At 74.5% G+C, this 56,274-nt stretch carries 47 protein-coding genes, 1 tRNA gene and 1 riboswitch (1 of these 49 only partly in view); of the genes, 17 read left to right on the top strand and 31 right to left on the bottom strand.

Annotation, left to right across the window (positions count from 1 at the left end; all coding sequences use genetic code 11):
* On the bottom strand, positions 1-961 hold the 5' portion of the coding sequence (gene msiK / locus ACFIF2_RS19550) for a diacetylchitobiose ABC transporter ATP-binding protein MsiK (protein WP_395574295.1). The gene continues 176 nt to the left of window position 1, outside the view; only the first 961 of its 1,137 coding nucleotides appear in the window; the start codon lies at positions 959-961; its stop codon lies off the left edge, out of view.
* A 223-nt stretch (positions 962-1,184) separates the two neighbouring features.
* Between msiK and ACFIF2_RS19545 the strand changes: the two genes are divergently transcribed.
* Positions 1,185-1,258: transfer RNA gene (locus tag ACFIF2_RS19545), tRNA-Thr, on the top strand.
* 2 nt (positions 1,259-1,260) lie between these two features.
* On the opposite strand, the gene ACFIF2_RS19540 is transcribed toward ACFIF2_RS19545, so the two are convergent.
* From ACFIF2_RS19540 to ACFIF2_RS19480, 13 genes are all read right to left on the bottom strand, one after another.
* The gene (locus ACFIF2_RS19540) at positions 1,261-2,919 is read right to left on the bottom strand and encodes an alpha/beta hydrolase (RefSeq protein ID WP_395574293.1); all 1,659 of its coding nucleotides are present in this window, start codon (positions 2,917-2,919) and stop codon (positions 1,261-1,263) included.
* A 124-nt stretch (positions 2,920-3,043) separates the two neighbouring features.
* Positions 3,044-4,906, bottom strand: coding sequence for an NADase-type glycan-binding domain-containing protein (locus tag ACFIF2_RS19535; RefSeq protein ID WP_395574291.1), 1,863 nt, complete (start codon positions 4,904-4,906; stop codon positions 3,044-3,046).
* A complete protein-coding gene (locus tag ACFIF2_RS19530) occupies positions 4,903-5,412 on the bottom strand; it encodes a phage tail protein (protein WP_395574321.1) in 510 nt (169 codons plus the stop codon). The genes ACFIF2_RS19535 and ACFIF2_RS19530 overlap by 4 nt, the downstream gene beginning before the upstream one ends.
* A 59-nt stretch (positions 5,413-5,471) precedes the next feature.
* Positions 5,472-7,430: a putative baseplate assembly protein gene (locus ACFIF2_RS19525; RefSeq protein ID WP_395574289.1), complete on the bottom strand. Its 1,959-nt coding sequence runs from the start codon at positions 7,428-7,430 to the stop codon at positions 5,472-5,474.
* The gene (locus ACFIF2_RS19520; RefSeq protein ID WP_395574287.1) at positions 7,430-7,954 is read right to left on the bottom strand and encodes a GPW/gp25 family protein; all 525 of its coding nucleotides are present in this window, start codon (positions 7,952-7,954) and stop codon (positions 7,430-7,432) included. Before ACFIF2_RS19520 ends, ACFIF2_RS19525 begins: the two co-directional genes overlap by 1 nt.
* 22 nt (positions 7,955-7,976) lie before the next feature.
* Entirely contained in the window at positions 7,977-9,899 is a 1,923-nt protein-coding gene (locus ACFIF2_RS19515) for a VgrG-related protein (RefSeq protein WP_395574285.1), read from the bottom strand.
* Positions 9,899-10,621, bottom strand: a complete 723-nt coding sequence (locus tag ACFIF2_RS19510) for a LysM peptidoglycan-binding domain-containing protein (protein ID WP_395574283.1) — start codon at positions 10,619-10,621, stop codon at positions 9,899-9,901. Before ACFIF2_RS19510 ends, ACFIF2_RS19515 begins: the two co-directional genes overlap by 1 nt.
* A 29-nt stretch (positions 10,622-10,650) precedes the next feature.
* On the bottom strand, positions 10,651-11,073 hold the full coding sequence (locus ACFIF2_RS19505) for a phage tail protein (protein WP_395574281.1): 423 nt from the start codon (positions 11,071-11,073) through the stop codon (positions 10,651-10,653).
* A 106-nt stretch (positions 11,074-11,179) separates the two neighbouring features.
* Positions 11,180-12,613, bottom strand: a complete 1,434-nt coding sequence (locus ACFIF2_RS19500; protein WP_395574279.1) for a hypothetical protein — start codon at positions 12,611-12,613, stop codon at positions 11,180-11,182.
* Between the two features lie 2,535 nt (positions 12,614-15,148).
* Entirely contained in the window at positions 15,149-15,307 is a 159-nt protein-coding gene (locus ACFIF2_RS19495; RefSeq protein ID WP_395574277.1) for a DUF6760 family protein, read from the bottom strand.
* A complete protein-coding gene (locus tag ACFIF2_RS19490; RefSeq protein WP_395574275.1) occupies positions 15,304-15,813 on the bottom strand; it encodes a hypothetical protein in 510 nt (169 codons plus the stop codon). Before ACFIF2_RS19490 ends, ACFIF2_RS19495 begins: the two co-directional genes overlap by 4 nt.
* Positions 15,813-16,256 carry a phage tail protein gene (locus tag ACFIF2_RS19485; protein ID WP_019326684.1) on the bottom strand — a complete coding sequence of 148 codons (444 nt, stop codon included), beginning with the start codon at positions 16,254-16,256 and terminating at the stop codon, positions 15,813-15,815. The genes ACFIF2_RS19490 and ACFIF2_RS19485 overlap by 1 nt, the downstream gene beginning before the upstream one ends.
* A 64-nt stretch (positions 16,257-16,320) precedes the next feature.
* Positions 16,321-17,934: a phage tail sheath subtilisin-like domain-containing protein gene (locus ACFIF2_RS19480; RefSeq protein WP_395574273.1), complete on the bottom strand. Its 1,614-nt coding sequence runs from the start codon at positions 17,932-17,934 to the stop codon at positions 16,321-16,323.
* 254 nt (positions 17,935-18,188) lie between these two features.
* Between ACFIF2_RS19480 and ACFIF2_RS19475 the strand changes: the two genes are divergently transcribed.
* Entirely contained in the window at positions 18,189-18,986 is a 798-nt protein-coding gene (locus tag ACFIF2_RS19475) for a DUF4157 domain-containing protein (RefSeq protein ID WP_395574271.1), read from the top strand.
* 83 nt (positions 18,987-19,069) lie between these two features.
* A complete protein-coding gene (locus ACFIF2_RS19470) occupies positions 19,070-20,503 on the top strand; it encodes an RICIN domain-containing protein (protein WP_395574269.1) in 1,434 nt (477 codons plus the stop codon).
* 33 nt (positions 20,504-20,536) lie between these two features.
* Here ACFIF2_RS19470 and ACFIF2_RS19465 read toward each other — a convergent pair whose 3' ends face one another.
* The 3 genes from ACFIF2_RS19465 to ACFIF2_RS19455 all read right to left on the bottom strand — a co-directional run bounded on the left by ACFIF2_RS19465 (position 20,537) and on the right by ACFIF2_RS19455 (position 24,242).
* Positions 20,537-22,492, bottom strand: coding sequence for an ATP-binding protein (locus ACFIF2_RS19465; RefSeq protein ID WP_395574319.1), 1,956 nt, complete (start codon positions 22,490-22,492; stop codon positions 20,537-20,539).
* Positions 22,493-22,581: 89 nt separating this feature from the next.
* On the bottom strand, positions 22,582-23,298 hold the full coding sequence (locus tag ACFIF2_RS19460) for a DUF4255 domain-containing protein (protein WP_395574267.1): 717 nt from the start codon (positions 23,296-23,298) through the stop codon (positions 22,582-22,584).
* Positions 23,299-23,474: 176 nt separating this feature from the next.
* Positions 23,475-24,242: a LuxR C-terminal-related transcriptional regulator gene (locus tag ACFIF2_RS19455; RefSeq protein ID WP_395574265.1), complete on the bottom strand. Its 768-nt coding sequence runs from the start codon at positions 24,240-24,242 to the stop codon at positions 23,475-23,477.
* Between the two features lie 300 nt (positions 24,243-24,542).
* Between ACFIF2_RS19455 and ACFIF2_RS19450 the strand changes: the two genes are divergently transcribed.
* Positions 24,543-27,743 (top strand): AAA family ATPase, encoded by a 3,201-nt coding sequence (locus tag ACFIF2_RS19450; protein WP_395574263.1) that lies wholly within the window; start codon positions 24,543-24,545, stop codon positions 27,741-27,743.
* Positions 27,744-27,807: 64 nt separating this feature from the next.
* On the opposite strand, the gene ACFIF2_RS19445 is transcribed toward ACFIF2_RS19450, so the two are convergent.
* Positions 27,808-28,689, bottom strand: a complete 882-nt coding sequence (locus tag ACFIF2_RS19445) for an aminoglycoside phosphotransferase family protein (protein ID WP_395574261.1) — start codon at positions 28,687-28,689, stop codon at positions 27,808-27,810.
* Between the two features lie 129 nt (positions 28,690-28,818).
* On the opposite strand from ACFIF2_RS19445, the gene ACFIF2_RS19440 reads away from it, so the two are divergent.
* Positions 28,819-30,228: an NAD(P)/FAD-dependent oxidoreductase gene (locus ACFIF2_RS19440; protein ID WP_395574259.1), complete on the top strand. Its 1,410-nt coding sequence runs from the start codon at positions 28,819-28,821 to the stop codon at positions 30,226-30,228.
* A 59-nt stretch (positions 30,229-30,287) separates the two neighbouring features.
* Here ACFIF2_RS19440 and ACFIF2_RS19435 read toward each other — a convergent pair whose 3' ends face one another.
* The 3 genes from ACFIF2_RS19435 to ACFIF2_RS19425 all read right to left on the bottom strand — a co-directional run bounded on the left by ACFIF2_RS19435 (position 30,288) and on the right by ACFIF2_RS19425 (position 34,138).
* A complete protein-coding gene (locus tag ACFIF2_RS19435; protein ID WP_395574257.1) occupies positions 30,288-31,790 on the bottom strand; it encodes an MFS transporter in 1,503 nt (500 codons plus the stop codon).
* A gap of 116 nt (positions 31,791-31,906) precedes the next feature.
* The gene (locus tag ACFIF2_RS19430) at positions 31,907-32,887 is read right to left on the bottom strand and encodes a zinc-binding dehydrogenase (RefSeq protein WP_395574255.1); all 981 of its coding nucleotides are present in this window, start codon (positions 32,885-32,887) and stop codon (positions 31,907-31,909) included.
* 90 nt (positions 32,888-32,977) lie between these two features.
* Positions 32,978-34,138 carry an NAD(P)-binding protein gene (locus ACFIF2_RS19425; protein WP_395574253.1) on the bottom strand — a complete coding sequence of 387 codons (1,161 nt, stop codon included), beginning with the start codon at positions 34,136-34,138 and terminating at the stop codon, positions 32,978-32,980.
* Positions 34,139-34,304: 166 nt separating this feature from the next.
* Between ACFIF2_RS19425 and ACFIF2_RS19420 the strand changes: the two genes are divergently transcribed.
* Positions 34,305-35,009 carry a pentapeptide repeat-containing protein gene (locus ACFIF2_RS19420; RefSeq protein ID WP_395574251.1) on the top strand — a complete coding sequence of 235 codons (705 nt, stop codon included), beginning with the start codon at positions 34,305-34,307 and terminating at the stop codon, positions 35,007-35,009.
* Positions 35,010-35,179: 170 nt separating this feature from the next.
* Here ACFIF2_RS19420 and ACFIF2_RS19415 read toward each other — a convergent pair whose 3' ends face one another.
* From ACFIF2_RS19415 to ACFIF2_RS19405, 3 genes are all read right to left on the bottom strand, one after another.
* Positions 35,180-35,680: a hypothetical protein gene (locus ACFIF2_RS19415; RefSeq protein WP_395574249.1), complete on the bottom strand. Its 501-nt coding sequence runs from the start codon at positions 35,678-35,680 to the stop codon at positions 35,180-35,182.
* A 47-nt stretch (positions 35,681-35,727) separates the two neighbouring features.
* Positions 35,728-37,137, bottom strand: a complete 1,410-nt coding sequence (locus ACFIF2_RS19410; RefSeq protein ID WP_395574247.1) for a M1 family metallopeptidase — start codon at positions 37,135-37,137, stop codon at positions 35,728-35,730.
* A gap of 92 nt (positions 37,138-37,229) precedes the next feature.
* Positions 37,230-37,799, bottom strand: coding sequence for a heme-binding protein (locus tag ACFIF2_RS19405; RefSeq protein WP_395574245.1), 570 nt, complete (start codon positions 37,797-37,799; stop codon positions 37,230-37,232).
* Positions 37,800-38,217: 418 nt separating this feature from the next.
* On the opposite strand from ACFIF2_RS19405, the gene ACFIF2_RS19400 reads away from it, so the two are divergent.
* Both ACFIF2_RS19400 and ACFIF2_RS19395 read left to right on the top strand, forming a co-directional pair.
* Positions 38,218-39,459: a sensor histidine kinase gene (locus ACFIF2_RS19400; protein WP_395574243.1), complete on the top strand. Its 1,242-nt coding sequence runs from the start codon at positions 38,218-38,220 to the stop codon at positions 39,457-39,459.
* Positions 39,456-40,187, top strand: coding sequence for a response regulator (locus ACFIF2_RS19395; protein ID WP_395574241.1), 732 nt, complete (start codon positions 39,456-39,458; stop codon positions 40,185-40,187). The genes ACFIF2_RS19400 and ACFIF2_RS19395 overlap by 4 nt, the downstream gene beginning before the upstream one ends.
* A gap of 90 nt (positions 40,188-40,277) precedes the next feature.
* Here the strand turns inward: ACFIF2_RS19395 and ACFIF2_RS19390 are convergent, their stop codons facing one another.
* Complete coding sequence (locus tag ACFIF2_RS19390) at positions 40,278-40,853, bottom strand: TerD family protein (RefSeq protein ID WP_053133088.1); 576 nt, start codon at positions 40,851-40,853, stop codon at positions 40,278-40,280.
* A gap of 156 nt (positions 40,854-41,009) precedes the next feature.
* Between ACFIF2_RS19390 and arfB the strand changes: the two genes are divergently transcribed.
* Positions 41,010-41,447, top strand: a complete 438-nt coding sequence (arfB, locus tag ACFIF2_RS19385) for an alternative ribosome rescue aminoacyl-tRNA hydrolase ArfB (RefSeq protein ID WP_395574239.1) — start codon at positions 41,010-41,012, stop codon at positions 41,445-41,447.
* 45 nt (positions 41,448-41,492) lie between these two features.
* Here arfB and ACFIF2_RS19380 read toward each other — a convergent pair whose 3' ends face one another.
* Positions 41,493-42,101 (bottom strand): flavin reductase family protein, encoded by a 609-nt coding sequence (locus ACFIF2_RS19380; protein ID WP_395574237.1) that lies wholly within the window; start codon positions 42,099-42,101, stop codon positions 41,493-41,495.
* Positions 42,102-42,436: 335 nt separating this feature from the next.
* Between ACFIF2_RS19380 and cdgB the strand changes: the two genes are divergently transcribed.
* A complete protein-coding gene (gene cdgB, locus ACFIF2_RS19375) occupies positions 42,437-44,101 on the top strand; it encodes a diguanylate cyclase CdgB (RefSeq protein WP_395574235.1) in 1,665 nt (554 codons plus the stop codon).
* A 119-nt stretch (positions 44,102-44,220) separates the two neighbouring features.
* The gene (locus ACFIF2_RS19370) at positions 44,221-45,210 is read left to right on the top strand and encodes a carbohydrate-binding protein (protein ID WP_395574233.1); all 990 of its coding nucleotides are present in this window, start codon (positions 44,221-44,223) and stop codon (positions 45,208-45,210) included.
* Positions 45,211-45,231: 21 nt separating this feature from the next.
* Here the strand turns inward: ACFIF2_RS19370 and ACFIF2_RS19365 are convergent, their stop codons facing one another.
* From ACFIF2_RS19365 to ACFIF2_RS19355, 3 genes are all read right to left on the bottom strand, one after another.
* On the bottom strand, positions 45,232-46,182 hold the full coding sequence (locus ACFIF2_RS19365; protein WP_395574231.1) for a 1-phosphofructokinase family hexose kinase: 951 nt from the start codon (positions 46,180-46,182) through the stop codon (positions 45,232-45,234).
* A gap of 95 nt (positions 46,183-46,277) precedes the next feature.
* A complete protein-coding gene (nagA, locus tag ACFIF2_RS19360) occupies positions 46,278-47,423 on the bottom strand; it encodes an N-acetylglucosamine-6-phosphate deacetylase (protein ID WP_395574229.1) in 1,146 nt (381 codons plus the stop codon).
* A complete protein-coding gene (locus ACFIF2_RS19355) occupies positions 47,423-48,364 on the bottom strand; it encodes an ROK family protein (RefSeq protein ID WP_395574317.1) in 942 nt (313 codons plus the stop codon). The genes nagA and ACFIF2_RS19355 overlap by 1 nt, the downstream gene beginning before the upstream one ends.
* A 186-nt stretch (positions 48,365-48,550) precedes the next feature.
* Here ACFIF2_RS19355 and ACFIF2_RS19350 point away from each other — a divergent pair, with 186 nt between their 5' ends.
* Genes ACFIF2_RS19350 through otsB form a run of 3 tightly spaced genes read left to right on the top strand, consistent with a single transcriptional unit; the run spans position 48,551 to position 50,985 of the window.
* The gene (locus tag ACFIF2_RS19350; RefSeq protein ID WP_395574227.1) at positions 48,551-49,795 is read left to right on the top strand and encodes an extracellular solute-binding protein; all 1,245 of its coding nucleotides are present in this window, start codon (positions 48,551-48,553) and stop codon (positions 49,793-49,795) included.
* Positions 49,796-49,838: 43 nt separating this feature from the next.
* The gene (locus ACFIF2_RS19345) at positions 49,839-50,063 is read left to right on the top strand and encodes a DUF3263 domain-containing protein (RefSeq protein WP_395574225.1); all 225 of its coding nucleotides are present in this window, start codon (positions 49,839-49,841) and stop codon (positions 50,061-50,063) included.
* Between the two features lie 55 nt (positions 50,064-50,118).
* On the top strand, positions 50,119-50,985 hold the full coding sequence (gene otsB, locus ACFIF2_RS19340) for a trehalose-phosphatase (RefSeq protein ID WP_395574223.1): 867 nt from the start codon (positions 50,119-50,121) through the stop codon (positions 50,983-50,985).
* A gap of 137 nt (positions 50,986-51,122) precedes the next feature.
* Here the strand turns inward: otsB and ACFIF2_RS19335 are convergent, their stop codons facing one another.
* Together ACFIF2_RS19335 and ACFIF2_RS19330 are read right to left on the bottom strand one after the other, a co-directional pair.
* Positions 51,123-52,526, bottom strand: coding sequence for a trehalose-6-phosphate synthase (locus ACFIF2_RS19335; RefSeq protein WP_395574221.1), 1,404 nt, complete (start codon positions 52,524-52,526; stop codon positions 51,123-51,125).
* A 72-nt stretch (positions 52,527-52,598) separates the two neighbouring features.
* Positions 52,599-53,543: a glucosyl-3-phosphoglycerate synthase gene (locus ACFIF2_RS19330; RefSeq protein ID WP_395574219.1), complete on the bottom strand. Its 945-nt coding sequence runs from the start codon at positions 53,541-53,543 to the stop codon at positions 52,599-52,601.
* A gap of 134 nt (positions 53,544-53,677) precedes the next feature.
* Positions 53,678-53,825: riboswitch (SAM riboswitch) on the top strand.
* A gap of 18 nt (positions 53,826-53,843) precedes the next feature.
* Here ACFIF2_RS19330 and thrC point away from each other — a divergent pair.
* The 3 genes from thrC to ACFIF2_RS19315 all read left to right on the top strand — a co-directional run bounded on the left by thrC (position 53,844) and on the right by ACFIF2_RS19315 (position 56,062).
* Positions 53,844-55,157, top strand: a complete 1,314-nt coding sequence (thrC, locus tag ACFIF2_RS19325; RefSeq protein WP_395574217.1) for a threonine synthase — start codon at positions 53,844-53,846, stop codon at positions 55,155-55,157.
* On the top strand, positions 55,154-55,429 hold the full coding sequence (locus ACFIF2_RS19320; protein ID WP_395574215.1) for a MoaD/ThiS family protein: 276 nt from the start codon (positions 55,154-55,156) through the stop codon (positions 55,427-55,429). Before thrC ends, ACFIF2_RS19320 begins: the two co-directional genes overlap by 4 nt.
* A gap of 429 nt (positions 55,430-55,858) precedes the next feature.
* Complete coding sequence (locus ACFIF2_RS19315; protein WP_004929928.1) at positions 55,859-56,062, top strand: cold-shock protein; 204 nt, start codon at positions 55,859-55,861, stop codon at positions 56,060-56,062.
* Positions 56,063-56,274: the final 212 nt, after the last annotated feature.

Here is a 56,274-nt window from a genome sequence, read left to right as displayed (position 1 = left end):
TCTCCTCGACGACGTTGACCGAGACCGCGAGGCCCGCCGGGGCGTCCTCGGTGTCCTTCGAGAGGGTCTTGGCGGCGCCGCCGCCCAGCTCCTCCACGTCGAAGTGCTCGGGACGGACGCCGACGGTGACCGTGCGGTCGCCCTTGTCGGAGGCGGCCTTGATGGCCTCCCGGTTGACCGGGACGACGCTGTTGCCGAACTTCACGCCGCCGTCGGTGATCGGGACCTCGACCAGGTTCATGGCGGGGGAGCCGATGAAGCCGGCGACGAAGAGGTTGGCGGGCTTGTCGTACATGTTGCGGGGGCTGTCGACCTGCTGGAGCAGACCGTCCTTCAGGACCGCCACGCGGTCGCCCATCGTCATGGCCTCGACCTGGTCGTGGGTGACGTAGACGGTGGTGATGCCGAGGCGGCGTTGGAGCGAGGCGATCTGCGTACGGGTGGAGACGCGGAGCTTGGCGTCGAGGTTCGAGAGCGGCTCGTCCATGAGGAAGACCTGCGGCTCACGGACGATGGCGCGGCCCATCGCGACACGCTGGCGCTGACCGCCGGAGAGCGCCTTCGGCTTGCGGTCCAGGTACTCGGTGAGGTCGAGGATCTTCGCGGCCTCCTCGACCTTCTGCCGGATCTCCGCCTTGTTGACGCCGGCGATCTTGAGCGCGAAGCCCATGTTGTCGGCGACCGTCATGTGCGGGTAGAGCGCGTAGTTCTGGAACACCATGGCGATGTCCCGGTCCTTCGGCGGCAGGTGCGTGACGTCGCGGTCGCCGATGCGGATGGCGCCGCCGTTCACGTCCTCGAGCCCCGCGAGCATGCGGAGCGAGGTGGACTTGCCACAGCCGGAGGGTCCGACGAGGACGAGGAACTCGCCGTCCTCGATCGCGATGTCGAGACCGTCGACGGCGGGCTTGGTGGAACCCGGGTAGACGCGGGTCGCCTTGTCGAACGTAACAGTGGCCATGGTGAGGGCCCCCTTCTACCGGCAGGAACGTGCCGGACGATCCGTTGTAGGAAGGTGGTGTGGTGTAGTCCACACGAGTGAACTGCGACAGGACGGTACCTGTCGTTCACCTGGTCTGTCAGTACCTGCGGGGCTGTGAACTTCGCCGAAATTTTCGAACCGCATCGTTCACCGGCTCTGTGTACAGTGGTGCCGCCCGTGCGCACGCTTCGGTGTGCGCGGTGCCTCCTTAGCTCAGATGGCCAGAGCAACGCACTTGTAATGCGTAGGTCGTCGGTTCGAATCCGACAGGGGGCTCTTCACTTCCCCTCCGGCAGGGGGTCCGGTTCGCAGGTCGTGCCGGGCTTCGGGAGTTTCCCGTCGAGCAGGTACGTGTGGACGGCGCCGCGCACGCAGGTGCTGCCGCTGTCGAAGGCGCCGTGGCCCTCGCCCCGGTAGGTGAGTTCGTGGCCCACGCCCTCGCCGAGCCGCTCCGCCATGCGGGCGGCTCCCTCGTAGGGGGTGGCCGGGTCGCCGGTGTTGCCGATCAGCAGGACCGGCGGCGCGCCCGGTGCGCTCACCTCGGGGTGCTCGGCCTCGCCGGGCACCGGCCAGCCGGCGCAGGCCAGCGTGCCCCAGGCCAGGCCCGGCCCGAACAGGGGGGACGCCTCGACGAAGTCGGGCAGGCGGCGCTCCACGTCGGCGACGGTGTAGCGGTCGCTGGAGTCGTCGCAGGTGATGGCCCGGAAGGCGTCGTTCTCGTTGCTCTCGTCCGTGGCGTCGTCGGTGCCGGCGTCGCCGCTGTCGTCGGTGTCGCCGCCGGTGCCGTGCCGGCCGGAGGACTCCGCCAGGTCCAGCAGGACGTCGCCGTCGCCGTTGGTCAGCGCCTCCAGGCCCACCAGCAGCGCGGGCCAGAAGCTCTGGCTGTAGAGCGAGCCGCTGATGGCGTCGATGAGTTCGTCACCGTCGAGTCCGTCGCCGTTCGAGGTGGGCAGCGGGGTCTCGTCCAGGCCGGCCGCGAAGTCCACGGCGGCGGCCACGATCTCCGCGGTGTCGTCGCCGAGCGTGCAGCGCTGCTCGACGCACCAGGAGGCGAAGTGCTCGAAGGCGAGCTGGAAGCCCCCGGCCTGTCCGAGGGCCTCCTCCATCATGTCGCGGGTGGGGTCGACGACGCCGTCCAGGACGGCGCGGCCGACGTGTTCGGGGAACAGGTGGGCGTACACGCCGCCGAGCTGGGTGCCGTAGGAGATCCCGAAGTAGTGGAGTTTCTCGTCGCCGAGGACATGGCGCAGCAGGTCCAGGTCGCGGGCGGCCTCGGTGGTGCCGACGTGGGGGAGGACGTCGCCGGAGTTCTTCGCGCAGGCCGCGGCCGTCAGCCGGAGGAGCTCGACCAGGGCGTCGGTCTCGGTGCCGCCGTCGTCGGGGGTCTCGTCCACCTCGGCCTCGGCGTCCTCGACGGCGTCCGGGGCGAGGCAGCGCACGCCCCGGCTGTCGCCGACCCCGCGCGGGTCGAAGCTCACCAGGTCGTAGCGGGAGCGGAGTTCCTCGTAGTCGGCGGCCAGGGCGGGCAGGGTGGTGACTCCGGAGCCGCCCGGGCCGCCGAAGTTGAAGACCAGGGAGCCGACGCGGTCGGCCGGGTCGCCGGCGGCGCGGGCCCGGATCAGTGCGATGCCGACCGACTCACCGGAGGGCTTGCTCCAGTCCAGGGGTGCCTGGAGGGTGGCGCACTGCCAGCGGGTGCCGTCGGAAAGCGGGGCGGGGGCCTCGCCGCCGCCCTGGAGGGGGGAAGGGGCGGGGCAGTCCCGCCAGTTCAGGGTCTGCTCGCGGAAGCGGCTCGCCTGCTGTGCGGCGGTCGCGGTGGCGCCGTCGCCGCCCCGGGCACCGTCCCGCGCGGCCGGCGCGCAGGCCGCCAGGGAGCAGGAGAGCAGGGCGGCGGTGGACAGCAGGGCAGCGGTGGATATCACTCGGGCTGAGGGCATGGGCCCAGGCTCTGGCGGGCCGGGCGCGGGCGCACGGTACGGCGGCCATTCGGCGGAGGCGGCCCGCCGCCCGGGTGCCGGGCGGCGGGCCGCGTACGTCGTGGAGGTACGGGAGGGTGGGTGGTCAGGTGCGGTTGGCGCTGGAGGGGCCGAAGAACTCGATCTCCGCGATGGCGACCTGCTTGTCGGCGGAGGCCGCGTGTGCCGACTCGATGGTGAAGCGGACCTTGGTGACCTCGCCGACGCGGAAGGGGCGCCGCTGGCCTCCGGAGCCCTGGTCCAGGGTGAGGTCGCGGATGGTGGTGCTGCCGTCCCTGTTGGTGATCGTCGCCTTGACGCGGTGCGGCAGGGCCGACTCGTTGATCCTGTCGGGCTGGGTGGAGACGCCGGGGGTGATGATCAGGTCCAGCAGACGGGTCGGCTCGGTGAAGCGGACCTCGATCCACTCGCCCTGGCCGGACTGCGAGATGCCCGGTCCCCACCAGGTGTTGCTGCGCTTGTCGAAGGCGAGCTGCGGCTTGTGCCCGGTGTAGGAGCGCGAGGCCGTGATGCCGTCCGGGGCGACCGGGGCGCGCTTGGCGAAGTGGTCGCGGGTGGCCTGGACGCCGTCGGGGATGTAGACGAAGCCGAGGACCACCAGGGTGACGACGACCGCGAGGGTGATCCACGTGCCGATGCGGTCGAAGACGCGGCGCAGACGGGGGCGGTCGCCGGCCCACGGGTCCTCGTCACGCCGGCCGCCGAAGAAGCGGCGCCACCAGGGTGCCGGTCCCGGTGCGCCTTCGCCGGTGCCGGTCAGGGGCATCGCGCAGCGGGCGCAGTAGTGGCGGTCGGGTCGGTTGGGGGTGGAGCACCACGGGCAGGGCGGGCCGTTCGCGATGTCCGGCTGGTGCCCGGGGGCGCGTACCTGGGGCCGGTCGGCGTCGGGGCGGCCGGGCAGTACGGGGGCGACCGTGGGCGGCGGGGCGGGGCTCGGGGGCTCCGGGTCGGCGACGGGGACGAGGAGGGAGCGGGCCCGGTGGTTCATGGTGTCGCTGAGGGCGTTCGGGGGGTGGGGGGCGTCGGGGCCGGTCGCGGAGTGCGGGTGCGGGTGCGGGGCGGTCGGATGCGGGGTGGGGGCTATGGGGGCGGTGGGGGCGGTGTCCTCGGGAGAGGGGGTGGCCGGGGGCGGGGCGGGTGTGGTGGCTGTGGTGGGCGGGGGGTCCGCCCGGGTGGGGGCGGGGGTGGGGGTCGGGGGGTCGGTCCGGCCGGTTCCGGGGGCGGGGGCCGTGGCGTCGGAGCCGGGGGTTCCGGCTCCTGCGGCTCCCGCCGCCATCCGGGCCGTCCTGGCGGCCCTCGCCGCCCGCGCCGCCCGCGCGGCGCTCACGGCGCTTCCGCTGTCGGCAGTCGGTGTCGCGGCGCCGTCCGGTGCGGCGGCGCCCGCGGACGCGCCGGTGCCGGGGGTCTCCCCCGCGCGGGGGGAGGAGTACGCGGCGGGAGAGGGCTCCGTGACGCGGTGCGGCTCCGCGGTGGCGTGGGGCTCCGTCGTGCCGTGGTGCTCCGTGGTGGCGTGGGACCCCCTGCCGGGGGTCGGGGCGGGGTCCGGGGGCGTTGCCGGGGCCGGGGCCGGGTGATGGGAGTGCGTGGCCGGGGCCGGGGTGGGGCCGTCGGCTTCCCGTCGGCCGGGGGCGGCGGGTGGGTGCGTCTGTCCGCTCCCGCTCCTGGTTCCGCTCCCGCTCCCGGTTCCGCTCCCGTTCCCGGTGTCCGGTGCGGGTCCGGTGGGGGTCGGGGCCGGGAGGCCGGGCCGGGCCGGGGACACGCCCGTGCCGCCGGGGCCGGGGCGGGAGAAGGCGTCCCAGCCGGGGCCCTGGCCGGGCGGGGAGGCGGCGGGCCGGGCGGTGCGGGCGGCGCCGGCCTGTTCCCAGCGGAGTACGGCGCCGCACGCGTCGCAGAACGACTGGCCCGGTTCCGCGCGCGTGCCGCACTCGGCGCAGTTCTGCGTGGTCATCTCTCCGGGGTCCTTTCGGAGGCGGTCACTTCGACGGTGTAGGGCATGTGGGCGGGGCGGGCGGCGGCGACGAGGGTGTCCAGGCGGTGGGTGTCCGCCGGGGACGGGTCGGGCAGCCGGAGGGCGACGTGCAGGTGGGGGCGGTGGGCGCCGGGGAACGGGCCGAGGGGACGGGCGTTCCACTCCGCGCCCCCGCTCTCGGTGATCTCCGGCTCGGCGCCGAACGCGAGCCGTATCGCCTCGGCCAGGCCCTGCCGGGTGCCGCGTACGCGGTGCAGGCGGGCGGCGGCGGCGACGGCGGCGCGCAGCCGGGGCTCCGGTTCGGTGCCGTCGGTCTCGGCGCCGACCCAGGTGCCGAGCCACTGGGCGAAGTCGGCCGGGGTGAGGGCCGGGTCGAAGTAGGTGTCCAGGCAGTCCAGGACGTTGAGGATGGGCGCGAGGACGTCGTCGAGCCCCCCGACGAAGCGCTGGGCGAGGTCGTCGTCGGCGAAGACGGCCGGGAGCATCGTGCTGATGGGGAGCGAGGAACCGAGGCCGTCGACGGAGCCCCGGTAGGGCGTGGTCGTCACGTGCCGTCTCCGATCACGCGGACGCGGTGGTCGTAGGAGAAGACCAGCGACGGCGGTCGGAGGTCGATGCGGTCGGTGGGGTCGCCGCGCTTGCCGGTGAGGGGGTCGGCGGGGTGCAGGACGACCTCGTCGACGAGTTCCACGCCGGGGACGCGCTGGAGGACGGCGAAGACCTCGCCGGTCTGCACGGGGCGGCCGAAGGGCCAGCCCTTGCCGTCGGCGCCGCCGGTGAGCGGGTCGAGGTGGCGGTAGAGGGCGTCGTGGACCTGGCGGCGTACGCGGTCGGTGTCGACGCCGCGGAAGGCGTGGACGGTCGCGACGACGGTGACGCCCTGGTAGTAGGGCGGGCCGACGGCGAGGCGGGTGCCGATGAGGCGGCGTTCGTCGAGGTGGCGGGTGATGCGGGCCAGGAGGGCGTCGCCGGGGACGAGTTGCTCGAAGCGGAGCCGGCCGCCGGGGTCGGGGACGGCCTGGGGGACGACGAGGACGCGGACGGCGTAGGCGCCGTGCTCGCCCGGCTCGCCCTCCAGGCAGGTGATGCGGGCGGTCTCGGGGGCGGCGCGGCGGGCGAGTTCCTCGTAGTCGCGCAGGGTGACGGCGCGCTCCTGGGCGCGCAGCGTGATCGGCGCGCGGAGCTTCGCCTCCGCCACCGTCTCGCCGTCCACGCCGCCGCGGGCGGCCTCGCGGTTGACGACCTCGGAGACGTACGGGATGGAGGTGCGCAGCACCTGTACGGCGCCGCGGGCCACGTTGCCGGACCTGCCGCCGCCGGTGCGGTAGCGGCGGGCGCGGATGACGGCGCCCTTGGGGGCGACGGTGCCGTACTGGCGCAGGGTGCCGTCGGGTTCGCGGACGGCGGGGCCGAAGGCGATCTCGCCGGTGGCGGCGTCGAGGGTGATGTGGTGGTCGTCGGGGCGGGACGCGGCGAAGTGCGGGACGACGTGCCAGTCCTGCCAGCCGTCGTCGGCGGCGGTCTGCAGGAGCAGCGGCGGGTCGTCGGCGACGACGGGGGCGTGGGCCAGGCGCAGCCGCTGGCCGGGCAGGCCGGTGGACTCGCCGAGCGCCTCGTCGTGGACGGTCTCGGCGTGCACGGCGCGGGTGGTGCCGCCGATGGTGTACGCCTCGGCGGAGCGGATGGTGGGCGAGGTGGTGTAGAAGGGCTGGCCGGGCAGCGGGTCGGTGACCCGGCAGCGTATCCAGCCCGCCTCGTGACCGCCGTTGCGCGACAGGACGTGGCCGCCGGGGACGTGGAGCACGATGTCGCCGGGACGGTTGAGGCCGCCGGTGCCGTCGCGGTCGACCTCGCAGGACTGCCAGCCGTCCTCCGTCCACGCCTCCCAGACCAGCGGCGGCTGGCGGGGGTCGACGCCGACGCCGTCGACGCGGCTGTCGAGTTCCAGGGCCAGGGCGCAGTCGGGGGTGGCGGCGGTGAGGCCGATCAGCATGCAGTCGCCGGGCTGCGGGGCCTCGGCGAAGCAGAGGAGGTCCTTGCCCTCGGCGAGGTCCGTGGTGCGGTCGGTGACGGGTTCGCCGTGGTGCTGCACGACGAAGTGGCCGAGCGCGCACGGTACGACGGTCAGGTCCCGCTCGGTGGCGAAGACGACGGCGTCGTCCCGTTCGGTGCGCAGGGTGGCGACCTCGGCGCCGGACGGGATCAGGATCGCGTCCTCCTGCGGCGCGGAGAGCCAGAACGTGACGTCCGTGCGGGCCGCGGAGGGCGGGAAGAGGGTGATGCCGACCAGGTCGAGGAAGGCGAGATGGTTCTTCTCGGGGACCCGGTTGAGGCGGTAGACGATCTGGTCGGCCATGTGGGCGACCGTCTCGACGAGGGTGACGCCGGGGTCGGAGACGTTGTGGTCGGTCCACTCCGGGGCGCGCTGCTGGATGTAGCGCTTGGCGTCGTCGACGAACTGCTGGAAGCGGCGGTCGTCGAGGTTGGGGGAGGGCAGGGACATCAGCGGTCGCTTTCGGGAGAGCCCGGGAAGCCGCCGGGACCGGCGGAACCCATGGGACCGGCGGGACCGGTGGGACCGGCAGGACCGGAGGAGCCGCCGGTGCCGTCGGTGCCGTCGGCGAGGTCGGGCTCGTCGTGGGAGGGGATGACGTAGAACGGGAAGACGAGGCTGCGCGGGTTGTTGGTGCCGCGGATCGAGTAGCGGACGTCGATGAACAGGACGCTCTGGTCGGTGCCGGTGCTGACGTCGACCTCGTGGACCTCGATGCGCGGCTCCCAGCGGTCCAGGCTGACGTACACCTCGTGCTGGATGCGCCCGGCGGTCTGCTCGTTGACCGGGGCGAAGACCAGGTCGTGGATGGCGCAGCCGAACTCGGGGCGCATCGGCCGCTCGCCGGGCGCGGTGGCGAGGACCAGCCGGATGGCCTCCTCGACCTCGCGCTCGCCGCTGACCAGGGCGATGCCGCCGGTGGGTCCGATGCGCATGGGGAACGCCCAGCCGGAGCCGACGAACTGTTCGGCCATCAGTGGGCCACCTGCCTTCCGGTCATGCGGGGAGGGGGTACTTCACGGTGTTGACGAACACGGCACCGAACAGGTCGACCTTGATGCCCTTGATGTTCACGTTGGCCACGGCGTTGAGCGAGAGCATGCCGACGGCGTTGAGCGACGTCATGCCGCTGGACGACAGGTTCAGGGCGCCGCCCATCGCGTTGACGTTGACGGCCCCGGCCAGCGACGTGAGGCTGACCAGGCCCTTGCCCTTGAGGGTGAGCGGCCCGCCGCTGTCGATCATCACGGACTGGCGGCCGCGCAGCCGGAGGCTGGTGCCCGCCTCCACCGACACCGAGCGGCTGCCGGTGATGCTGACCGAGCCCTTGCTGTCGACGGTGATCTCGGTCTGGGTGCGGTCGAGGTTGATGATCAGCTTGTCGTTGCCGCTGGCGATCCGCACGCCCTGCTTGCGCCCGCCGGTGCGCTGGCTGAGCAGGTCGACGCGGTTGCCCTGGCGGTCGGACAGGGTGTGCCGGGTGGCCTGCTTCCTCAGCCCGTCGTGCAGCGGCACGTCGGGGACCTTCGTCGGCAGGTCCCGACCGTTGTAGAGCCCGCCGATGACGAACGGGTGGTCCAGCGCCCCCCGGTCGAAGGCGACCAGCACCTCGTCGCCGACGTCCATCGGGAAGACCCCGCCGCCGCCCTTGCCGCCGAGCTGGACACTGCGCGCCCAGTCGCTGACGTAGGTGTCGTCGAGCCACGGGAACTGGAGCTTGACCCTGCCCTGCTTGAGCGGGTCCTGTACGTCGGTGACGACGGCGTTGGCGACACTGGGCAGCCGGGCCGCGCTCGCGCCGTCCACGCCCCCGCCGCCGCCCGAGGCGAGCCCGTACAGGGACCGCCACTGCCGTCCGCTGACGGTGATCCAGGACTCGTAGTGCTTGCCGTCGCCGAAGACGTGGCGCACGGCGGTGACCGTGTACTTGCCCTCGAAGGGCTTGCCGACGTCGCCGAGGGCCACCGGGACGCCGGGCCGCAGGCCGGGGTTGCCGTAGACGGCGACCTCCAGCTCGGCGAAGGAGGAGGTGACGTCGGCGGCGAGGGCCTGCGCGGCGTGCCGGACCTCGTCCTGCCGGTCGTAGGGGTTGGCGGTCTCGACGAGTTTGGCGGGCTTGAACCGGCCCGCCGCCTCGCCGGGCGTCGAGCCGATGGTGATGCCGGGGTCGGTGGTGGCGGGCGCCACCTCGGTGATCTTCTTCTTGGTGGTGACGTTCCAGCCGCGCGACTCGACCTTGCCGACCTGGTCGGCGGCGGTGACGGCGGCCCGCAGGCGCAGGATGTCGTGGCCGGCCTGGAGCACGAACGTGCTCTTGTCGCCGTCCGTCTTCGGGGAGGGCGCCCCGGCCGACGGGTTCGGCGCGACGAACCGGAACTTCCCCTGGGCGTCCAGGGACATCACCATGTTGTTCTCGTCGGCGAGCCGGGACAGGAAGTCCCAGTCGGTGACGTTGGACTGGCTGATGAACCCGTACGCGCCCTTCGTCGGCTGGATGCGGCCGACGGGCACGCCGTCCAGGGCGGCGAGTTTGCGGGCGATGTCGGACGCCTTCTGGTTGCGGTACGCGGCCACCCGGCGCTGGCGCATCATGCGGTGCCCGTAGTCGTAGCCGCGGATGACGGTGAAGCTGCCGGTGCCGTCGTAGTCGGCCTCCAGGGCGGTGACCTCGCCGGTCAGCAGGGGCTTGCCGACGCCCTGGCCGTCGGCGACCGGCGTGAGCACCACCTTGGTGCCGAACTGCACGCCGAGCTTGCCGAGGACCAGCCGGTAGGGGTCGCGGAAGGTGAGCCGGAACGCGGCGGGCACGCCGACGCCCTGGTCGACCCAGCCCTCGACGAGCATCGGCGCGATGTCGTCGGGCAGCTTCGCGCCGCCGATCCGCACCTGCATGATGCTGGAGAACGCGGGCCGCACCATCAGCGGGACACCTCCTCGGCGGCGGGCAGCACCAGTTCGGTGCCGGACGCCAGCCGGGACGGGTCGTCGATGCCGTTGGCCTCGGCGATCGCCCGCCAGGCGCCCGAGCTGCCGTACTCCCGCCAGGCCAGCGACGGGAGCGAGTCGCCGGCCACGACCCGGTGCACGCGCTGCGCGGTGAGCGCGCCGGACGTCGGGTTCTGGCCCTTGGTCTTGCCGGGGATCTCCACCAGCCGCACCTGGCAGGTGGCCCGGATGGGGACGCCGGTCGTGCCGAAGAGGGTGTACGACGCCTCCACGGAGGCGACGTACGCGGTGAACCGGGCCGTCGAGAACGACCCCCACTCGAAGACCACCCACGGCGGCGACGGCTGGTCGGCGGCGATGCTCTTCGCGGTCACCTCGCAGCAGCCGAGCAGCGACTCGACCTTCTTCAGCACCGTGTTGCCGCCCGGCTTGGTGGAGGAGTCGAGGAAGACCTCCAGGGTCATCTCGCGCGGCTCGGCGCCCATGAACTCCGGCTTCGAGCCGTCCCGCACCGCCATGGCCGGGGTCGCCTTCCACTGCGCGCGCTGGGTCAGGGACAACTGCGCCGGGTTGAACTCGAAGCCGAACGTCCGCATCAGCGCGCCGGGCGTGGTGCTCGTGCCGACCGGCGGTTCGTGGATGGCGAGGTTGGCGCGCACGAGGCTCTTGCCCGCGCCCCTGCTGCTGGTGGCCATGGGTCTTCCTCTCTTCGTCCGCCGCGCCGTCAGTCCGTGAACCCGTGGTGGGCGATCTCCAGGACCTCCGTGGCCACGGCCGGGCTCGCGGGGTCGAGGCTGGGGCCCTGCCAGCTGACGGGCAGGACGTCGATCAGCCCCCAGCGGGCGACCAGCGAACCGTCCGCGCGCAGGGCCGAGATCTGCGCCGTGGGCCGCTTGATCCCCGTCTGGACGGAGGAGATCCACTTGGCGACCTTGGCCGTGTCCGGGGTGAGGGGGCGGGTCAGGCGGATGTTGGAGTAGGAGACGCGGGTGGGCAGTTGCCACACGAACCCGTTGTTGCCGCCCTCCTGGCGCTGCTCGATCTCCACCTGGGACGACAGCCCCTCGCACCCGTTGAAGTAGCCGAGGCTCTCGCCGTCGATGGTGAGGGTGAACCAGATCGTGGAGCCCGGGTCCTGGCGGGGCATCGGGGGTGGCCTTTCTGTCTGTCTGTCTGTCGGGTGGTGGGTGGGCGGCCGGCGGGTGGGCGGGTGGTGTCGTGGTGTCGCGTGGCCGGTCCGGGGGAGGGTGCGGTCAGGCGCGGGGGTCGCGGAGTCTGCCGACGCGTTCGCGGTCCATGCGCAGTTCGGTGCGGACGAGGCGGGTGACGCGGCCGATGATCCGGTGCACCAGCTCGTCGAGCTGGAAGTCGGTCAGCTCACGCGGGTCGAACCCGCCGGCGGGGACGGCGGTGTACGCGGGGGGCGCGTCCCCGGCCGGGCCCGGCGCCGGTCCCGGTGACGCGGAGGGCGGGCAGCCGGGCGGGGCCGCGCTCGCGCTCGCGCTGTACGGAGGGGGCGGGTCGTGGGGCGGCGGTGCCGGGGGTGCCGGCGGGTTCGCCGGTGGTCGCCGGTGGGACGGGGGAGTGCGGAAGTGCCCCAGCGTGGACGCGACGGTCGCCGACGCGGCGGCGGCCAGGGCGCCGACGGTCCGTCCGGGGACGCGCTGGACCGTGGGCCCGGACGCCGGGTCCGTGCGGGGGGCCGTCGGGGCCGTCGGGGCGGTGGGGTGGTGGAGGGGGAGGTGCGGTGTCGCCGGGGGTGGGGTGAGGGGGGCGACGGGCAGGGGGGTGCGGGGGTGGTGGGAGGCGGTGGGGCCGGGGGCGGGACCGGGTCCGGGGCCGGGGCCGGGGCCAGTGGGGCGGTGGAGGGGGACGGCTTTGACCGGGGTGCGGTGGATCGGGGTGCGGTGGATCGGGGTGCGCTGGACGGGGGTCGGGGTGGGGACGCCCGGGTCGGCGGGGTGGAGGGAGGGGGGAGGCGTGATCGGTGCCGGTTCTGGGGCTGGGACTGGGGCTGGGGCTGGGGTGGTCGGTGCCGCCGGGGGCGGGGTGTCGGCGCCGGTGCGGGGCCGGTGGGGTGCGGGGGCCGGGGTGGGGATGGCCGCCGGCGGGGCGGTGAGGGGGGCGCCGAGGGGGGTGCGGCGGCGGTCGGTGAGGCGGGGGGCGCTGAGGGGCGCCGGGCCGGGGGCCGGGTGTGCGGGTGGGGTGGCCTCCGGCGTTCGTGCGGGTGCGGGTGCGGGTGCGGGTGCGGGTGCGGGTGTCGGCGTCGGCGTCGGGCGTTGTGCGGGGGCCGGCTTGGAGGTGGGGGCGCCCAGGCCCAGGCGGGGGGCGGAGGTGCTGCGCTGGACCGGGCGGGCGGGGCCGGGGGCACCGAGGCCGGGGCGGGGGGCCGGGGTGCTGGGCCGGGCGGGCGGTGTGGTGCCGGGGCCGGTGAGGGGTACGGCGGTGGGGCGTACGGGGTCGGGGGCCGCGGGGAGCAAGGAGCCGGTGCCGGCCGAGTGCTGGGGCGCGGGCGACGGGGTCGCCGGCCGGGCGGCGGGGTCGGCGGTGCCCTGGAGCGATCGTTGGACAGCGGTCGACGCGGTGGCGGGCGGGGCGCCTTGGAAGGTGCCGGGTGTGGGCGGCGTGGTGGGTGGCGTGGTGGGCGTGGGTGAGCTGTCCGTGGCGCGCCGCGCCGGGGGCGTCACCGTGTCGGCGGGTACGTCGGGCGGGCCGGTGCGCGGGCGCGATGACGCCGTCGGCGCCCGGGGCGTGTCGGGCGGGCGGGGCGTCGCGGCCCGCCGTTGGACGGGGGCCGTCCGGGCGGTCGCCTCGGCGGGAGGGTTCGGCTGGGGGTGCGGGACGGGGCGGTCCGGGACGGGGCGGTCCGCCCGGGGAGGCGTCGAGGAGGACGCCGGGGCGGTCGGGCCGTCGGTGGGGCGCGGTGGCGTGTGCCCTGGCGCGGGTGGAGGCGTGGGTGTGCTGGAGGGCGGTGCGGCCACTGGGGCGGTGGCGGGGCGGTGTCCCTGGGTGGCGGGTCCTGTCGTCGGCACGGCAGGGGCGGCGGGCCGGGACGCCGGTGCCGGGGTGTCCCGTGGCACGGTCCGCTGGACCGGCGGGGTGGTTCCGTCGGGCGTCGTGCCCGCTGCCCGGCTGCCGGTTCCGGGCTGGGTGCCGTCGGGACGGTTCACGTCGTGTGTGCCGGGGGCCGTGCTCGGGTGACCGTTGCCGGGTGCGGACCGCTGGGCGGGGGCGCTCGTCGCCCGGGTGCCGTCGGGAGCGGGCGTGGTCGGGGGGACCGCTCGCTGTACGGGCAGCCCGGTTGCCGTGCCGTCGGCGGCGGCGGGGGTCCGCCGGGCGTCGGTCGGGTCGCCGCCTGGCGTGGGGGCCTGCGCGGGGCCGGGGGCGGGCGTCCCTCGCCGTACGGGCGTGGTGGGGGACGTGCCGGCCGCCGGTATCCGGGGTGGGGGCGGCGGGGTGGAGGCGTGCGGGGGCGTCGTCCGGTGGGCCGGCGCGGCGTTCGAGGGCGTGCCGACGGGGGCGGACGGGGGCCGGGTGCCCGTGGGGGCCGTCCCTGGAGGCGCCTGCGGGGTGCTGGGCCGCGCGGTGCCGGGAGGGGTGACCGCGCGCTGGACCGGGGGTCCGCTCGTCGCGCCGTCGGAGGTGTCGGCGCGGGACACCGGTGCCGGGGCGGCCGGTGAGGGGCCGTGTGCGGGCGCGGAGCCGCGTACCGGCGTCCCTGGGGGCGGCGTACCGGCGTCCGGGGTGGACGCCGTGGCGCCGGAGGTCTTCGTGGGCGGGGCCGGGGTGGTGCGGGGGGTGGGCCGCGTGTCGCCTCGCTGCGTAGCTCGCCGCACCGCGGCGCCGGTCGCCGGGCCGCCCTGCTGGGCGCCGGTGGTGCGGCCGGACGGGGACACGGCGGTGCCCGGTGCCGGGACGCCGGTCGCCGGGCCGCCCGGGGACGAGGCCGACGCCGGGGGAGCGGTGGGGGTCGTCCGCCGTGCGGGTGCGGGTGCGGGTGCGGGTACGGGACGGGCTGCCGCGCGCTGAACGGGAGCCCCGGTCGGTGTGTCACCGGCGAGGGGCGTGCCGGGGCCTCCTCGGTCGCCGTCCGGCGACGACGGAGCCGGTCCCGGGGAATCCGGCACCGCGTCGGCCGCCCGGCGGGACACGGGCAGGGCCCGTCGCCGCGCGGCAGCCGGGACGGACGGAGCCTTGGTGAGGGAGTCCCGCGCGCGTGGCGGGGCGGGCGGTACGGGTGTCGCGCGGACGCCGTGGACACCCCGGACCGGTGGGCCCACCGGCGTCGCGGCCGGCTCCGGTCCCCCGGAGCGCGACCGTTGCACCGGCGCGACCGGAGTCCGGGACGCGGCCGGTACGGGGACGCCGGGCGTGTCCGGGCCCGTAACTCCCGAGGTGGCCGTCGGACCGGTAGCCCTCGACGTGGCCGTCGGGCCGGTAGCCCTCGGCGTGGCCGCCGGGCCCTGCGTGCGCGCCACGGAAGCGGCGGGCGCGGGCGGGCCGGACCTGGGTGAGACGGCCCCGGGCGTGGCGGGGACGGACGGCACGGATCCGTTGGACGCGGACCTGGGGGACGCGGATCCGGGCGGGACGGTCCTGGGCGGCACGGACCCGGGTGAGGCGGCCCCCGGCGTGGCGAAACCCGGTGAGGCGGACCCCGGCGACGAGGTCCCCCGTGGGGCAGGCCCAGGCGCCGGCGGCAGGGCCCGCAGTGGGGCCACCGGCATCCGCTGCACCGGGGGACCGGCGGCCGGTGACGCCGACGGTGACGTGGGCGTGGGGAGGCCGGGCCCAGTCGCCGACCCGGCCGGCCCGGTGAACGCTCCCGAGAGCAGGCCGTGGCCGGCCGCCGGGTTCAGGACCGCGGGGGAGGGGGCCGCGCTGAACGACGGGTTCTGCCACGTCGGCAGCCGCCCGCCGAACCCGGCGTCCGCCACCCCGGTACGTCCCTCACCCGTCGCCCGCCGGATCGGCGGCAGGGTCGACCAGGCGGCGGCCACCGGCCGCGCGGGCCCGCCGGCCGTACCCGGCACCTCGGCCGTACCCGGCACCTCGGCCGCACCCGCCGGACCCGCGGCCGAAGCCGAGGCGGCATCCGCAGCCACCGCGCCCGCGGAGCCCGCGCCCGCGCCCGCGTCAGAGCCCCCGGCGACGTCCGCCCCGGCGTCCGTCCCGGCGGTGCCGCCCGTGCGTCCCCGCAGCCGGTCCAGGAATCCCACCGCTCAGCCCTCCGCCGCGCCGCGCGTCACGAGGGACGCGATCTGGTCCGTGTACCGGCGTCGGTCCTGGTGTTCGAGGTCCAGGATCGCGTCCAGGCCCCAGTGGAAGTGGTAGGCGACGTACGCGATCTCCTCGTGCAGCCGGTCGGTCGCGTACGTCACGATTCCCCCAGGCGGCTCCCGCCGAGTTCCACCTCGAAGGGCTCCGAGCAGTGCGGGCACCGCACGGCCGCGCGGGTGTGCCCCTCCGCGTTGATCTGGCGGTAGAAGTCCTGGAGGAACGCCAGGTCGGAGGCGAACATGTTCTCCACGATGCCGTCGTGCACCATCGTCAGCGTGCCCAGCCGGGTGATGACCCGGCCGAGCAGCACCACCGACAGGTACGCCGGGTTCTCCTGGACGCGCACGTCGCGCAGCGGGACCAGTTCGTCCCGGGCCGTCGACAGGCGCATCACGCCGTCGCGGTGGACCGTGCCCGACTCGTCGACGTAGCCGCGCGGCAGCTCGAAGGGGAACTCGGTGACGAGTTGGTGCCGGGGCCCCGGGTCGACGACCGGGGCCTCGGCGGACGCGGCGGCGGGAGCCGAACGGGGGAAGTCCGCTCCCGCCGCCGCGGTCTGGGGGGCCCGGGGCGCCCCGGCGGGCGCCCCGGCAGCCGAACGCCGCATTACTCGATGACCAGTTCTTCGAACACGATGGTGACGGTCTCGGTCAGGGCCGCCGCCTCGCCCGCCTTGACCGTGCTCGTGTCGATCTTGCTGCACCAGGCGTTGCGCAGGTTGTACCGCTTCACCGGATTGTCCTGGAAGTCCATCATGATGATCGACGCGTTCTTCCGGGCTGTGCTCATCTGGCCCCGGATCGAGTCGTTGATCCACTGGGTGAACGACGCCGACTGGGTCATGCCGCGTACGACGGTGCACTGGCCGTTCTTCTGCACGCCCGGCAGCAGCGCCACCTCGGCCCGGCCCTGCGCGCTGTTCTGCTGGTAGGTGATGACGTCCTGTTCGAGGGTGAGGCCGCTGACCTCGGCGAGGTACTCGACCATCACACCGTCGATCTGGAGGCCGAAATTGTGTGAGGTGAGGGCGTCACCCGGCTGGAGACTCATGTGTTCGCTGTCCTTCTAGGGAGGGGGGGCGAGGGGGCGTAAGGAGGCGGGGCGGGCGTGGCGCCTACTCCTCCAGCTCCCCGCTGCCGCTGGAGAACTGGGCCAGCCGGAAGATCACGAACTCGGCGGGCTTGACCGGCGCGATGCCGATCTCGCAGATGACCCGGCCGAGGTCGACCGACTCCGGCGGGTTGGTCTCCTCGTCGCACTTGACGTAGTACGCCTGCTCGGGGCTCTGGCCGAACAGGGCGCCGTTGCGCCACTCGTTGACCAGGAACGCCGAGACGTTGCGGCGGATGCGGGCCCAGAGGTTGTGGTCGTTCGGCTCGAAGACCACCCACTGGGTGCCGATCAGGATCGACTCCTCCAGGTAGTTGAAGTACCGGCGGATGTTCAGGTAGCGCCACGCCGGGTCGGAGGAGAGGGTGCGGGCGCCCCAGATGCGGATGCCGCGGCCGGGGAAGGCGCGGATGCAGTTGACGCCGATCGGGTTGAGCAGGTCCTGCTCGCCGCGGGTGATCTGGAGTTCGAGGTCGACGGCGCCGCGGACGACCTCGTTGGCGGGGGCCTTGTGCACGCCGCGCTCGGAGTCGTTGCGGGCCCAGATGCCGGCGACGTGACCGCTCGGCGGGACCAGGCGGGACTGGCCGGACGCCGGGTCGAAGGTCTTGATCCAGGGGTAGTACAGGGCCGCGTACTTGGAGTCGTAGCCGGCCGTCTCCTGGCGCCAGACGCGGATCTGACGAGCGTTCAGGCTGGGCGGCGGGTCGACGATGGCGACGCGGTCGCCCATCAGCTCGCAGTGGGCGATGAGGCCCAGCTGTACGGCCTTGACGGCCTCCAGGTCGATCGCGCCCCGCTGGTAGGCGGCCATGAGGTCGGGCACGGCGACCATGGAGATCTCGTCGACGGCCTCCAGGCCGCCGAAGCCGGTGCGGTCCGCGGAGTCGCCGAGGTACTGGGCCGGGCCCGGGTGCGCGACCTCGCCCTTCCCGGCCGGGGCGGTCCGGTCGGCGGGGGCGGCGGGCGGCGCGGGCAGCGTCAGGGTCTGGTTCTCCGGGCGGGCCAGCTGCGCGGACGGCGCGGCCTCCGTCACGGTGATGAGCTTGGAGCGCTCCTTGACCTGCGTGACGACGTAGGAGCGGTTGCCCTTCTTGGCGCTCACGTCGAAGGTCTCGACGGGCTTGTCGCCGTCCTTGACGATCAGCTTGAAGCGCTCGGCGGGACCCTCGCCCTCGGGGTCGGCGACCTCGACGGACAGCGGGCCGTGCTCGCCGGCGGCGGTGGCCGTCACGGCGAAGGTGCCGAGCTGCCTCGGCTCGGCGGCCGGCAGCGCGGCGGGGGCGGCGGCGCCGGACACCGCGGAGCGCGCGGACGCGCCGTCCTGGCCGGTGCCGACGGCGGCGTCCTCGGCGGAGCCGCCGACGCGGACGACGTACGCGGCACTGCCGCCGTTGTTGAAGAACCCGTAGACGGAGTGCGCGAGGTAGTAGCCGTCGGTGAAGTCGCCGAAGGCCGCGACGTACTGCGTCCAGTTGGTCACCAGCGTGGGCTCGTTCAGCGGGCCGGTCGGCGCGAGTCCGACGAAGGCCGCGACCGAGGTGCCCACCCCCTCGATCGGGCGCGAGCCGCTGGCCACCTCCTCGACGTAGACGCCGGGCGACAGGTAGGACGGCATGCTCTGCTCTCCTCGGGGTACGAGACAGGACGCCCCTCACCCTCGCGCGCGCGTCGCGCCCGCCGAAACGGCCTCGGGGGCCGGAGCGGGGGCACCGCCGTTGCCCCGGACCGTGCCCGTAGGGGCAGGGGGCGCCGCCGTTCCCCCGCCCCGCGTGCCGTCTCTCCCGGTCGTTCTCCCGTCTGCCCCTGACGCTGCCCCCGCGTACCTGTCGGCCCCGGGGGTGCTCCGGTAAGGCTGGGTGGCCGGCCAAGGTGGCCAAGCCGGCCAAGGTGGCCAAGCCGGCCAAGGTGGTCAACCGTCCGGTTGCCGAAGGGAGCATCGTGCGCGCGCACGGAACGCGGAGCGGACCGACCGACGAACGGGGCACGGCCCGCCGCCCGGCGGTCCCGCCGAGCGCGCCGGTCCAGCGGATGCTGAACCTCCAGCACCTGGCGGGGAACGCGGCCGTGGCCCGGACGGTCGAGGCGCAGCGGCATCAGCACGGGCCGGGGTGCGGGCACGCGGGCCCGGCCGTGCAGCGCCGGGACAGCGCGGGGCACGGGCACGGGCCGGGGTGCGGACACGAGGGCGTCGCCGTCGAGGACACCGAGCCCGCCGCGCAGCGCAGCCTGCTGGACGCCGCCATGGCCACGCCGAGCAGTCCGCTCCCCGGGGCCTTCCTCGCCAAGGCGCAGTCGTTCTACCAGAACGACAACCTCTCCGCGGGCCGCGTGCACGACAACCCGACGGCCCAGCGCGCGACCGCGGCCCTGGGCGCCCAGGCCATGACGGTCGGCCACCACATCTTCCTCGGCCCGTCCGCCATCGGCGACACGCGGATCCTCGCGCACGAGGCCAGCCACCTCGACAAGAACCTCCGGGGCATCCGCGAGACGGGTGACGACAACGGCGCCGGCGTCACCGTCACCGACCCGGGGCAGGGCTCCGAGCGGGCCGCCGAGACCGACGGAGCCGCCTTCGCGTCGGGCGCCGCCACCGCCCCGTCCGTCGTCGCGCAGCGGGCGGCGGACACACCCCATACGGAAGACCCGTACGCGGAAGGGGCGTAGGGCTGCGCGGGCCGCCTCTTCGGGCAGCGGGGTCTGCCCCGACGGCTCCTGACGCCGCGCCGGCGCGCCCGTAGCGTCGAGGCGTGAGCCTTTGGACTTCCCTCGAGCCCGCGTCCGTCACCGTCGACCCCGGCAGCAGCGCGCGGGTGCGCCTGCGGGTGCGCAACACCGGTGATGTGGTGGATGAGTACCGGTTCGAACCGGTGGGGGACGTGGCTCCCTGGACGACGGTCGAGCCGCCGACGCTCCGGCTGTACCCGGGGACGACCGGCACGGTGGAACTGACCTTCGCGCCGCCCCGCGGCCCTGACGCGGCGGCGGGACCGAACCCGTACGCGGTGCGGATCACGCCGACGGAGCACCCGGAGGCGGTCACGGTCCCGGAGGGGAACCTGACGATCACGCCGTTCACGGAGATACGGGCGGAACTGGTGCCGCCGACCGTGAAGGGCAGGTTCCGGGGGCGGCCGAGGCTGGCGGTGGACAACCTCGGCAACACGAGGGTGACCGCGTCGGTGGCGGGCAGCGACACCGGGGACCATCTGTCGTACGAGATCCGGCCCGGGAACGTGCAGATCGAGCCGGGGCGGGCGGCGTTCGTCGAGACGACGCTGAAGCCGCGGCAGATCATCTGGTTCGGGGCGAAGGAGGAGCGGCCGTACACGCTGTCGGTGCGCCGGTCGGGGGTGGACCCGACGGAGATCGAGGGCACGTACGTCCAGCGGGGCTTCCTGCCGCGGTGGCTGGCCGGCTTCTTCGGGTTCGCCCTCGCCCTGAGCATCGCCTTCCTGATGATCTGGATCGCCTACAAGCCCCAGGTCCGCAGCAGCGCCACCGAGCAGGTCGAGCAGGCGGGCGCCGCCCTCGCCCCCAGCCCCAGCGCCACGCCGGAGACCCTGCCCAGCGCGGCCGAGTCGGCGCTCGAACAGCCCGAGGTGCCGGAACAGCCGGCCTCGAAGAAGCCCGAGAACGCCGGGGGCGGCGGCGGTGGCGGCGGTGGTGGCGGGGCGTCCGAGAAGCCCGCGAAGCCGAAGCCCGTGGTGCCCGCCCAGAACATCCTGCTGCGCAACACCACCAGCGACATGTGCGCCGAACTCCCCGGACGGGAGAAGGGCGAGATCAACGGCCCGGTCCAGCAGGCCGTCTGCGACGACACCGACGGGGACAACCAGATCTGGAACCTCGAGGTGCAGGCCGAGAAGGGCCCCGCCGGGGTGGCTCTCTTCCAGATCCGGAACGTCAAGGACCAGTTCTGCATGGACCTGGGCGAGTACGGGTCCCGGCCGGTCGGTACGCCCGTCGCCGAGTTCCACTGCGACGGCACGACCGCCGACAACCAGCTCTGGTGGATCGACAAGCAGCCGAGCGGTGACTACTGGATCCGGAACTTCGCCAGCAACAACACGTGCCTGGACGTGGACGAGGCCGACGGGCCCCTCTTCGCCCGGCTGAGGATCTCCACCTGCACCAGCAGCGGCGACCAGGAGTGGAAGATCGTCCGGCCCAAGGCCGCCTGACGGCCGGACGCGACGCGACGCGATCGCCGCCGGTCACCAGCCGCCTTCGCCGGGGACCAGCCGCCCGGCCTTGCGGTACTCGCGGCGGGCGCCCTCCAGGAGGTCGTCCGCCGTCACGTGGTCCCCGCGGCCGGCGGCCAGGTAGGCGGCGGTGACCACGGCGCCGCGGATCGACCCGCCGGCCAGCTCGAAGTCCCGGGCCAGCGGGGCCGGGTCGATGCCGTCGGCGGACGGAACGTGCGCGAGGCCGTGCCGCCACAGCGCCAGCCGCTGACCGGCGTCCGGGAACGGGAAGTCGACCACCAGGTCCAGGCGCCGGGTGAACGCCTCGTCGATGTTGGCCCGCAGGTTGGTGGTGAGCAGGGCGATGCCGTCGAAGGACTCCAGGCGCTGCAGCAGGTAGGCGCTCTCCAGGTTGGCGTACCGGTCGTGGGAGTCCTTGACCTCGGAGCGCTTGCCGAAGACGGCGTCGGCCTCGTCGAAGAGGAGCACGGCGTCGGTGCGGTCGGCCTCCGTGAAGATCCGCTCCAGGTTCTTCTCGGTCTCGCCGACGTACTTGTCCACGATCGACGACAGCTGGACGACGTAGAGGTCGAGGCCCAGGTCGGCGGCGACCACCTCGGCCGACAGGGTCTTGCCGGTGCCGGACTCGCCCGCGAACAGGCCGAGTACGCCCCGGCCGCGTCCGCCGCCCGCGCTGAGCCGCCAGTCGCCGAGGACGCGGTCGCGGTGCCGGGCGCGCAGGGCGAGTTCGCGCAGCTGGCCGAGGGGCTTGTCGGGCAGGACCAGGTCGCCCCAGTCCACGGCGGGCCGGATGCGCCGGGCGTGGCTCTCCAGCCCGGAGGCCGACTGGCGGCGGGCGGCGAGCCGTACGTGGGCGGCGGTGACCGGGCCGCCGTCGAAGGCGGCGAGGGCGCGCGCCGCCTCGGCGGCCCGCCGGACGCGGTCGCCGCCGAGGCGGTACGGGGCCACGGTGGCCGCCAGGTCGAAGCCGTCGGCGTCGGCGCCGAGCGCGGCCCGCCAGGCGGGCGCCCCGCCGGCCCGGCGGGTCGGCGCCTCCAGGACCAGGGGGTCGTCCGGTGACCAGTGCGGGTCGTAGGGGCGGGCGTCCGTCACCAGCACGGTCACGTCGCCGGCCGCGGTCAGCGCCCGCACCAGCGGACCGGGGCGCTCGGGCAGCCCGGGTACGACGACGGCCCGCCCGCCGAGCCGGGCCTCGCGCAGCAGCTCGGGCACGTGGTCGGCGGGGTCCGCGCAGCACAGCGCGTCCAGACCGGCGGCGCGCAGGGCGGCGGCGAGGGCGGCCAGTCCGTCGCCCTCCCGCTGTTCCCGCAGGTAGGCGGTGAGGGGGCCGCCCCGCAGGCGGGCGGCGAGCCGGTGCGCGAAGTCCTCGGCGGCGGAGTCGGCGGGCAGCGGTGCCGGCAGGGGGTCCAGGCGGCCGAGGAGCGCGGCGTCCGGGGTGTCGTCGCCCAGGAGGTGACCGGTCAGGCGGTCGGGAACGCGCAGCGAACGGCTCAGGAAGGGGCGCTCGGGCTCCTCGACCTCCAGCAGCCCCAGGGCGCGCAGGGGTGCGGACGCGTGCAGACGGGCGCGGGCGGCGGCCGTGTGCGCGGGTACGGCGCACAGGTCGAGGGCGAGGCCCGCGGTGGCCCGGCGCCGGCTCACGTCGTCGTTGAGGTAGCCGTACAGCGGCTCGAAGGTGCGGTCGACGTCCGGGGCGAGGGCGATGAGCAGGACGGCGGTGTCCAGTTCCGTCAGACCCGCCCGTCCGGCCAGCGACGCCAGCCGGTCGGCCGTCCGCCCGGTCCGTTCCGGGGCGACCGGAGGGTGGTCGTGGGCGGGGTGCCGCCAGGTGCGGAGCAGGTGGCCCACGGCCTCCTCCGACAGGTACAGGCCGCGCAGCGGGTCGTCGGCCGTGGGGTCGCCGGCGGCACGGTGCTCGACCAGCGCGGTGACCCGTTCCCGCAGACCGGCGAGGCGCGTGAGCAGGGCGTGCGCGGGGTCCGGGTCCGCCTCCGGAACGGGGGAGGCCTCGGACGTGTCGCGGGCGTCGTCGCGCGCGTCCCGGGGCGGGGCGCTCACCGCGGGTCCGTACGACGGGAGGCGGTGTCCTCGCTCGCGGCGGCAGGGGCGGTGGTGCGGGCGGCGGCCGTGCGGGCGGCGCGGGCGGCGGCCACCTGGCGGGGCCGGTGGGAGCGCCCGGCGGGCTCCGCCGTGCCGTCGGCCAGGTCCCGCACCCGGACCGTCGCGCCCTCGGTGACCGGGGGCCCGGCGTCGTACTCCGGGAAGGCGGGGAAGGGCGCGGTCACCACCAGGTCCAGGGACGGCTTCAGCTCGCCGCCCAGCGCGGACCAGATCTCCGCGAGGGAGCGGGCCTCCGACTGGATGCCGGCCACCGTGAGCGGCACCGACAGGCCCAGCGCCCGCAGCGAGGGCGGGAGTTCGGCGGGCGGCAGGACCTCGCGGGGCAGCAGGGTCGCCAGTACGGCGGACAGCAGCCGGTGCTCGTCCTGCGGGGTCTTCGTCCAGGCCGTCACCAGGTACGACAGCCGGAACCAGCGCGGCGGCTGGCGGCGGCGCACCACGACGTCCCGCTCGTCGCGCACCTCCATGTGGCCGCGGTGACGCCTGGCCACGTCCTCGCGGATGTCGTACAGGTAGACGTTGACCACGGGGGCGTTGCGCCGGGCCGCCCAGTCACGCGTGGGTGCTTCGAAGGACACGTCGATGCCCGAGCCCGTCAACGCCCCGCTGCCCAGGAGGCTCTTGAGGACCTCGTCCACCTCGTGGATCACTGCCGCGCTCCCGCCCTGCCCGTACTGCCGTCCCCGTCCGGTACGTCGTCCGGTACGTCGTCCGTCGTCGATCGTCCCCCGGGCGCCGGTCGGTGCGCACGCGTGCCGGGGACGGCGGCGGGGCAGACCGTCCTGCCCCCGTGGACCCAAGGGGCCGCCCTCGATTGCCCGTTCGGTCAGATGTAGCCTTCCCGCAGGGCATAGGCCACGGCGTGCGCGCGATTGCGCAGGTGGAGCCGTGTGGTGAGTCCGTGCATGACGTTCTTGACGGTCCGTTCGGAGTAGGACAGCTTGCCGGCGATCTCTCCGGTGTCGAGGCCCTCGGCGACCAGTCGCAGGACGTCCACCTCGCGGGGCGCGAGTCCCAGCGAGGGGGCGCCGGGGCGGCCGGCCGCGCCTCGGTGCAGCGTGCCCACCTGGCTGATCAGCCGGCCGAGCAGGTCGGCGGGCAGGTCGCCGTCGCCGCGCGAGGCGGCCAGCACCGCCTGCACCAGCCGGTGGGCGGTGGCCTCCTGGCGCCAGACGATGGCACCGACGCCGCATTCGACGACGTCCAGCAGTTCGTTCTCGCGGATCGCGCCGACCACGAGCACGGCGCGCGCGCCCTCGCTGCGCACGATCCGGCGCAGCCGGCTCAGCGCCTGCTCGTCGAGCTGGTCCTCGATGAGCAGGGCCACCGTGCCGGGGCCGGACTCCTCGCGCAGGTCGATCTCCGGGTGCCGGCGCAACTGGCTGACCGCGCCCTCCCGGCTGATCGGGTCCGGTGCGGACACCGCCACCGGGACGCGCCGGTCGACGACGCCGGCGGCCCCGCCGAGCGCGGGGCGGGCCGAGTGGGCGGAGTGGGCCGAGAGCGTCGAGTGCGCCGGGTGCGCTGAGTGGGTCGAGGGCGCCGAGTGGGTCGAGTGGGCCGGTGTGGTGGCGGTCCGGGGTGAGTTGAGCAACCGTTTCCCCCCTGTTCACGTGCCCGCTGTCCGGACCGGGCCGGCAGCGGATGAGCGTCTTCCACACTTCTGGGACAGCTGTGGCGCACGCAATCGTGGAGCACCACGAGACGCACCACGAGACCAGCGCGCCGGTCACCACGAAGGTTCCCGTGGAGCGGCGTCGCCGCAGGTCAAAGGGGTTCCGTGCGGGAAGGGGGCGGTCCGTGGCGGGCAGGGCGTGTGCCACTTCACACCACCCTCGCCCGTGTTCGCACGTCTCACACACCGGGGGATCACCGTCCACCACAGGAGGCACCGATGACCGGACCGCTCCGCGAACGCGACGACGTCCGGGCGCTGCTCGCGGCGGAGACCGAGCGCGCCCGGGCCGGCACCGGCGGCCTCGTCCTGCTGCGCGGCGCCACCGGCACCGGCCGCACCGCCGTCCTGGAGGCCGCCGTCCGGCACGCCGCCGACCGGGGCCTGCGGGTCCTGCGCGCGCGCTGCTCGCCGGAGGACACCGAGGTGCCGTTCGGCACCGTGCTGCAACTGCTCGGCACCGTCCCGGACTTCACCGACCTGGCGCCCGGCGGCGACGACCGCGGCAGCGCGGCCCGGCTGTGGCGGCTGCTGCGCGCGTACGCGGCCGAGGGGCCGGTGCTGGTCGCCGTGGACGACGTCCACCTGGCCGACGACTCCTCGCGGCGCTGGCTGGTGGAGGCGGCCCGGCGGGCCGACCGATTACGGGTACTGCTGGTGGCCACCGAGCGCAGCCAGTACGACATCGACCCGCGGCCCGCCGGCCTCACCCAGGCCCTGTCCCCCTCCCTCGTGCGCACCCACACCCTCGCCCCGCTGAGCGACGCGGCGGCGGCCGGGCTGGTCCGCGCCGCCTTCCCCACGGCCGGGGCGCGCTGGACGGCCCAGTGCGTACGGGCGGGCGCCGGCAGTCCGCTGCTGCTGCACGCCCTGCTCGACGACCTCGGCGGCGCCCCGCGTCCGGACGGTGCCGCACATGCGGTCCCGCCCCTGCCGGACACGTGCGCCGCGCTGTACCCCGGGGCCTACCCGGCGGCCGTCTCCTGGTGGCTGAACAGCGCCGGGCCCGAGACGGCAGACGTGGCCCGGTGCCTGGCGGCGCTGGAACAGGCGTGGCCGCGGAGCGCGGAGCCCGCCCCGGCGGACCCGCCGCCCTCGCGCGGGGCGACCGGACCGGCCCTCGTGCCCTGGGACCCGGCGCTGCTGGACGCCGTGCCGTTGGGCGCTGTACCGCTGGGTGCCGTGCCGTTGGGCGCCGTACCCCTGGACTCCGTATCCCTGGACTCCGCGCCGCTGGACTCCGCGCCGCTGGACTCCGCGCCGCTGGACCCCGTACCGCTGGACGCTCCGGCGGTGAGTGGGGACGGCGGGGGCGGCGGGGACGGCGGGGACGGGGTGCCATCGGGGCACGCCCCGCCGGGTGGGCTGGACGCCGGTGATCCGGTCGACGTCCTGGCCGAGGCGGCGGGGGCCGACCCCGCCCGGGTCGCCGGATGGCTCGCCGCGATGACGCGGCTCGGGCTGCTGCGGCCGGACGCCGCCGGACGCCCCCGCTACGCGCACCCGCTGCTGCGCGACGCCGTGCTCACCGGCTGGCCCCGGCCCCGCCGGCAGGCGGCGCACCTGGCGGCGGCGGAGGCGATGCTGCGCCGGGGCGCCCGCGTCGAGGCGGTCGCCCGGCACCTGCTGCGGGCGCCGGTCGTCGGCCTGCCCTGGGCGCTGCGCGTGCTGCGGGACGCGGTGACCGTCGCCGTGCACGACGCCCGGCCCGACGACGCCGTCGCCTATCTGCGCCGCACGCTGGACGAGCCGCTCCCCGACGACCTGCGCCAGCGGCTGCTGACCGAACTGGGCTCCCTGGAGTACGCGTCGGCCGACGCCCCGGCGGCCATCGCGCGCCTCGCCGAGGCCCAGCACCTGCCGGCCGACCCCCGCAACCGGGTGCGCACCGCCGTCGCCCTCGGCACCGCCCTGGCCGGACGCGGTGAGATCCGTACGGCCATGGAGGTGCTGCGCCGCACCGAGGGCCGGCTGTCCGGGCACCCGGACCTGGCCCGCACCGTGCAGATCGCGGGCGCGCTCCTGTCCGACGAGGACCTGGCGACTCGCCAGGAGGTGTACCGGTGGCTGTGCGAGACCGGTGAGCACTCCCCGGAGCTGGTGGGCACCGCCGGGCAGGCCCTGCTGGTGCGGTACGCGGCGACGGCCGCGCTGATCTCGGCCCGGGAGGCGATGCGCCGCGTACGGAGCCTGCTCGCGCAGCCCGCCGACCCGCTCGCCGAGCCCTACCTGCTGGGCACGGCCGCCGCGGTCGCCCAGTGGGCCGACGAACTCGACGAGGCGGACCGGCTGGTGGAGCGCGGACTGGCCGGACAGCACCCCGCGCTGCTGCACCCGATGCAGCACGCGCTCCTCAATACCCGCGCCGACATCGCCGCGGCCCGCGGCGACCACGCCCGCCTGCTCGGCAGTGGCAGTGGCAGTGGCAGTGGGAGCGGGAGCGGGAGCGGCACAAGCACCGACACCGGCCGCGGCACCGGCACCGCTCCCGGCGCCGGCGACGGGACGGGCCGGCCGGGGCCGGCCGAGCCGTCCCGCACCGGCCCCTCGAACCTGGACGCCCACGCCCTGCTCGCACTGGTCCACACCGGCCGCACCGAGGAGGCCGGGCGGCTCGCGCGCGCCTTCGACCTGCGCCGGGCGCCGGAGTCCTGGGAACTGAACCGCTTCCTGTACGCGCGGGGCGTGCAGCGGGCCGCCGCAGGGGACCCGGCGGGCGCGCTCCACGACTTCCTGGAGTGCGGACGGCGGCAGACCGCCCGCGAGGTGGTCAGCCCGGTCGTCACCCCGTGGCGGACGGCGGTCGCGGAGTGCCGGCTGGCGCTGGGCGCCGGTGAGGAGGCGCTCGCCCTGGCGGCGGAGGAACTGCGGCTGGCCCGGGTGTGGAACACCCCGCGCACGGTCGGCCGGGCCCTGCGCGTGCTGGGCACCGCCACCGGCGGGCGGCGCGGCCTGGAGCTGGCCGAGGAGGCCGTGGGCACCCTGCGGGACGCGCCCGCCGGTGCGGACGCGGAGCTGGTGTCGGCGCTGATCGCCCAGGGCCGCCAGCTCCTCGCCGCGGGCGAACGCGCCCGTGCGCGGGTGTGCCTGCGCGAGGCGGCGGAACTGGCCGAACGCGGGGGCGCCCGGCGGCTGCTCGGCCTGGCCGGGCAGGCCCTGCGCGAGAGCGGCGCGCGCGGCCCGGCGGCGGCCCGCACCGGGTCCGGGGCGCTGACCGGCAGCGAGCGCCGTATCGCCGAACTGGCCGCCGAGGGGCGGACGAACCCCGAGATCGCCGACCTGCTGCACCTGGCCCGGCGCACCGTGGAGACCCACCTGACCAGTACCTACCGCAAGCTGCGGATACGCCGCCGGGTCGAACTGCCCGGCGCGCTCGACCGTGACCACCCCCGTCGTCCGCGCCCCACCACCCGGGACTGACCCACCACCCGGGACTGACCCGCCGCCCCACGCGTGCCCGGGGCGGCCGGGACGGGCCGGCGGCTCACAGCGCCCGCAGCAGGCGCCCGATCTCCAGCTGCTCGGTCTCCAGCGGGTCGCCGTCCTCCACGTTCCACAGGCAGTTCTGCAGGACGCGGCCGAGGGACCAGGCGCGGGCCCGCCGGCGGTCCAGCCCGAGGACGTCGGTCATGGCGTCGAAGCGCCACCGGGTCTCGCCGGGGTCGTAGCGGTTGTCGAGGGCGGGCAGCAGGTCGAAACCGGGGTCGCCGGCCAGCGGCTTGGGGTCGATGGCGAGCCAGGGGGCGCGGTCCGAGGCGAGGACGTTCTCGTAGTGCAGGTCCCAGTGGAGCAACCGGTCCCCGGGCTCGTCGGCGACCTCGCGCACGGCGGCGGCGCAGTCCGCGACCAGGCGGCGGTCCGCCGGGTCCGGGATGCGGCCGAGGACCCGCGGCGTCCGCTCCAGCATCCCCCGTGCCGCGTCGCCGAGGCGGCGCAGGCCGGGCGGGGCGGGGGTGGCGGTGAGGTGGGCGAGGAGCCGCGCCAGGACGAGGACGGCCTCGCGGGAGTCCTCGACGTGGCCGAGCATGCGGGTCGGGTCGAGCCGCTCCAGGAGCATGGTGCCGGTGTCCGGGTCGTGGTCGAGCAGCCGCACCGCCCCGTCGCCGTCCCACAGCCGCAGGGCGACGGGCTCGCCCTCGGTCTCCTCGTCGAGGATCTGGAGCTTCAGCACGGCCGGTGTGCCGTCGCCGCGCACGACGGGCAGCACGAGGGCCGCCCAGCCGTGCATGGAGGGCCCGTCGAGGCGCAGCTCCCAGCGGTCCAGGAAGGCGGCCGCCAGCGCGGGCAGCCCGTCGATGAAGGCGCGGCCCGCCGCGCCGTTGTACTTGGCCTGCGAGGCGGCGAGCGCGTCCGGAACGTCGATCACACCGGCCGACGCTACCGGCGGACTCCACGGCGGTCACCGGATTATCCGGCCCGCGGCGGCCCCGGCCCCCGGAAATTCGACGGAATCCGAAGGAGACAGGCGCCGTTCACCAGGGCTAACGTCCTGGCCATGAGCAGCTCGACCAGCGGCGTCGTCAACGGTGGCATCTCCTTCTGGTACGCGGACGACGGTCTTCCGGCGGTGGTACGGGAACCGCTCCCCGGCGACGCCTCGGCGGACGTGGTGATCGTCGGCGGCGGATACACGGGCCTGTGGACGGCGTACTACCTCAAGCAGGCCGCGCCCTTCCTGCGGATCACGGTCCTGGAGCAGAAGTTCTGCGGCTACGGCGCCTCCGGTCGCAACGGCGGCTGGCTCTACAACGGCGTCGCGGGCCGCGACCGGTACGCGCGGCTGCACGGCCACGAGGCGGCCGTCCGCCTCCAGCGGGCGATGAACGACACCGTCGACGAGGTGGTCCGCGCCGCCGGCGCCGAGGGCATCGACGCCGACGTCCACAAGGGCGGCGTGCTGGAGGTGGCGTGCACGCCCGCGCAGGCGGCCCGGCTGAAGGCGTTCCACGAGGCCGAGGCGGCGTACGGCGAGAAGGACCGGGAGCTGTACGGCGCCCGGGAGACGGCCGGGCGGATCAGGGTCGCGGACGCGGTCGCCTCGTCCTGGACCCCGCACGGGGCCCGGCTGCACCCGGTGAAACTGGTGAAGGGGCTCGCGGCGGCCGTGGAGCGCCTCGGTGTCACGATCCACGAGTCGACGCCGGTGACGGAGATCCGGCCCCGGCACGCGGTGACCCCGTACGGCACCGTCCGCGCGCCCTACGTCCTGCGCTGCACCGAGGGCTTCACCGCCTCCCTCAAGGGCCAGCGGCGGACCTGGCTGCCCATGAACTCCTCGATGATCGCGACCGAGCCGCTGACCGACGCGCAGTGGGAGGCGGTCGGCTGGGCGGGCCGCGAGACCCTCGGCGACATGGCGCACGCCTACATGTACGCCCAGCGCACCGCCGACGGCCGGATCGCGCTGGGCGGGCGCGGAGTGCCGTACCGCTTCGCCTCCCGCACCGACAACGACGGCACCACGCAGCCGGCGACCGTCGAGGCGCTGCGCGGGATCCTGGTCCGCTGCTTCCCGGCGCTCGCCGGGGTGCGGATCGAACACGCCTGGTCGGGCGTCCTGGGCGTGCCCCGCGACTGGTGCGCGACCGTCACCCTGGACCGCTCCACCGGCCTCGGCTGGGCGGGCGGCTACGTCGGCTCCGGCGTCGCCACCGCCAACCTCGCCGCCCGCACCCTGCGCGACCTGGTCCAGCAGGACTCGGGACAGGGCGGCCGCACCGGCCTCACGGAACTCCCGTGGGTGAACCACCGGGTGCGCCGCTGGGAACCGGAACCGCTGCGCTGGCTCGGCGTCCAGGGCATGTACGCGGTCTACCGCGAGGCGGACCGGCGCGAACGCACGAGCCACGCCACCGCGTCGTCCCGCCTGGCCCGGCTCGCCGACCGGGTGGCCGGCCGGAGCTGAGGGCGGCCGCGCGGACGGTCGAAGGGCCCCGCGCCACGGTGGGGCAGGGCCCCCGCCCCCTAGGCCACCGGTTCCGGCACCGGCCGGTCGGCCGGGGTGCCGGGCTTCGGGGCCCCGGCGGTCACCATCAGGCCCGCGACCAGGCCCGCCAGCAGCATGATGCCGGCGGCCAGCCAGATGGCGACCGTGTAGCCGTGGACGATGCCCTCCCTGACCACCGACTCCCGCCCGGCGGGGTCGGTGACGCGGGAGGCGATGTAGGTCGCGCTGGTGCTGGTCGCGACGGTGTTGAGCAGCGCCGTGCCGATCGATCCGCCCACCTGCTGCGCGGTGTTGACCGTCGCCGAGGTCACGCCGGAGTCCCGCGGGGCGACCCCGGCGGTGGCGGTGGAGAAGACCGGCATGAAGGTCAGGCCCATGCCGAGGCCCATCAGGAGCAGGGCGGGCAGGATCGCGGTGGCGTACCGCGAGTCCACGGTCATCTGGGTGAGGATCACCATGCCGCCGGAGGCGAGGAGCATGCCGGGGACCATCAGCATGCGCGGGCCCACGCGGCGCAGCAGCCGGGCCGAGATCTGGGTGGAGCCGATGAGGATCGCGGCGGTCATCGGCAGGAACGCCAGGCCGGTCCGTACGGGGGAGTAGCCGAGGATCTCCTGGAGGTAGTAGGTCATGAACAGGAACATCCCGAACATGCCGATGACGGCCAGCATCATCGTCACGACGCACCCGGCGCGGTTGCGGTCGCGGATGACGTGCAGCGGCAGCAGGGGGCTCGGGGCGCGGGTCTGCCACCACACGAAGGCCACGAGCAGGACGACGCCCCCGGCGAACAGCGCCAGCACCAGCGGGTCGGTCCAGCCGCGGGGCTGCGCCTCGCTGAAGCCGTAGACGAGGGCGACCAGGCCGCCGCAGCCGAGGACCACGCCGGGCACGTCGAGGCGGGCGCCGGTGTGCCGGGGGCGGTCGCGCAGGAGCAGGAAGGCGCCGATCACGGCGGCGACGGCGATGGGGATGTTGACGTACAGGCACCAGCGCCAGTTGAGGTACTCCGTGAGCACACCGCCGACGACGAAGCCCACGGCGGCACCGCTGGCGGCCAGCGTGCCGTAGATGCCGAACGCCTTCCCGCGTTCCCTCGGTTCGGTGAACGTGGTCGCCAGCAGCGACAGCGCGGACGGCGCGAGGACGGCGGCGAAGACGCCCTGGAGGGCGCGGGCGCCGAAGAGCATCGCCGGCGTGGTGGCGGCGCCGCCGAGCGCGGAGGCCGCGGCGAAGCCGATCAGGCCGATCACGAAGGTGCGCTTGCGGCCCACCAGGTCCGCGATGCGGCCGCCGAGCAGCAGCAGACCGCCGAAGGCGAGCGTGTACGCGGTGATCACCCACTGGCGGTTGCCGTCGGACATGCCCAGGTCGCGCTGCGCGGAGGGCAGCGCGATGTTCACGATGGTCGCGTCGAGGACGACCATCAGCTGGGCCAGTGCGATCACCACCAGCCCCCACCAGCGACGGGGGTCGGTGTCCCCGGGCGCGGCCGGCTCACCTGTCCGGGTGCCACTCATTGGGCCAGAACACCATGAATCGGGGCGTATCGCATCCCGTTGAGGCGTAGCGCATCCCGTTGAGGCGTATCGCATCCCGTTGGGGCGTACGAGCCCCGTCGCCCTCCGCCCGCCCCTCAGGGCACCAGGACCACCTTCCCGGTCGTCCCCCGGTTCTCCAGCGCGCGGTGCGCCTCGGCGGCGGCGGCGAGCGGGAAGGGGTGCACGGCCGGGGTGAGCCGGCCCGCGGCGGCCTCGGCGAGGGCGCGCAGTTCGAGGGTGCGTATGGGGTCGGCGCCGCCGGTCCGTTCCGTCATCGCCGCGCCGAGCACCTGCTGGGAGACGCCCTCGACGAGGTAGGGGGCGCCGTCGTGCAGGCCCGCGCCCGACCAGCCGAAGACCAGGTGCCGGCCGCCGGGCCCGAGCAGGGCGACGGCCTCGCGGGCGACGTCCCCGCCGACGCCGTCGAAGACCACGGTGGCGGTCCGGCCGTCCAGGTGGGCGCGGACCACGTCCGGCCACCCGGGGTCCTTGTAGTCGACGGCCAGGTCGGCGCCGTGGGCGGCGACGCGGGCCGCCTTCTCCGGGCCGCCGGCGAGCCCGATCACCGTGGCGCCGGCGTTCCTGGCGTACTGCACCAGCAGCGTGCCGATGCCGCCGGCGGCGGCCGGGACGACGGCCACGGAGTCCGGGCCGAGGTCGGCGAACTGGAGGATCCCCATCGCCGTACGCCCCGTCCCGATCATGGCGACGGCCTCGGCGAAGCCCAGGTCCCCGGGGATCTCGTGGACGCGCGTGACGTCGGCGACGGCGCGTTCGGCGTAGCCGCCCGGGGCGAAGCCGAGGTGGACGACGACGCGCCTGCCCAGCCAGCCGTCCGGGACGCCCTCCCCGAGGGACTCGACGACACCGGCGACCTCGCGGCCGGGCACCGTGGGCAGCGCGGGCAGCGCGGGCGAGGGGCCCCGGACGCCCTCCCGCAGGGCGGTGTCCAGGAGGTGGACGCCGGCCGCGCGGACGGCGATCCGGACCTGGCCCGGTCCCGGCCGGGGGTCCTCGACCTCTTCGAAGGTGAGGTTCTCGGCCGGTCCGAAGGCGTGCAGACGGATGGCGTGCATGGGGTCCCCCGACGTCGGGCGGGCAGTGGCGGTCTCGGACTCCGTCGGCCGTGCGTACTCCGGCGGTGGTCCGGGCCCCACTCAACGACCTCAAGCCCCCTTGAGGTCAAGCTCCCGCCGGCCCAGCGCCAGGGACACCGCCGTCAGGGCGCTGGTGAACGACACCTCCGACAGCAGACCCGGCGCCGCGACCTGGTCACCGGCGAGGTAGACCCCGTCGCCCCGGTCGATGGCGGGCCGGTCGCGCCAGGTGGTGCCGGGCAGGTCCACGGCCCCGGTACGGCCGTTCGCGAGGGCCTCGCGCCGCCAGGTGAGCCGCTCCCGCCAGCCGGGGAAGCCGAGGTCGAGCAACTCCTCGGCGCGGGCGGTGCCGTCGGCCTTCGACTCGTCCGGCGCGACGGGGATCTGCCCCTGGATCAGCTGCTCGCCCGCCGGTGCCAGCGTGCGGTCCTGCGCCGTGAACCGCTCGATCCAGCCCGGCGCGTCCAGGTCGGAGACCGCGAAGGCGTCGCCGCGCCGGGTCCGTACGGCCAGGTCGACCAGGGTGGTGCGCCCGCTCGGCCAGGTCAGCGCGGGGTCGTCCAGCAGGCGGCGGGCGGCGTCCAGGGAAGTGGCGACGACGACCGGGGTGTCGGTGGGCAGCGTGTCGACACGGGACAGGGTCTCGACCCGGACCCCGAGGTTCCACGCCAGGGCGGCCATCCGGTCGACGACGGCGGTCCAGCCGCCGCGCGGGTAGTGCGCCTCGGGCGGCAGCTTGGTGGCCCGGCGCAGGCGCTCCTGCACGAAGCGGGCGGACAGCGAGCCGGGGTCGTGGTGGAAGAGGGCGACGGCGCAGTAGTGGGCGGCGGCCCGGGCGCCCTCCTCGCCCGCGATCCCGCTCGCCCAGGTCAGGAAGTCGGTGTCCACGGGCGCCTGCCCGACGCTCCGGCGCAGCAGCTTGAGCATGGCGAAGGGCGGGGTGCGGCGCAGTACGCCCTTGTGCCGCAGCCGCAGCCGGGCCCCCTCCAGGGGCGGGAGGGGGGCCAGGGGGCCGATCAGGTCCCGCTGCTTGAGCCACGCCCAGTGCGGGCCGCCGTTGTAGAGGGCGTGCGGGCCGTCGTTGGTGCGGTAGGGGCCGTCGGCCGTCCGGGCCCGTCCGCCGAGCGTGTGGTGGGCCTCGTGGACGGTGACCTTGGCGCCCGCCTCGGCGGCGGTGATGGCCGCGGTCAGTCCGGCGAAGCCGCCGCCGATGACGGTGATGCGGTGCATGGCTGGGGTCTCCCTCGGGTCGGGTCACACTGGGATCGGGGTCGCCTGGGTGATGCCTGTCCGGGAGTACGACGGTCCGGTGGTGCCGAATGTGACATGCGGCCGGGGGAGCGGGCGTTCGCGCAGGTCGGCGCCGATGTCGGTGGCGGGGTGCAGCATGGTGGGTATGGCGAGGAGAGCGGCGGGCGGCGGCGGTACGGGCGCGACGAGGACGGCGGTGCGGGCGGCGAAGCGCCCGGAGCTGCGGCTGCCGCCCCTGGAGCCGCACGGCGGCGGGGAGCTGGAGCCGGACGGGGACTACGACGGGCTGGAGTTCCGGGACGCGGACCTCGCCGGCCAGGACGGGGCGGGCGCCCGCTTCATGGACTGCGCGCTGACGGGGTGCGCGCTGGACGAGGTGTCCCTGCCCCGGGCGCGGTTGCTCGACTCGGTGCTCTCGGGCGTCCGGGGCGTCGGGGTGAACCTCGCCGAGGCGGCCCTGCGCGACGTCGAGCTGCTGGACGCCCGTCTGGGCGGCATCCAGCTGCACGGGGCCGTGCTGGAGCGGGTCCTGATCCGCGGCGGCAAGATCGACTACCTCAATCTGCGCCGGTCCCGGCTCAAGGACGTCGTCTTCGAGGGCTGCGTGCTGGTCGAGCCGGACTTCGGCGGCGCCCGCCTGGAGCGGGTCGCGTTCGTGGACTGCGCCCTGAAGGAGGCCGACTTCAGCGCGGCCACCCTCACCGACGTCGACCTGCGGGGCGCCGCCCCGCTGGAGCTGGCCCGGGGGGTGGACCGGCTGTCGGGGGCGGTGATCAGCCCGGCCCAGCTGCTGGACCTGGCCCCGGTCCTGGCGGCCGAGCTGGGGCTGCGGGTACTGGCGGAAGGGTAGGGCGGGCGCCGGGGAAGGACCGGCGAGCGGCCGGGACGCGGCCGGGACGCGACTTGAGCCCCGGCCCGGGGCCCTCCCCAGGTTCCCGCGCTCAGCAGACCCGGCCCGGGGCCCTCCCCAGGTTCCCGTGCTCAGGAGCCTCGGCCCGGGGCCTTCCCCAGGCCCCGCGCTCAGGAGACCCGGGGAAAGCGGGCCTGGAGCGTCCAGATCGCCGGGTTGTCCGCCAGGTCGTCGTGCATGTCGGTGAGGTCGGCGATCAGGTCGTGCAGGAAGTCCCGGGCCTCCCGGCGCAGTTCCGCGTGGGAGAAGGACAGCGGGGGCTCGGACTCCGGCAGCCACTCCGCCTCGATGTCGACCCAGCCGAAGCGGCGCTCGAAGAGCAGGCGGTCGGTGGACTCGGTGAAGTCCAGTTCCGCCCGCTGCGGCCGGGCGGCCCGGGAGCCCGCCGGGTCCCGGTCGACGTGCTCCACGATGTCGCACAGCGCCCACGCGAAGTCGAGCACCGGCACCCATCCCCAGGCTGTGGACAGCTCCCGGTCCGCCTTGGTGTCGGCGAGGTACACGTCCCCGCAGAACAGGTCGTGCCGCAGCGCGCGGACGTCCGCGCGGCGGTAGTCCGTCTGCGGCGGGTCGGGGAAGCGGGAGGAGAGGGCGTAGCCGATGTCGAGCACGCAGGCGATGGTGTCACGCGGGCGGGGCCGGGACGACCGAGGGCACCTCACGGACGGTCCGGCCGCCCCTCCCCGTGGAGCCACTCCTCCCAGACCCCGGTGAAGTCCTCGTCCGGCGCCGCCCCCTCCACGTACGCGGTGAAGTCCTCCGTGTCCGCGTTGCCGTGCCGGTGGGCGGCGGACCAGCCGCGCAGGAGGTCCCGGAAGGCGTCGTCGCCGACCGCCTGGCGGATCTTGTGCAGGACCATCGCGCCGCGCTGGTAGACGGGGCTCGCGGAGATGTGCTCCGCGTCGGGCGGGTCCGCGGGCGGGAACGCCCAGATCGACTCGTTCGCGTCCTCGTCGTCGTAGTACGTGCCGTCGTAGAGCGCGTCGAAGGTCTCCTGCGCGCTGTCGCCGCCCTCGTCCTCCTCCCACAGCCACTCGGCGTAGGTGGCGAACCCCTCGTTGAGCCACATGTCCCGCCAGGTCTTAGGACTCACGGAGTTCCCGTACCACTGGTGGGCGAGTTCGTGGACGAGCAGGACGGTGTCGGGGGCGCCGGGGAACCAGGGCCGGTTCTGGGTCTCCAGGGCGTAGTCGGCGTCCTCGGGGCGGTCGACGATCGCGCCGGTGGAGGAGAAGGGGTACGGGCCGAAGTTCCCCTCGGCCCACTTCATCACCTCGGGGATCCGCCCCAGCACCTCGCGGCTCGCCTCCGACTGCTCCGGGTCGACGGCCGTGTGGACCGGCAGGCCGTCGCCGGTGGTGGAGCGGTCGATCTCCCAGTCGCCGACGGCGACCGTGGCGACGTGGCTCGACATCGGCTCGGCGACGTGCCAGGTGAAGGTCGTACGGCCGCCGCGGGTGGTCTCGTCCGTCAGCTCGCCGTTGGAGACGGCGCCGAGCCCCTCCGGAACGGTCACCGCGAGGTCGTACGTCGCCTTGTCGGACGGGTGGTGGCTGCCCGGGAACCAGGCCATCGAGCCCGTCGGCTGACCGAGCCCGACCGCGCCGTCCTCGGTGGGCAGCCAGCCCTCCTTCGAACCGTCGGGGTCGGTCACCGTCACCGGATCGCCGGAGTAGCGGACGGTGACGCGGAACGTCTCGCCGTCGTCCAGCTCGTCCGCGGGACGGACCGTCAGCTCCTGGCCGGCCCGGTGGAAACGGGCGCCCCGGCCCTCGACGGCGACCTCCTCGACGTCCAGGCCCTTGATGTCGAGGTTGAAGGCGGACAGGTCCCGCGTCGCCCGGGCGGTGATCATCGCCGTGCCGGCCAGGTGCCCGGCGTCGGGGTCGGGGTCGTAGTCCAGCCTCAGGTCGTAGTGGCCGACGTCGTACCCGCCGTTGCCCGCCTTGGGGAAGTACGGGTCGCGCACGCCCGGCCCGCCGGGGATGCCGTCGACCGAACCGCCACCGCCGCACGCCGCGAGGGCGATGACGGAGGTGGCGGCTACGAGCAGACGGGCGGTGCGCACGTCGTGATCCTATGGGGCGTTTCACGTGAAACGCCCGTTGGGCCCGGCGGGCCGGTGGGCCCGCCGGGCCGGGGGCGGAGGCCCCGGACGGACTAGTCGAGCGCCTCCGCACCCGCCTGTGCGAACTTCTCGTCCAGGGCGCCGGACGGCGCACCCGCGACACCGATGCCGGCGATGGGCGCCTTGCCGGCGGTGACCGGGACGCCGCCGCCCAGGAACAGGGTGCCGGGGATGTCCTTCAGGTTGGGCGCGTTCTCCAGGCGGCCCTCCAGCTCGGAGGTCGGGGCGTTCCAGGAGACCGCGGTGAACGCCTTCTTCTCGGCCGACTCGTAGGACTGCGGGCCGGCGCCGTCACCGCGCATGGTGAGGATCGTGTTGCCGTTGCGGTCGACCACCGCGACCGTGATCCGCTGGCCCTCCTTCTGGGCGGCCTTCAGCGCGGCCTGCGCCGCCTCGTTCGCGGCGTCGATCGTCAGATGGGTCGTGGTGGTGGTGTCGCCCTTGCCGGCCGCGGCGGCGGGAGCGGCGGCCACGGCCACGTCCTGGGCGGCCTGCGGGGCGGAGGCATTCGCCGCCACGGTGCCGAAGGTGCCGGCGGCGACGGCGGCGAGCACGGCGCCGCCGGTGACGATGCGGGTGCGCCGGGAGAGGGTCTTCTTCATGGTGGGCTGCTCCTCGGGATCGGGGCGGTATCGGGGCGAAGTCGGGCCGGACGGTCCGCGCCGAGGTCGCTCGGGCCGCTTCCGCCGTCTGCTTCCAGCCTCCGCCCCGCACCGGGGCCGCACGGTCGCCGTTCCGGTTGCTCGTGGACGACGGAACGGGCGAGGGCGGGGTCATCCGATCGGCTGACCCGCGTGCCGCCCACCCAGGTCACCATGGAAGTGTTCGCCCAGCTCAGCGGTCTCCCGCGGCACGCTGTAGGAAGGACTGGGACCAGGCGGAACCCGGAGCCGGAGCAGGACGGCCCCGGAGCCGGAAACAGGACGGGACCTGGAGCCGGAACAGGACGGGACCCGGAGCCGGAACAGGACGGGACCCGGAGCAGGGCGCCGCGGAACGCGGAAGAAGGAGGTGCGCGGGATGCCGAAACCCTACGACCCGGACGACCGGTGGCTCGCCGCCGTCATGCACGCCGCGTTCTTCCTGCTGCTCGGCGGCGCCCTGGCCCGCTTCCTGATGCGCCACCCCGGCGAGCCCCGCACCCCGTGGATCCTCGCCCTGTCCCTCGCCCTGGCCGCGCTGTACCTGCTCGGGCCCGTGCTGGGCGGCCCGGCCCTGAGCGGTCCCGGCGCCCGGCCCACCCGGCGGCGCCTGGCCTGGCTGGGTCCGGCGGTCGCGGTGTGGATGGTGCTGGTCGTCCTCGCGCCGAGCTTCGCGTGGTGCGCGGTCCCCCTCTTCTACACCGGTCTGCGGACCCTGCCGGCCCGGGCGGCGCTCGTGCTGGTCACCGTGCTGACGGTGTTCGTCGTCGCCGCGCAGCTCCGGCTGGCCGGGGGCTTCGACCCGAACCTGCTGCTCGCGCCGCCCGCCGTCGCCGCCATCGCCGCGGCCGTCTTCCTGCACACGGAGCGGCAGGCGGCCCGGCAGCGCGCCCTGATCGACGACCTGATCCGCACCCGCCGCGAACTCGCCGCCTCGGAGCGCCGCGAGGGCACCCTCGCCGAACGCCAGCGCCTGTCCATGGAGATCCACGACACGCTCGCCCAGGGCTTGTCCAGCCAGCGGATGCTGCTCCAGGCGGCCGAGCGGGTCTGGCGGTCCGACCCGGACAAGGCCCGCGCCCACGTCCGGGGCGCCGCCTCCGTCGCCGAGCACAACCTCGCCGAGGCCCGCCGCTTCGTCCACGACCTCGCCCCCGCCGACCTCGCCCGCGGCGGCGGCCTGGAGGCGGCCCTGCGCGCCCTCGCCGCCCGCGAGTCAGGCGACCACCTCACCGTCCGCGTCCACGTGGACGACGGTGTCCGTGTCCCGCCGCTGCCCGACCGCGTCCAGTCCGCCCTGCTGCGCATCGCCCAGGGCGCCCTGGCCAACGTCCGGGAACACGCGGGCGCGTCCGCCGCCGCGCTCACCCTCACCCTCCTCGACGACCAGGTCGTCCTGGACGTCGCCGACGACGGACACGGCTTCGACCCGGCCGCGCGTCCCGACGCCGCCACCGGGACGCGCGGACACGGACTGCCCGCCATGCGCGCCCGGCTGCGCCAGCTCGGCGGCACGCTGACCGTCGAGTCCGCGCCGGGCGAGGGCACCGTCGTCTCCGCCGCCGTCCCCCTGGACCCGCCCCGAACCGACCCCGCCGACCCGCTGGAGGCACCCCGATGACCGGCCCGGCAGACAGCGGCCCCGCCCCTGCCCCCACTCCCGTCCCCACCCCTGCCCCCGCCCCCGTGCGCATCCTGGTCTGCGACGACCACGTCGTCGTACGGGCCGGGCTGCTCGCCCTGCTCGACAGCGCGCCCGGCATCGAGGTCGTCGGCGAGGCGGGCACCGGCGAGGAGGCGCTCGCGCTCGCCGCCCGGCTGTCACCGGACGTGGTGCTGATGGACCTCCAGCTCGGCGAGGGCATCGACGGCGTGGAGACCACCCGCCGCCTCACCACCGCCGGGGAGCACGGTGCCGGAGAGACCGGTGCACGGGAGACCGGTGGCGCGAGGACACCGCACGTCCTCGTCCTGACCACGTACGACACCGACGCCGACATCACCCGCGCCATCGAGGCCGGCGCGACGGGCTACCTGCTGAAGGCCGAGCGCCCCGAGGAGCTGTTCGCCGCCATCCACGCGGCGGCCGAGGGCCGTACGGCGCTGTCCGGGCCGGTCGCCAGCCGGGTGATGGCCAACATGCGCAAGCCGCGCCCCTCCCTCACCGGCCGCGAGCGCGACATCCTGGCCCAGCTCGCCACCGGCCTCGGCAACCGGGAGATCGCCCGTGCCCTGTTCATCAGCGAGGCCACGGTCAAGACCCACCTGCGCCGCATCTACGACAAGCTCGGCGTCGACACCCGCGCGGGCGCGGTCGCGGTGGCCAAGGAGCAACGCCTGCTGCCGTGACCCCGTGACCCGTGAGCCCCCACGCCGAAGGCCCCCCGGCGGACGACCGGAGGGCCTTCGTACGAAACGGAACGAACGGACGGACGAACGTCAGACGTTCACACCGAAGTCCTGCGCGATGCCGACCAGGCCCGAGGCGTAGCCCTGGCCGACGGCGCGGAACTTCCACTCGGCGCCGTTGCGGTACAGCTCGCCGAAGACCATGGCGGTCTCGGTGGCCGCGTCCTCGGACAGGTCGTAGCGCGCGATCTCGGCGCCGCCGGCCTGGTTGACGATGCGGATGTACGCGTTGCGCACCTGGCCGAAGTTCTGCGAACGGTTCTCGGCGTCGTAGATCGAGACCGGGAAGACGATCTTCTCGATGTCGGCCGGGAGGCCGGCCAGGTTGACGTTGATCGCCTCGTCGTCGCCGGCGCCCTCGCCGGTGCGGTTGTCACCGGTGTGGACGATCGTGTTGTCCGGCGTCTGCTTGTTGTTGAAGAACACGAAGTGGGCGTCGGAGTAGACCTTGCCCTGCGTGTTGACCGCGATCGCGGAGGCGTCGAGGTCGAAGTCGGTGCCGGTGGTGGTACGGACGTCCCAGCCGAGGCCCACGGTGACGTCGGTCAGGCCCGGTGCCTCCTTGGTGAGCGAGACGTTGCCACCCTTGGACAGGCTTACAGCCATTGTTGGGAGTCCCTTCCCTCGTTACGTACGGCAAGAAAGCTACAGCTACCCCATGAACGACGAGAGGGGTACGCAAGGTTCCTGCTCGCTTTACTTTCTTTACCGAGGCCGGGACCGAGGATATTCGGGTGACGTGGACCGCAGGGGGACGGGAACATGGACGGCATGTCCGGTCCCCATGTCATCCGCGGCTCCGTCTCCCTTCCCGAGGCCGAGCTGGTCTGGCGTTTCTCGCGCTCCTCGGGGCCCGGCGGGCAGCACGTGAACACCACGGACACGGCGGTGGAGCTGCGCTTCGACCTGGCGCGCACCGAAGCGCTGCCCGAGGTGTGGAAGCGGCGGGCGCTGGAGCGGCTGGCCGGGCGCCTGACCGGCGGGGTCGTCACCGTCCGCGCCTCCGAGCACCGCTCGCAGTGGCGCAACCGCGAGAGTGCCGCCGTACGCCTCGCCGCGCTCCTCGCCGAGGCCACCGCGCCCCCGCCCCGGCCCCGCAGGCCGACCCGCATACCGCGCGGCATCAACGAGCGCCGGCTGCGGGAGAAGAAGCAGCGCTCGGACACCAAGCGGGGCCGCTCCCCGAAGAACTGGGACTGAACAGTCCGGATCCCGGCTCAGCGAACTGAGCAGTCCGAAGCCGGCTCAGCCCAACTGCCGGTACCGCCCACGGAAGTACGTCAGCGGCCCCCCGTCCGCGCTCGGCAGCGAGGCGGTCAGCACCCGCCCGATGACCAGGGTGTGGTCCCCCGCGCGCACCCGCTGCTCGGTACGGCACTCCAGGGTGGCCAGCGCCCCGCCCACCAGGGGCGCCCCGGACGCCCCGCCCCGCGCGCAGGGGAGGTCCGCGAAGAGCAGCCGGTCGCTGACCCGGCCCTTCATCGCGAAGCGGCCCGCGATGTGGCGCTGGCTCTCGGACAGTACGGAGACCGCCCACAGGGGCTGTTCGTCGAGCAGGTCGTCCATGCGGGAGCCCTCGCGCAGGCTGACCAGGACCAGCGGCGGGTCCAGGGACACCGACATGAAGGCGGTGGCCGTCATGCCGACGTCCTCGCCGGGCGGCGCCCCGGGATCGTCGGGGTCCAGCGACGGTTCCCGCGCGGTCACCAGGACCACGCCGGAGGCCAGCCTGGACATGGCGGCACGGAACTCCTCGTTGCTCACCCCCTCAGCATGCCCGGACGCGGACGAGGGCTGCGGGAACGCGGGGGCGGCCGGGGAAGCGGAGGACGTGGGGGCGGAAGTGTTCGGCACCCCGCCACGCTAATCTCCGGGCCGTCGGCGCCGCATCGGACCCCGGTCCGAACCGGGACCTAGGACCACAGAAGGAGAGCCGGGGAAGTCCCGGAAGGAGACGTGCGCATACCTACAAACTTTGCGTTCAGTAAACGCACAGGGAAAACGCAGAAACACCACTCAATTGTTCATGTTTCGCTGTGACTTGAGTCACAAGGGGCGGTAATTGTTGACCCTGTGTACCGAGTGGGGAGCGCGCTGTGATTCAGTGGCGGGGAACCTGCAAGGGCACCATCACCAAGGCGCCGAAGAGAACCCTTGATTCGCTGCGAGGTCTCGGGGGGAGGGCGAGCATGGAGACCGAGTCGGAGCCCTACGTCCGCCTTGCGTCCCTGCGTCAACTGCACCAGGTCATGGCCGACATGAACACGGCCCGCAGCCTGGCGGACACCCTGCAGACCGTCGCCGACGGCGTCGTCCACGCCCTCGGGTACGAGCTGGCGTGCGTGAACCTGGTCCGCCCCGACGGCGACCTGGTCGTCGCCGCCTTCGCCGGCAACCAGGCCGCCGAGGCGCTGATCACCGGCCGGGTCGGCTCGCGCGACTCCTGGGAGCGCCGCCTGGGCATGGGCGAGCAGTGGGGCGACCTGATCTTCATACCCCACACCGAGGGCTGGATCCTCGACGACGACGACGTCCCGCAGTGGTACACCGACGGGCCCGCGCCCCGCTTCGAGGACGAGTGGCACCCCTCGGACCGCCTCTTCGCCCCGATGTACGCCCCCGGCCCGCAGGGCAGCGGCAACAGCGGCGAGCTGATCGGCGTCCTGTCCGTGGACCGGCCGCGCAACGGCCGCCGCCCCGGCGCCTGGGGCCGCGAGGCTTTGCAGATGTACGCGTTCCAGGCCGCCATCGCGATCAGCAACGCCCGGCTCCGCTCCAACATGCAGCGCGCCCTGGTCCGCCTGGAACGCGACCAGCAGGCCCTCAGGGCCAGCGAGGAGAGCTTCCGGCAGGCCTTCGAGTACGCCCCCTCCGGCATGGCCATCGCCGAGATGGGCGGCGACCAGCACGGCCGCATCCTGCGCACCAACGACGCTCTGTGCCGCCTGCTGGGCCGCCCCGCCTCCGCGATGCGCCGCTACGCCTTCTCCGACCTCGTCCACCCCGAGGACATCGGCACCCTGCTGCGCACCTCCGCCGAGGGCGGCCGGGCCGAGCTGCGCCTGGGCCGCCGCGACGGCACCTACGTGTGGGTCTCGCTGCGCAACAGCGTCGTCGCCGACGCCGCCGACGGGCCGCGCTTCCTGCTCACCCACGTCGAGGACATAGAGGAACGCAAGCGCCGCGAGCTGCAGCTCGCCCACCGCGCCTCCCACGACTCGCTCACCGGCCTGCCGAACTCCGCCGAGCTGCGCTCCCGGCTCGCCGCCCGGCTGTGCCGGCGCCCGCAGACCCCGCACGCGGGTGTGGTCGACGCCATGGACGCCGCGTACGGGGACTCCGCCGTGCTCGACTCCGGCGGCCACACCTTCGACTTCGGCGCCGCCGCCGAGCCCTACGACGCCTACGACCACCACGTGCACGCCGTCGCCCCCGCGGACGGCCGGGACGACGGCACCAAGGGGCTCGCGGTCCTCTTCTGCGACCTGGACGGCTTCAAGTCGATCAACGACCGGTTCGGGCACAACGCCGGCGACGCCGTGCTCATCGAGGTCGCCCGGCGGCTCAGCGGCGGCGTCCGCGACGGCGACACGGTGGCCCGGCTCGGCGGCGACGAGTTCGTGATCCTCGCCAACGGGCTCGGCCGCGCCGACGCCCAGGACCTCGCCGTACGCCTGCGCAACGAGATCATCCAGCCCATCCGGGCCGAGGGAAGAGCCGTCCGCGTGGGCGCCAGCTTCGGCATCGGGTGGGCGCACTGCGGGATGACGGCGGACGAGGTGTTGAAGTCCGCTGACGAACGGATGTACGTCGAGAAACGATCTCGTCCCAAACAACATCGCCGGGCGGGATGACCCGCAGGTCAGCGCGCTGATGCGGTCCGAGTCACCCGTTTGGGTCAGGAGGAGCGGGTAGGCTCGCCCTCTCACACCCGTACCGCACCACGCACCGCATCTGGTTAGGAGACCAAGGGATGACGCCCGGCAACAACGGCGCGAGCACGCCCGAGGACGACGACCCCTTCGGCTACCTCTACGCCGACGGGCAGGCCAACGGGGCCCAGCCGCCGTCCGGTGGCTACGGCTACCCGAACTCCGTCAACCGGGTGCGTCCCGTCGGCACACGGCAGTACGGCGCACCGCAGGGCCAGGCCGCCTACGGCCAGACCGCCGCCTACGGCCAGGCCGCCCCGCAGCAGGGCGCCTACGGACAGCAGCAGGGCGCCCACGGCCGGCCGAACGCGCACTACGCCGCGCCGGAGACCTTCCCCGGCGGCGGCGCCCCCACCGCCCCGCAGCGCGCGGGGCACGGCGGGGGCGGCGGGCGCCGCGGCCCCAACACCAAGGGCCTGCTGATCGGCGCCGTCGCGGTCGTCGCCGCGGTGGTCATCGGCATCGCCGTGGCCATGACGAGCAGCGGCTCCGACGACGACAAGGGCGGCGACGAGGCCGCCGGCGGCGGCACCGCCCCCACCCAGTCCCAGACCACCGACCCCAGCCCGTCGGCGAGCGACGGCGCCGAGGAAGAGGTCGAGCTGCCGGCGGTGGACGCCAAGGCACTGCGGCTGTCACCCGGCGTGACGACCGCCTCCGAGATCAAGGGCGCCCGGTCCGACGGCGGCATTTACGTGGCCAACCTCAACCAGCCCGGCGCCTCGGTCACCTGGACCGTGAACGGCATCCCCGAGGACGGCCTCTACACCCTCTTCGCCGGGTACAGCGCGGCCGGCGACGACCAGTCGATGACGCTGACCGTCAACGGCAAGCCGTTCGGCAGCAAGCTCAACCTGGGCAACTTCACCGGCGCCGAGGACGGCGACTTCGCCAAGGGCTGGACCAAGACCTACGCCTGGCCCACCCTGAACAAGGGCACCAACACGATCACCCTGTCCTGCGCCGACGGCGACAAGTGCAACGTCCTGCTGGACCAGTTCTCCCTGAAGAAGGGCCAGGTCAAGGACTAGCGGGCGGCGCGGGCCGGCGCATCAGGCCGCGCCCGCCTCCGCCGTCACCGCGACCCCGCGCCCGAGCAGCTCCTCGTACGCCCCCCGGTCGAACTCGCCGGCCACCGGTGCCAGCACCGTCGCCGCCGACAGGGCGACCGCGCGGGACAGCCGCTCCGGCCAGGGCAGGTTCTCGACCAGGCCGGACAGCAGACCCGCGACCGCCGAGTCGCCCGCGCCGGTCGGGTTGCCGTGGACGTGGGCGGGCGGCGCCGCGCGCCAGCGGCCCTCCGGGGTCACCGCGAGCAGCCCCTCGGCGCCCAGTGAGGCGACCACGGAACGGGCACCGCGCCGCCGGGCGGCCTGCGCGGCCCGCAGCGGCTCGTGCGCGCCGGTCAGCTCGGCCAGCTCCTGCGCGTTCGGCTTGACCAGGTCCGGGCGGGCGGCGACCCCCCGGCGCAGCGGCTCCCCGCTGGTGTCCAGCAGCACCGGCACGCCCGCCGCGCGCGCGGCGCGCACCAGCCCGGCGTAGGCGCCCACCGGGACCCCCGGCGGCAGGCTGCCGCACAGGGCGACCGCGGCGGCGCCGGTGAGCAGGTCCTCGTAGACGTCCTGGAAGGCGTTCCACTCCGCGGGCGCCACGACCGGGCCGGGTTCGTTGAGCTGGGTGGTGTCGCCGGTGCGCTGGTCGACGACGGCGACGGTCCGCCGGGTCTGCCCCGCGACCGGTACCAGCGCGTCGACGACACCGTGCGCACCGGCGAGCCCGGCGCGCACCGCGTCCCCGGTGGCGCCGCCCGCGAATCCGGTCACCGTCACCTCGTGCCCGAGGGCGGCCAGCACCCGGGCCACGTTCAGCCCCTTGCCGCCGGGCCGCTCCGTCACCTCGGTCACCCGGTGGGAGGCGTGGGGCCTCAGGCGCGGGACCCGGTAGGTGAGGTCGAGAGCGGTGTTCAGCGTGACGGTGAGGATCGTCCGTGTCGCCCGTGTCACCTGTGCCGACCTCCCCCGATGGCTGCGGCGCCTGCCGTGGACACGATCATGCCAAACGGACGCCGGTCGGCCCACCCCCTGGGCACACCCCCGGATCAGCCCAGCCGGGGTTCGACCACCCACGCGCCCCGGCGCATCACGCCCACCAGGTCGAACGCGTCGTCCAGGACGACCAGGTCGGCGTCCTTGCCGGGCTCCAGGGAGCCGGTGCGGTCGTCCAGGCCGAGCAGCCGCGCCGGGTTGGCGGAGATCGCCGCGACGACGTCCTCGACGGGCAGCCGGTCCACCGTCACCGCCCGCTTGAAGGCGCGGTCCAGGGTGAGCGTGGAGCCCGCGATGGAGCCGCCCTCCACCAGCCGGGCCACACCGTCCGCGACCTCGACCTCCAGCGGGCCGAGCAGGTAGCGGCCGTCGCCGAAGCCGGCCGCGTCCATCGCGTCGGTGATGAAGGCGACCCGGGCGGCGCCCGCGTGGTGGAAGGCCAGCTGGAGCGCGGCCGGGTGCAGGTGCGTGCCGTCGTTGATCAGCTCGACGGTGATCCGCTCGTCCTCCAGCAGTGCCGTGATCGGCCCGGGGGAGCGGTGGCCGAGCGGCGGCATCGCGTTGAACAGGTGCGTGGCGACCGTGGCGCCCGCGTCGATGGCCCGGAGCGTCTGCTCGTACGTCGCGTCGGTGTGCCCGACCGCCGCGATCACGCCGTGCTCCACGAGCAGCCGTACGGAGTCCAGGCCGCCCGGCAGCTCGGTGGCGAGCGTCATCATCCTCGCGTGCCCGTGCGCGGCGTCGACCAGCTTGCGGACCTCGGCCGGGTCGGGGTCGCGCAGGAGCTGCTCGTCGTGGGCGCCCTTGCGGCACGGGGAGATGAACGGCCCCTCGAAGTGGATGCCGGCGATGTCGCCCTGCTGGGCCAGCTCGGCGAGCATCCCGGCGTGCCGGGCGAGGAAGTCCAGGTCGCCGGTGACGGCGGAGGCGACCACCGTGGTGGTGCCGTGCCGCCGGTGGGTCTCGACGCCCTTGAGGACGTCCTCGGCGCTGCCGCCGGCGAAGGAGGCGCCGCCGCCGCCGTGGTTGTGGAGGTCGACGAAGCCGGGGACCACCCAGTGGCCCGGCAGGTCGACGACCTCGGCGTCCGGGGGAGCCGTGTCCGCGATCCGCGTGCCGTCGACGATCACGCGGCCGTCGTCCACGGTCCCGGTGGGCAGTACCACCCGGGCACCGGCGAGAACCTTGCTTGGGGCCATCAGGTGGTTACCTCCGGGGGAGTCGCGGTGGTGGGCGCGGGGTCGGTAGAGGGGTGCGGGCGGGTGCCCAGCAGGTCCCAGGCCATCAGCCCGGCACCCAGGCAGCCCGCGGTGTCGCCCAGCGCCGCGGGGACGATGTCCGGGAGCCGCTGGAAGGTGACGCGCCGCCGGACGGCGTCCCGCAGCGGTGTGAACAAGGTTTCCCCGGCCTCGGCGAGGCCGCCACCGATGATCAGGACGCGCGGGTCCAGCAGAGTGAGCGCGGTGACCAGGCCGTCGGCGAGCGCGTCCACCGCGTCCCGCCACACGGCGAGCGCGCGGGCGTCGCCCGACTCGACGGCCTTGGCGCAGTCGGCGGCGTCCGCGTCCGGGTCGCCGCAGGCCGCGGCCCACGCCTGGCTGACCGCCGACGCCGACGCGAACCGCTCCAGACAGCCCCGCTGCCCGCACGGACACGGCGTGCCGCCGGGGCGGACGACGACGTGGCCGATCTCGCCCGCGAAGCCGTGGGCGCCCGACTCGACGCGGCCGTCGATGCCGATGGCGCCCGCGATGCCGGTGCCCAGCGGCACGAACAGGAACCGGTCGGCGCCCCGCCCGGCCCCGATCCGCCCCTCGGCGAGCCCGCCGGTGCGCACGTCGTGGCCGAGGGCGACCGGGATGCCGCCGAGCCGGTCGCCGAGCAGCGCCCGCAGCGGTACGTCCCGCCAGCCCAGGTTGGCCGCGTAGACGGCGACGCCGTGCTCCTCGTCGATGATGCCGGGGACGGCCACGCCCGCGGCGCGCGCGGGCTCGCCGAACCGTTCGGCGCCCAGGGCGCGCAGCTCGGCGGCGAAGTCGAGGATGTCCGCGACGACCGCCTCGGGCCCGCGGTCGCGGCCGGTGGCCCGGCGGGCCTGGTGGAGCAGCTCGCCCCCCGGCCCCGCGAGGGCGGCCTTCATCCCGGTGCCGCCCACATCGAGGGCGATGACATGTCTCACGGGGACAGTGTGGCCCGTGGACCCGGGAGAGGTCTAGTCCACTGCCGTGGTGTAGACCTTAATCCGTTAAACGGACAAGCGAACAGCCGCGCACGCGGCGAGCGTCGGCAGGGTTGGGGAATCAGGGTGCAGCGGCGTAGGGCAGGAATGATCGCGGGACTGTCCGCACTGGGCATGACGGCGGTCCTCGGCGGCTGCGGGCTGACCGGCGGCTCGGACGAGGTGACGCTGAGGCTGGTCGCCGCCGACTACGGCGACAGCAAGGCCAACAGCTCGCAGAAGTACTGGGACGAGCTGGCCGAGGCATTCGAGGCCGAGCACCCCGACATCCACGTGGACGTCACCGTCCACTCCTGGAACGACGTGGACCGCGAGGTCCGCGAGCTGGTCGAGGCCGGCAAGGCCCCCGACCTGGCCCAGATCGGCGCCTACTCCGACTACGCCGACCAGGACCTGCTCTACCGCGCCGACGACGTGCTCTCCATCCCCGTCCAGGCCGACTTCGTCTCCCAGCTCGCCACCGCGGGCCAGGTCGACGGCGTCCAGTACGGGCTGCCGTTCGCGGCCTCCACCCGCGTGCTCTTCTACAACAAGAGCCTCTTCAGCAAGGCCGGCATCACCCCGCCCAAGAGCTGGGACGACCTCGCCCAGGCCGCCGAGGCGCTCGACGCGGAGGGCGTGAAGTACCCGTACGCGCTGCCGCTCGGCCCCGAGGAGGCGCAGGCCGAGACGATGCAGTGGATGCTCAGCGGCGGGGGCGGCTACACCGACGACGTCGGCACCTACTCCGTCGACTCCCCGCAGAACGTGACCACCTTCACCTGGCTCCGGGACGAACTGGTCGGCAAGGGCCTCACCGGCCCCGTCGCCCCCGGCAAGCTCGACCGGGCCGACGCCTTCGCCGCCTTCGCCGCCGGTGACGTCGGCATGCTCAACGGCCACCCCTCGCTGATGAAGGCGGCCTCCGCCAAGGGGGTCGAGTACGGCATGGTGACCACCCCGGGCGTCGACGGCGAGAGCACGAACACCCTCGGTGTCACCGACTGGATGACGGCCTTCAAGAAGAACGGCCACCAGGAGGAGATCGGCGACTTCCTCGACTTCGTCTACAGCGACGAGAACGTCCTCGACTTCTCCCGCCGGTACGACCTGCTGCCGGTGACCACGTCCGCGTCCACGGTCATGAGCACGGCCGAGCAGGACAAGCACCTCAAGCCTTTCCTGGACGAACTGCTGCTCTCCGAGCTGTATCCGGTCGGCAAGTCCTCCTGGGCCTCGGTCAGCGCGGACGTCAAGAAGCGCATCGGCCAGACCGTCGTCCCCGGCGGCAGCCCCGAGGAGGTCCTCGGCCAGATCCAGTCGGCGGCGATGCGGGCGGGCAGCGCGGAGTAGGCGGCCGGCGGCCGTTGTCGGTGGCGGGCGCTACGGTGCCTGCATGGACCTGGGACAGCGGGAGCGCGACATCCTGGCGCTGGAGCGCCGCGGCTTCGCGGGGCCCGGCGCCAAGGAGCGCGCCGTCCGCGAGGAGCTGGGCCTGTCCCCCGTCCGCTACTACCAGCTCCTCAACGCCCTGCTGGACGACCCCCGCGCCCTGGCCGCCGACCCGGTGACGGTCAACCGCCTGCGCCGGGTGCGGGAATCGCGCCGCGCGGAGCGGTGAGATGCCGCGCGGCGCGGTGAGATTGCGTGCCGCGTCCACGGGATAGGTTCGCGGTATGGGCAGCCACCAGGACTCCACCAGCGACGACTCCCCGCACCACCTGCCGGCCCCGGCGACGGAGGCCGGACGCGAAGGGCTCGACGCCCTGCTCGCCGACCCCGGCCGCGCCGTGGTCGCGCTCGACTTCGACGGCACGCTCGCCCCGATCGTCGCCGACCCCGACCGGGCCCGCGCCCACCCCGACGCCGTACCGGCGCTCGCGGCGCTCGCCCCGAAGGTCGCCGCGATCGCCGTGATCACCGGCCGCCCCGCCGAGGTCGCCGTCCACCACGGCGGCTTCGCCGACGTCCCCGGCCTCGACCACCTCGTCGTCCTCGGCCACTACGGCGCCGAACGCTGGGACGCCGCCACCGGCAGCCTCACCACTCCCGCCCCGCACCCCGGCGTCGCCGCGGTCCGCGCCGCACTGCCGGAGCTGCTGGAGCGGTCCGGGGCCGGGCAGGGCACGTGGATCGAGGAGAAGGGCCACGCGGTCGCCGTCCACACCCGCCGCGCCCCCGACCCCCAGGCCGCCTTCGACACCCTGCGCGCCCCGCTGACCGACCTCGCCGCCCGCAACGGCCTGATCGTCGAGCCGGGCCGCATGGTCCTGGAACTGCGCCCGCCCGGCATGGACAAGGGCGCCGCCCTGCGGCGGTACGTCCACGAGACCGGCGCCGCCAGCGTCCTCTACGCCGGCGACGACCTCGGCGACCTCCCCGCCTTCGGCGCCGTCGGCACCCTCCGCACGGAGGGCACCCCCGGCCTCCTCGTCTGCAGCGGCAGCGACGAGGTCCCCGACCTCCGCGAACAGGCCGACCTGGTGGTCGACGGCCCAGAGGGCGTAGTACACCTACTGCACACCCTGGCCGACGCCGTCTAAGAGCCTTAGCCTGCGGGCATTCGTGCCGCCTAGGGCGGCACGGGTGGGCGCAGGCGGCACCCCGCAAGCGCCGGGCAGCGCACCCACCCCCGTCCAGCCCCGACGCCGGTCACCCGGCGACGAGGCGCCCCCCGCCCCTACCCCCGCAACGCCTCCAACTGCTCCAAGAACCACCGCGCCGGCGGCAACGCCGTCCCCGCCGCGGCCAGCCGCTTCGTCCGCTCCGCCCGCTCCCCGGCCCCCACCGACAACGCCGCGTGCAACGCCTCCGCGGTCCCGGAGACGTCGTACGGGTTCACCACCACCGCGTCCTCGCCCAGCTCCTCGTACGCCCCCGCCTCCCGCGACAGCACCAGCACGCACCCCTCGTCGGAGACGACCGGCACCTCCTTGGCGACGAGGTTCATCCCGTCCCGGACGGGGTTGACCAGCGCCACGTCCGCCAGCCGGTACGCCGCCAGCGACCGCGCGAAGTCGTCCTTCACGTGCAGCACGACCGGCGTCCACCCCGCCGTCCCGAACTCCGCGTTGATCGACTCCGCCACCCGCTCCACCTCGGCGGTGTAGTCCCGGTACACGGCGAGGTCCTGCCGCGACGGGTAGGCGAACGCGACGTGCGCCACCCGCTCGCGCCACTCGGGCCGCCCGGCCAGCAGCTCCCGGTACGCCAGCAGCCCCCGCACGATGTTCTTGGACAGCTCGGTCCGGTCCACCCGCACGATCGCGCGGCGCGCGCTGCCGTCCGGAGCCGTGCCGATCTCGTCCCGCAGCGCCGCCATCCGCTCGTCCACGTCCGCCTCGTGCGACCGCTCGCGCAGGAACTCCGCGTCGGCGCCCAGCCCGTGCACGCCGATCTCCGTCTCCCCGACCCCGCCCACCACGGCGTCGCAGCACGCGGTGAACGCGTCCGCCCACCGCCGGGTGAGGAAGCCGAGCCGGTCGGCGCCGAGCATGCCGCGCAGCACCTGCTCCGCGATGTCGTCCGGCAGCAGCCGGAAGTAGTCCACCGGCGCCCACGGCGTGTGCGAGAAGTGCCCGATCCTGAGGTCCGGCCGCAGCTCGCGCAGCATGCCCGGCACCAGCGTCAGGTGGTAGTCCTGCACGATCGCGACCGCGCCCTCGGCGGCCTCCTCGGCCAGCGCCTCGGCGAAGGCCCGGTTGTACGCCTCGTAGGAGGCCCACTGCCGCCGGAACTCCGCGTCGAAGACCGGCTCCAGGGGCGTCTGGTACAGCATGTGGTGCACGAACCACAGCACCGAGTTCGCGATCCCGTTGTACGCGTCCGCGTGCACGTCGGCCGGCACGTCCAGCATCCGTACGCCGTCCTCGCCGACGCCGCGCCGGACCGCCTCGCGGTCGCCGTCGCCCAACGCGGAGCACACCCACAGCGCGCCCGCGTCCGGCCCGATGGCCGACAGCCCGGAGACCAGCCCGCCACCGCCGCGCCGGGCGTTGAGCGAACCGTCCTCGCGCACCTCGTACGAGACGGGCCCCCGATTGGAGGCGACGAGCACCTGAGCAGTACCGAAGCTTGCAGCCATACGCCTCAACCTAGCCCGGCCCCGAAACACTCAAACGTGCGTTCCGGGTGTTCACGCCGCCTGCTGCGCTGTTCACGCCACCCGCCGGGCCGCGTACTCCGCGATCTCCGTCATCGGCGGCCTCTCCTCGGTGTCCACGGAGTAGGTGCGCGGCTCGAAGCCGTCGGTGCCGCGCTCGAACTGGATGAGGGAGGGGCGGACCAGGTGGCCGCGGGCCAGCCGGAGCTGGGCGGTGCGGTAGATCGCGGCGGACATGCGGCCCAGCGCCTGGCCGTCCTGGTGCCGGTGCCGGCGCACGCCGACGTCGACCTGCGCGAGGGCGTCCAGGCCCACCAGGTGCAGGGCGTCGACGAGCATGCCCAGCTCCACGCCGTAGCCGACGGGGAAGGGGAGCCGTTCGAGCAGGGAGCGGCGGGCCGCGTACTCGCCGCCGAGCGGCTGGACGAAGCCCGCCAGCCGGGGCCAGTGCAGGTTGAGCAGCGGGCGGGCCATCAGCTCCGTGACCCGGCCGCCCTGCCCGGGCTCGGTGCCCAGGGGGCGGTCGTACATGGCCTTGACGAGGTGCACGCCGGGGTCGGTGAGCAGCGGGCCGACGATCCCGGAGACGAAGTCGGAGGAGAAGTCGCGCAGGTCGGCGTCGACGAAGCAGACGATGTCGCCGCCCGTGACCAGCAGCGAGCGCCACAGCACCTCGCCCTTGCCCGGCACGGCCGGGATGCGGGGGAGGATCGCGTCGCGGTGCACGACGCGGGCGCCCGCCGCGGCGGCCACCGCCGAGGTGCGGTCGGTGGAGCCGGAGTCGACGACCACGACCTCGTCGACGAGCGGCGCCCGGCGCATCAGGTCCCGGCGGATCACCGAGACGATGTCGCCGACCGTCGCCTCCTCGTTCAGGGCGGGGAGCACCACGCTGACCGACTGACCGGTGGCGCGTTTGGCGGCCAGGAGCTGCTGGAGGGGCCGGTCCGCGACGGACCAGGAGCGTGCGCTCAGCCAGCGCTCGACTTCTTCCAGCACGGTCCGGGGCTCCCTCTGTGATCCATCTCGCGGTTCGGACGACTATCTCAACAGCCGTGGCCGTCGGTTACAGTCTTGAACAACGCGGGTGACCTTCGCATGCCGGGGTCGCCGCGTGACCAACAACTGAACACCGCTCATCCAGAGGGGCAGAGGGATACGGCCCGATGAAGCCCCGGCAACCCTCCAGTCGGTTCTTGTCACACGGACGTGGCGAGGCTCCCGGCTAGGGAAGGTGCCAAATCCGTCTCACGGCGAGATGCGTCGTGAGGAAGATGAGGAGAAAGGGCCTCGCCTCACATGGCTGTGCAGACTGTCGAAAGCACCACCGACACCACCGCTTCCACCCCCTCCGCCGCCTCCCCGGTCGACCTCGGTCCCGCCGCGGCGCTCTCCTGCCGCGAGTGCGGCCACCGTGTGCCGCTCGGCCCGCTCTTCGCCTGCGAGGAGTGTTTCGGCCCGCTGGAGATCGCCTACGACTTCTCGGCCTACGACACCGAGGAGCTGCGAGGGCGGATCGAGGCGGGTCCCGCGAACATCTGGCGCTACGCGCCGCTGCTGCCCGTCCCCGCCGACGTGGCGACCAAGCCGAACATCAACCCCGGCTGGACCAAGCTCGTCCAGGCCGACAACCTCGCGCGCGAGCTGGGTGTCGAGCCCGGCAAGCTGTTCGTCAAGGACGACTCCGGCAACCCGACGCACTCCTTCAAGGACCGCGTCGTCGCCCAGGCCCTGGAGGCCGCCCGCGCCTTCGGCTTCACCACCCTCTCCTGCTCCTCCACCGGCAACCTGGCCGGCGCCGTCGGCGCCGCCGCCGCCCGCGCCGGCTTCCGGTCCTGCGTGTTCATCCCGCACGACCTGGAGCAGGGCAAGGTCGTCATGGCCGCCGTCTACGGCGGTGAGCTGGTCGGCATCGAGGGCAACTACGACGACGTCAACCGCTTCTGCTCCGAACTGATCGGCGACCCGGCCGGCGAGGGCTGGGGCTTCGTCAACGTCAACCTGCGGCCCTACTACGCGGAGGGCTCCAAGACCCTCGCGTACGAGATCTGCGAGCAGCTCGGCTGGAAGCTGCCCGACCAGATCGTCGTCCCGATCGCCTCCGGCTCCCAGCTCACGAAGATCGACAAGGGGCTGCAGGAGCTGATCAGGCTCGGGCTGGTCGAGGACAAGCCGTACAAGATCTTCGGTGCCCAGGCCGAGGGCTGCTCCCCGGTGTCCACCGCGTACAAGGCCGGCCACGACGTCGTCCGCCCGCAGAAGCCGAACACCATCGCCAAGTCGCTGGCCATCGGCAACCCGGCCGACGGCCCCTACGTCCTCGACATCGCGCGCCGCACCGGTGGCGCCGTGGAGGACGTGACCGACGAGCAGGTCGTCGACGCCATCAAGCTGCTCGCCCGCACGGAGGGCATCTTCGCGGAGACCGCCGGCGGGGTGACGGTGGGCGTGACGCGCAAGCTGGTCGACAGCGGCGCGCTGGACCCCTCCCTCACCACGGTCGTCCTCAACACCGGCGACGGCCTCAAGACCCTCGACGCGGTGGCCGGCACCGGCCTGACCGCCACCATCCGCCCGAACCTGGACTCCTTCCGAGAGGCTGGCCTCGCATGAGCGTGACCGTTCGCATCCCGACCATCCTGCGCACCTACACCGGCGGGCAGGCCGAGGTCAGCGCCGAGGGCGCGAACCTCGGGGAGGTCATCTCCGACCTGGAGAAGAACCACACCGGCATCGCCGCCCGCGTCCTGGACGACCAGGGCAAGCTGCGTCGCTTCGTCAACGTGTACGTCAACGACGACGACGTCCGCTTCGAGCAGGGCCTCAAGACGGTGACGCCGGACGGTGCGGGCGTCTCCATCATTCCGGCGGTCGCCGGCGGCTGACACCGGGCCGGCTCCCGGCTGATACACCTCGTAGTGCGTATTGCCCTCTCCGTAAGAGAAGCGGAGGGGGCAATTCCATGTGATTGAGCGCGGTAGAGTTGGGGAACGCGCTCCCGATCAAGAGATCGGGGAGCCTGAATTCCCTGCCGCTCGCCCGATAAGAAGCAGCCAAAGTGCGGGCCCTTTTCGCGGCTTTTGCGCCTTTTGCGTACCCGGAATTGATCCGAATTGCAGTGAAACTTCGCCCTATTCCGGACCGGGTGCGTCCAGATTTCTCGTCCGACTGACCTGTTGCAGACGGCAGTTGGACAGATACATTCAGCCGCGGTCGACGCGTTCCGGCGCACGCCCCCAGTCGTGGGGGGTGAGGTCTGACCCGGGTCCGCGAAGTGCGGATCTGTGCAAGGGCCAGTAATAGGGGAGTTAGGCATGGCTCAGGGCACCGTCAAGTGGTTCAACGCGGAGAAGGGGTACGGCTTCATCGCGGTCGACGGTGGTGCGGATGTTTTCGTCCACTACAGCGCGATTCAGATGGACGGCTACCGCACCCTCGAAGAAGGCCAGCGGGTCGAGTTCGAGATCTCGCAGGGTCAGAAGGGCCCGCAGGCCGACATGGTTCGCCTCAGTGCCTGAGACGTTCGGCCACCGCAAGTAAACGGTTCTTCTCCGAAGGGCCCGCACCTCTCCCGGGGGGTGCGGGCCCTTCGGGCTGCCCGGACACCCGTCCGGGTCCCTGTTCGCGGGTGGCTGAGCGCGGGCGCGGATCCCCGGCAGGCGCTTGCACTCGGCAGGGGCGAGTGCTAATCATTGGCGTTAGCACTCTGAAGGTGAGAGTGACAACGAAG

Source organism: Streptomyces sp. BK79 (genome assembly GCF_044142145.1).
Lineage (GTDB): Bacteria > Actinomycetota > Actinomycetes > Streptomycetales > Streptomycetaceae > Streptomyces.
The sequence above is the reverse complement of the archived record's forward strand: the minus strand, read 5'-3'. Positions and strand labels throughout refer to the sequence as shown.

Excerpts from the sequence above, each read along its gene's own strand:
- ACFIF2_RS19480 (WP_395574273.1), bottom strand. The coding sequence starts at position 17,934 with ATGCCGTCCTACCTGTCGCCCGGCGTCTACGTCGAGGAGGTGGCCAGC.
- ACFIF2_RS19525 (WP_395574289.1), bottom strand. The coding sequence starts at position 7,430 with ATGTCCCTGCCCTCCCCCAACCTCGACGACCGCCGCTTCCAGCAGTTC.
- ACFIF2_RS19510 (WP_395574283.1), bottom strand. The coding sequence starts at position 10,621 with ATGGCCACCAGCAGCAGGGGCGCGGGCAAGAGCCTCGTGCGCGCCAAC.
- ACFIF2_RS19425 (WP_395574253.1), bottom strand. The coding sequence starts at position 34,138 with ATGCACCGCATCACCGTCATCGGCGGCGGCTTCGCCGGACTGACCGCG.
- ACFIF2_RS19355 (WP_395574317.1), bottom strand. The coding sequence starts at position 48,364 with ATGAAGGCCGCCCTCGCGGGGCCGGGGGGCGAGCTGCTCCACCAGGCC.
- ACFIF2_RS19345 (WP_395574225.1), top strand. The coding sequence starts at position 49,839 with ATGGACCTGGGACAGCGGGAGCGCGACATCCTGGCGCTGGAGCGCCGC.
- ACFIF2_RS19395 (WP_395574241.1), top strand. The coding sequence starts at position 39,456 with ATGACCGGCCCGGCAGACAGCGGCCCCGCCCCTGCCCCCACTCCCGTC.
- ACFIF2_RS19405 (WP_395574245.1), bottom strand. The coding sequence starts at position 37,799 with ATGAAGAAGACCCTCTCCCGGCGCACCCGCATCGTCACCGGCGGCGCC.
- arfB (WP_395574239.1), top strand. The coding sequence starts at position 41,010 with ATGGACGGCATGTCCGGTCCCCATGTCATCCGCGGCTCCGTCTCCCTT.
- ACFIF2_RS19400 (WP_395574243.1), top strand. The coding sequence starts at position 38,218 with ATGCCGAAACCCTACGACCCGGACGACCGGTGGCTCGCCGCCGTCATG.
- cdgB (WP_395574235.1), top strand. The coding sequence starts at position 42,437 with ATGGAGACCGAGTCGGAGCCCTACGTCCGCCTTGCGTCCCTGCGTCAA.
- ACFIF2_RS19490 (WP_395574275.1), bottom strand. The coding sequence starts at position 15,813 with ATGCGGCGTTCGGCTGCCGGGGCGCCCGCCGGGGCGCCCCGGGCCCCC.
- ACFIF2_RS19350 (WP_395574227.1), top strand. The coding sequence starts at position 48,551 with ATGATCGCGGGACTGTCCGCACTGGGCATGACGGCGGTCCTCGGCGGC.
- thrC (WP_395574217.1), top strand. The coding sequence starts at position 53,844 with ATGGCTGTGCAGACTGTCGAAAGCACCACCGACACCACCGCTTCCACC.
- ACFIF2_RS19430 (WP_395574255.1), bottom strand. The coding sequence starts at position 32,887 with ATGCACGCCATCCGTCTGCACGCCTTCGGACCGGCCGAGAACCTCACC.
- ACFIF2_RS19530 (WP_395574321.1), bottom strand. The coding sequence starts at position 5,412 with ATGCTCCCGGCCGTCTTCGCCGACGACGACCTCGCCCAGCGCTTCGTC.
- ACFIF2_RS19520 (WP_395574287.1), bottom strand. The coding sequence starts at position 7,954 with ATGGCCGAACAGTTCGTCGGCTCCGGCTGGGCGTTCCCCATGCGCATC.
- ACFIF2_RS19535 (WP_395574291.1), bottom strand. The coding sequence starts at position 4,906 with ATGACCACGCAGAACTGCGCCGAGTGCGGCACGCGCGCGGAACCGGGC.
- ACFIF2_RS19440 (WP_395574259.1), top strand. The coding sequence starts at position 28,819 with ATGAGCAGCTCGACCAGCGGCGTCGTCAACGGTGGCATCTCCTTCTGG.
- ACFIF2_RS19320 (WP_395574215.1), top strand. The coding sequence starts at position 55,154 with ATGAGCGTGACCGTTCGCATCCCGACCATCCTGCGCACCTACACCGGC.
- ACFIF2_RS19435 (WP_395574257.1), bottom strand. The coding sequence starts at position 31,790 with ATGAGTGGCACCCGGACAGGTGAGCCGGCCGCGCCCGGGGACACCGAC.
- ACFIF2_RS19515 (WP_395574285.1), bottom strand. The coding sequence starts at position 9,899 with ATGGTGCGGCCCGCGTTCTCCAGCATCATGCAGGTGCGGATCGGCGGC.
- otsB (WP_395574223.1), top strand. The coding sequence starts at position 50,119 with ATGGGCAGCCACCAGGACTCCACCAGCGACGACTCCCCGCACCACCTG.
- nagA (WP_395574229.1), bottom strand. The coding sequence starts at position 47,423 with ATGGCCCCAAGCAAGGTTCTCGCCGGTGCCCGGGTGGTACTGCCCACC.
- ACFIF2_RS19450 (WP_395574263.1), top strand. The coding sequence starts at position 24,543 with ATGACCGGACCGCTCCGCGAACGCGACGACGTCCGGGCGCTGCTCGCG.
- ACFIF2_RS19335 (WP_395574221.1), bottom strand. The coding sequence starts at position 52,526 with ATGGCTGCAAGCTTCGGTACTGCTCAGGTGCTCGTCGCCTCCAATCGG.
- ACFIF2_RS19485 (WP_019326684.1), bottom strand. The coding sequence starts at position 16,256 with ATGAGTCTCCAGCCGGGTGACGCCCTCACCTCACACAATTTCGGCCTC.
- ACFIF2_RS19420 (WP_395574251.1), top strand. The coding sequence starts at position 34,305 with ATGGCGAGGAGAGCGGCGGGCGGCGGCGGTACGGGCGCGACGAGGACG.
- ACFIF2_RS19370 (WP_395574233.1), top strand. The coding sequence starts at position 44,221 with ATGACGCCCGGCAACAACGGCGCGAGCACGCCCGAGGACGACGACCCC.
- ACFIF2_RS19505 (WP_395574281.1), bottom strand. The coding sequence starts at position 11,073 with ATGCCCCGCCAGGACCCGGGCTCCACGATCTGGTTCACCCTCACCATC.
- ACFIF2_RS19540 (WP_395574293.1), bottom strand. The coding sequence starts at position 2,919 with ATGCCCTCAGCCCGAGTGATATCCACCGCTGCCCTGCTGTCCACCGCC.
- ACFIF2_RS19315 (WP_004929928.1), top strand. The coding sequence starts at position 55,859 with ATGGCTCAGGGCACCGTCAAGTGGTTCAACGCGGAGAAGGGGTACGGC.
- ACFIF2_RS19390 (WP_053133088.1), bottom strand. The coding sequence starts at position 40,853 with ATGGCTGTAAGCCTGTCCAAGGGTGGCAACGTCTCGCTCACCAAGGAG.